The sequence below is a fragment of the Paenarthrobacter aromaticivorans genome (genome assembly GCF_019038615.1).
GTDB lineage: Bacteria > Actinomycetota > Actinomycetes > Actinomycetales > Micrococcaceae > Arthrobacter > Arthrobacter aromaticivorans.
The window spans coordinates 115,344-173,014 of the sequence record NZ_JAHOPC010000002.1 but is presented as its reverse complement, the minus strand read 5'-3'; the positions used below and the strand labels follow the sequence as shown (position 1 = coordinate 173,014).

At 62.4% G+C, this 57,671-nt stretch carries 47 protein-coding genes (2 of these 47 cut by a window edge); 20 read left to right on the top strand and 27 right to left on the bottom strand.

Features of this window, described 5'->3' with window-relative positions; all coding sequences use genetic code 11:
• From KSW38_RS04310 to KSW38_RS04280, 7 genes are all read left to right on the top strand, one after another.
• Positions 1 to 902, top strand: partial view of a DUF6421 family protein gene (locus KSW38_RS04310; RefSeq protein WP_216923122.1) — the 3' portion only. Its footprint begins 466 nt before the window's first position; only the last 902 of its 1,368 coding nucleotides appear in the window; its start codon lies off the left edge, out of view; it ends in the stop codon at positions 900 to 902.
• Positions 902 to 1,630 carry an SDR family NAD(P)-dependent oxidoreductase gene (locus tag KSW38_RS04305; protein WP_216923120.1) on the top strand — a complete coding sequence of 243 codons (729 nt, stop codon included), beginning with the start codon at positions 902 to 904 and terminating at the stop codon, positions 1,628 to 1,630. The genes KSW38_RS04310 and KSW38_RS04305 overlap by 1 nt, the downstream gene beginning before the upstream one ends.
• Positions 1,631 to 1,652: 22 nt before the next feature.
• Positions 1,653 to 2,765 (top strand): threonine aldolase family protein, encoded by a 1,113-nt coding sequence (locus KSW38_RS04300; protein ID WP_216923800.1) that lies wholly within the window; start codon positions 1,653 to 1,655, stop codon positions 2,763 to 2,765.
• A gap of 69 nt (positions 2,766 to 2,834) precedes the next feature.
• On the top strand, positions 2,835 to 3,494 hold the full coding sequence (locus KSW38_RS04295) for a DUF3000 domain-containing protein (RefSeq protein ID WP_216923118.1): 660 nt from the start codon (positions 2,835 to 2,837) through the stop codon (positions 3,492 to 3,494).
• Between the two features lie 59 nt (positions 3,495 to 3,553).
• Positions 3,554 to 4,897: an HRDC domain-containing protein gene (locus KSW38_RS04290; RefSeq protein ID WP_216923116.1), complete on the top strand. Its 1,344-nt coding sequence runs from the start codon at positions 3,554 to 3,556 to the stop codon at positions 4,895 to 4,897.
• Positions 4,898 to 5,102: 205 nt separating this feature from the next.
• Positions 5,103 to 6,371 carry a thiolase family protein gene (locus KSW38_RS04285; RefSeq protein ID WP_216923114.1) on the top strand — a complete coding sequence of 423 codons (1,269 nt, stop codon included), beginning with the start codon at positions 5,103 to 5,105 and terminating at the stop codon, positions 6,369 to 6,371.
• The gene (locus tag KSW38_RS04280) at positions 6,368 to 8,512 is read left to right on the top strand and encodes a 3-hydroxyacyl-CoA dehydrogenase NAD-binding domain-containing protein (RefSeq protein ID WP_216923112.1); all 2,145 of its coding nucleotides are present in this window, start codon (positions 6,368 to 6,370) and stop codon (positions 8,510 to 8,512) included. The genes KSW38_RS04285 and KSW38_RS04280 overlap by 4 nt, the downstream gene beginning before the upstream one ends.
• A 79-nt stretch (positions 8,513 to 8,591) precedes the next feature.
• Here KSW38_RS04280 and KSW38_RS04275 read toward each other — a convergent pair whose 3' ends face one another.
• The 6 genes from KSW38_RS04275 to KSW38_RS04250 all read right to left on the bottom strand — a co-directional run bounded on the left by KSW38_RS04275 (position 8,592) and on the right by KSW38_RS04250 (position 13,549).
• Positions 8,592 to 9,569 (bottom strand): aldo/keto reductase, encoded by a 978-nt coding sequence (locus tag KSW38_RS04275; RefSeq protein ID WP_216923110.1) that lies wholly within the window; start codon positions 9,567 to 9,569, stop codon positions 8,592 to 8,594.
• Between the two features lie 42 nt (positions 9,570 to 9,611).
• Complete coding sequence (locus tag KSW38_RS04270; protein ID WP_216923108.1) at positions 9,612 to 9,830, bottom strand: helix-hairpin-helix domain-containing protein; 219 nt, start codon at positions 9,828 to 9,830, stop codon at positions 9,612 to 9,614.
• 32 nt (positions 9,831 to 9,862) lie between these two features.
• Positions 9,863 to 10,423: a hypothetical protein gene (locus KSW38_RS04265; RefSeq protein WP_216923106.1), complete on the bottom strand. Its 561-nt coding sequence runs from the start codon at positions 10,421 to 10,423 to the stop codon at positions 9,863 to 9,865.
• Positions 10,420 to 10,989, bottom strand: a complete 570-nt coding sequence (locus KSW38_RS04260; RefSeq protein ID WP_216923104.1) for a DUF402 domain-containing protein — start codon at positions 10,987 to 10,989, stop codon at positions 10,420 to 10,422. The genes KSW38_RS04265 and KSW38_RS04260 overlap by 4 nt, the downstream gene beginning before the upstream one ends.
• Positions 10,986 to 12,959, bottom strand: coding sequence for a 1-deoxy-D-xylulose-5-phosphate synthase (gene dxs / locus KSW38_RS04255; RefSeq protein ID WP_216923102.1), 1,974 nt, complete (start codon positions 12,957 to 12,959; stop codon positions 10,986 to 10,988). Before dxs ends, KSW38_RS04260 begins: the two co-directional genes overlap by 4 nt.
• 98 nt (positions 12,960 to 13,057) lie before the next feature.
• Positions 13,058 to 13,549: an Lrp/AsnC family transcriptional regulator gene (locus KSW38_RS04250; protein ID WP_216923100.1), complete on the bottom strand. Its 492-nt coding sequence runs from the start codon at positions 13,547 to 13,549 to the stop codon at positions 13,058 to 13,060.
• Between the two features lie 171 nt (positions 13,550 to 13,720).
• Between KSW38_RS04250 and hisC the strand changes: the two genes are divergently transcribed.
• The 3 genes from hisC to KSW38_RS04235 are packed head-to-tail and all read left to right on the top strand — an operon-like array spanning position 13,721 to position 17,965.
• The gene (gene hisC, locus KSW38_RS04245; RefSeq protein WP_216923098.1) at positions 13,721 to 14,854 is read left to right on the top strand and encodes a histidinol-phosphate transaminase; all 1,134 of its coding nucleotides are present in this window, start codon (positions 13,721 to 13,723) and stop codon (positions 14,852 to 14,854) included.
• Between the two features lie 10 nt (positions 14,855 to 14,864).
• On the top strand, positions 14,865 to 16,301 hold the full coding sequence (locus KSW38_RS04240) for an amino acid permease (RefSeq protein ID WP_216923097.1): 1,437 nt from the start codon (positions 14,865 to 14,867) through the stop codon (positions 16,299 to 16,301).
• On the top strand, positions 16,298 to 17,965 hold the full coding sequence (locus tag KSW38_RS04235; RefSeq protein WP_216923095.1) for a thiamine pyrophosphate-dependent enzyme: 1,668 nt from the start codon (positions 16,298 to 16,300) through the stop codon (positions 17,963 to 17,965). Before KSW38_RS04240 ends, KSW38_RS04235 begins: the two co-directional genes overlap by 4 nt.
• 242 nt (positions 17,966 to 18,207) lie before the next feature.
• On the opposite strand, the gene acnA is transcribed toward KSW38_RS04235, so the two are convergent.
• From acnA to KSW38_RS04220, 3 genes are all read right to left on the bottom strand, one after another.
• Complete coding sequence (gene acnA / locus KSW38_RS04230; protein ID WP_216923093.1) at positions 18,208 to 21,018, bottom strand: aconitate hydratase AcnA; 2,811 nt, start codon at positions 21,016 to 21,018, stop codon at positions 18,208 to 18,210.
• A gap of 266 nt (positions 21,019 to 21,284) precedes the next feature.
• A complete protein-coding gene (locus KSW38_RS04225) occupies positions 21,285 to 22,652 on the bottom strand; it encodes a class I SAM-dependent RNA methyltransferase (RefSeq protein ID WP_216923091.1) in 1,368 nt (455 codons plus the stop codon).
• A complete protein-coding gene (locus KSW38_RS04220; RefSeq protein ID WP_216923089.1) occupies positions 22,649 to 24,625 on the bottom strand; it encodes an APC family permease in 1,977 nt (658 codons plus the stop codon). The genes KSW38_RS04225 and KSW38_RS04220 overlap by 4 nt, the downstream gene beginning before the upstream one ends.
• 115 nt (positions 24,626 to 24,740) lie before the next feature.
• Here KSW38_RS04220 and KSW38_RS04215 point away from each other — a divergent pair, with 115 nt between their 5' ends.
• Positions 24,741 to 25,412, top strand: a complete 672-nt coding sequence (locus KSW38_RS04215; protein ID WP_216923088.1) for a potassium channel family protein — start codon at positions 24,741 to 24,743, stop codon at positions 25,410 to 25,412.
• Complete coding sequence (locus tag KSW38_RS04210) at positions 25,412 to 26,146, top strand: potassium channel family protein (protein ID WP_216923086.1); 735 nt, start codon at positions 25,412 to 25,414, stop codon at positions 26,144 to 26,146. Before KSW38_RS04215 ends, KSW38_RS04210 begins: the two co-directional genes overlap by 1 nt.
• On the opposite strand, the gene KSW38_RS04205 is transcribed toward KSW38_RS04210, so the two are convergent.
• From KSW38_RS04205 to dut, 4 genes are read right to left on the bottom strand one after another with little or no spacing between them, the layout of a single operon-like run.
• The gene (locus tag KSW38_RS04205) at positions 26,116 to 26,898 is read right to left on the bottom strand and encodes a DUF3159 domain-containing protein (protein WP_216923084.1); all 783 of its coding nucleotides are present in this window, start codon (positions 26,896 to 26,898) and stop codon (positions 26,116 to 26,118) included. The genes KSW38_RS04210 and KSW38_RS04205 overlap by 31 nt on opposite strands.
• The gene (locus KSW38_RS04200; RefSeq protein ID WP_216923082.1) at positions 26,895 to 27,221 is read right to left on the bottom strand and encodes a hypothetical protein; all 327 of its coding nucleotides are present in this window, start codon (positions 27,219 to 27,221) and stop codon (positions 26,895 to 26,897) included. Before KSW38_RS04200 ends, KSW38_RS04205 begins: the two co-directional genes overlap by 4 nt.
• Before the next feature lie 43 nt (positions 27,222 to 27,264).
• Positions 27,265 to 28,026 (bottom strand): DUF3710 domain-containing protein, encoded by a 762-nt coding sequence (locus KSW38_RS04195; protein ID WP_216923080.1) that lies wholly within the window; start codon positions 28,024 to 28,026, stop codon positions 27,265 to 27,267.
• Between the two features lie 56 nt (positions 28,027 to 28,082).
• On the bottom strand, positions 28,083 to 28,592 hold the full coding sequence (dut, locus tag KSW38_RS04190; protein WP_216923078.1) for a dUTP diphosphatase: 510 nt from the start codon (positions 28,590 to 28,592) through the stop codon (positions 28,083 to 28,085).
• A 79-nt stretch (positions 28,593 to 28,671) separates the two neighbouring features.
• Here dut and KSW38_RS04185 point away from each other — a divergent pair, with 79 nt between their 5' ends.
• Positions 28,672 to 29,157: a DUF3093 domain-containing protein gene (locus KSW38_RS04185; protein ID WP_216923075.1), complete on the top strand. Its 486-nt coding sequence runs from the start codon at positions 28,672 to 28,674 to the stop codon at positions 29,155 to 29,157.
• A 100-nt stretch (positions 29,158 to 29,257) separates the two neighbouring features.
• Here KSW38_RS04185 and KSW38_RS04180 read toward each other — a convergent pair whose 3' ends face one another.
• Entirely contained in the window at positions 29,258 to 29,557 is a 300-nt protein-coding gene (locus tag KSW38_RS04180; protein ID WP_216923072.1) for a DUF4193 domain-containing protein, read from the bottom strand.
• A 306-nt stretch (positions 29,558 to 29,863) separates the two neighbouring features.
• On the opposite strand from KSW38_RS04180, the gene sepH reads away from it, so the two are divergent.
• The gene (gene sepH, locus KSW38_RS04175) at positions 29,864 to 31,255 is read left to right on the top strand and encodes a septation protein SepH (RefSeq protein ID WP_216923070.1); all 1,392 of its coding nucleotides are present in this window, start codon (positions 29,864 to 29,866) and stop codon (positions 31,253 to 31,255) included.
• A gap of 41 nt (positions 31,256 to 31,296) precedes the next feature.
• On the opposite strand, the gene KSW38_RS04170 is transcribed toward sepH, so the two are convergent.
• From KSW38_RS04170 to KSW38_RS04155, 4 genes are all read right to left on the bottom strand, one after another.
• Positions 31,297 to 32,055, bottom strand: coding sequence for a thymidine kinase (locus KSW38_RS04170; protein ID WP_216923068.1), 759 nt, complete (start codon positions 32,053 to 32,055; stop codon positions 31,297 to 31,299).
• Positions 32,048 to 33,277, bottom strand: coding sequence for an alkaline phosphatase family protein (locus tag KSW38_RS04165; RefSeq protein ID WP_216923066.1), 1,230 nt, complete (start codon positions 33,275 to 33,277; stop codon positions 32,048 to 32,050). The genes KSW38_RS04170 and KSW38_RS04165 overlap by 8 nt, the downstream gene beginning before the upstream one ends.
• A complete protein-coding gene (locus tag KSW38_RS04160) occupies positions 33,274 to 33,999 on the bottom strand; it encodes a DUF5998 family protein (RefSeq protein ID WP_216923064.1) in 726 nt (241 codons plus the stop codon). The genes KSW38_RS04165 and KSW38_RS04160 overlap by 4 nt, the downstream gene beginning before the upstream one ends.
• Before the next feature lie 81 nt (positions 34,000 to 34,080).
• A complete protein-coding gene (locus KSW38_RS04155; RefSeq protein ID WP_216923063.1) occupies positions 34,081 to 36,768 on the bottom strand; it encodes a bifunctional acetate--CoA ligase family protein/GNAT family N-acetyltransferase in 2,688 nt (895 codons plus the stop codon).
• Between the two features lie 54 nt (positions 36,769 to 36,822).
• Here KSW38_RS04155 and KSW38_RS04150 point away from each other — a divergent pair, with 54 nt between their 5' ends.
• Positions 36,823 to 39,348, top strand: coding sequence for a DNA gyrase/topoisomerase IV subunit A (locus tag KSW38_RS04150; protein WP_216923061.1), 2,526 nt, complete (start codon positions 36,823 to 36,825; stop codon positions 39,346 to 39,348).
• A 115-nt stretch (positions 39,349 to 39,463) separates the two neighbouring features.
• Here KSW38_RS04150 and KSW38_RS04145 read toward each other — a convergent pair whose 3' ends face one another.
• Positions 39,464 to 39,847 carry a VOC family protein gene (locus KSW38_RS04145; RefSeq protein ID WP_216923059.1) on the bottom strand — a complete coding sequence of 128 codons (384 nt, stop codon included), beginning with the start codon at positions 39,845 to 39,847 and terminating at the stop codon, positions 39,464 to 39,466.
• A gap of 128 nt (positions 39,848 to 39,975) precedes the next feature.
• Here KSW38_RS04145 and KSW38_RS04140 point away from each other — a divergent pair, with 128 nt between their 5' ends.
• A complete protein-coding gene (locus tag KSW38_RS04140) occupies positions 39,976 to 40,494 on the top strand; it encodes a DinB family protein (protein WP_216923057.1) in 519 nt (172 codons plus the stop codon).
• 10 nt (positions 40,495 to 40,504) lie between these two features.
• Here the strand turns inward: KSW38_RS04140 and KSW38_RS04135 are convergent, their stop codons facing one another.
• From KSW38_RS04135 to KSW38_RS04120, 4 genes are read right to left on the bottom strand one after another with little or no spacing between them, the layout of a single operon-like run.
• Positions 40,505 to 41,515, bottom strand: a complete 1,011-nt coding sequence (locus tag KSW38_RS04135) for a GNAT family N-acetyltransferase (RefSeq protein WP_216923055.1) — start codon at positions 41,513 to 41,515, stop codon at positions 40,505 to 40,507.
• Positions 41,516 to 41,524: 9 nt separating this feature from the next.
• Complete coding sequence (cydD, locus tag KSW38_RS04130) at positions 41,525 to 44,947, bottom strand: thiol reductant ABC exporter subunit CydD (RefSeq protein WP_216923053.1); 3,423 nt, start codon at positions 44,945 to 44,947, stop codon at positions 41,525 to 41,527.
• A gap of 7 nt (positions 44,948 to 44,954) precedes the next feature.
• On the bottom strand, positions 44,955 to 46,031 hold the full coding sequence (cydB, locus tag KSW38_RS04125; RefSeq protein WP_216923051.1) for a cytochrome d ubiquinol oxidase subunit II: 1,077 nt from the start codon (positions 46,029 to 46,031) through the stop codon (positions 44,955 to 44,957).
• A gap of 17 nt (positions 46,032 to 46,048) precedes the next feature.
• Positions 46,049 to 47,641: a cytochrome ubiquinol oxidase subunit I gene (locus tag KSW38_RS04120; protein ID WP_216923049.1), complete on the bottom strand. Its 1,593-nt coding sequence runs from the start codon at positions 47,639 to 47,641 to the stop codon at positions 46,049 to 46,051.
• Between the two features lie 280 nt (positions 47,642 to 47,921).
• Here KSW38_RS04120 and KSW38_RS04115 point away from each other — a divergent pair, with 280 nt between their 5' ends.
• The 3 genes from KSW38_RS04115 to KSW38_RS04105 all read left to right on the top strand — a co-directional run bounded on the left by KSW38_RS04115 (position 47,922) and on the right by KSW38_RS04105 (position 50,680).
• Complete coding sequence (locus KSW38_RS04115; protein ID WP_189016115.1) at positions 47,922 to 48,308, top strand: BlaI/MecI/CopY family transcriptional regulator; 387 nt, start codon at positions 47,922 to 47,924, stop codon at positions 48,306 to 48,308.
• A gap of 5 nt (positions 48,309 to 48,313) precedes the next feature.
• Positions 48,314 to 49,315, top strand: coding sequence for a M56 family metallopeptidase (locus KSW38_RS04110; RefSeq protein WP_216923047.1), 1,002 nt, complete (start codon positions 48,314 to 48,316; stop codon positions 49,313 to 49,315).
• Between the two features lie 123 nt (positions 49,316 to 49,438).
• On the top strand, positions 49,439 to 50,680 hold the full coding sequence (locus tag KSW38_RS04105) for an MFS transporter (protein WP_308169283.1): 1,242 nt from the start codon (positions 49,439 to 49,441) through the stop codon (positions 50,678 to 50,680).
• A 2-nt stretch (positions 50,681 to 50,682) separates the two neighbouring features.
• Here the strand turns inward: KSW38_RS04105 and KSW38_RS04100 are convergent, their stop codons facing one another.
• Positions 50,683 to 52,791, bottom strand: coding sequence for a DNA gyrase/topoisomerase IV subunit B (locus tag KSW38_RS04100; RefSeq protein WP_216923045.1), 2,109 nt, complete (start codon positions 52,789 to 52,791; stop codon positions 50,683 to 50,685).
• A gap of 220 nt (positions 52,792 to 53,011) precedes the next feature.
• Here KSW38_RS04100 and KSW38_RS04095 point away from each other — a divergent pair, with 220 nt between their 5' ends.
• Positions 53,012 to 53,233, top strand: coding sequence for a DUF7455 domain-containing protein (locus KSW38_RS04095; protein WP_021473125.1), 222 nt, complete (start codon positions 53,012 to 53,014; stop codon positions 53,231 to 53,233).
• 171 nt (positions 53,234 to 53,404) lie between these two features.
• Here the strand turns inward: KSW38_RS04095 and KSW38_RS04090 are convergent, their stop codons facing one another.
• The 3 genes from KSW38_RS04090 to KSW38_RS04080 form a co-directional block, all read right to left on the bottom strand.
• Positions 53,405 to 54,724, bottom strand: a complete 1,320-nt coding sequence (locus tag KSW38_RS04090) for an RNA polymerase sigma factor (protein WP_216923043.1) — start codon at positions 54,722 to 54,724, stop codon at positions 53,405 to 53,407.
• Between the two features lie 244 nt (positions 54,725 to 54,968).
• Positions 54,969 to 56,237: a DUF4192 domain-containing protein gene (locus tag KSW38_RS04085; protein WP_216923041.1), complete on the bottom strand. Its 1,269-nt coding sequence runs from the start codon at positions 56,235 to 56,237 to the stop codon at positions 54,969 to 54,971.
• A 119-nt stretch (positions 56,238 to 56,356) separates the two neighbouring features.
• Positions 56,357 to 57,671, bottom strand: partial view of an MFS transporter gene (locus KSW38_RS04080; protein WP_216923039.1) — the 3' portion only. 47 nt of this gene lie beyond the right edge of the window; 1,315 of the gene's 1,362 nt are visible here — the last part of the coding sequence; the start codon falls outside the window, past its right edge; the stop codon is at positions 56,357 to 56,359.

Genomic DNA, 57,671 nt, shown 5'->3' with positions numbered 1-57,671 from the left:
TTCCGATCCGTTTTGTGGATTTCACACCGGGCTACGACACCAATTCGGCAGTCCTCTTCCCGGAAACAGTGGCTGTCCGCGAGACGCCGACGTTCACGTGGGGCGCCATCTTTGCAGACCGCGAAGCGGCCCGCTTCCGCCGCGTACTCAAGGCTGCGGCTGCCACCACGTCACTTGAACTCCCTGCGGACGCCGCGGAGCTCCTTGAAGACCAGGAACTCACCCAGCGCACCTTCGTCATGTGGGACTTGATCCACGACCGCACGCACATGCGCGGCGATCTTCCCTTTGATCCGTTCATGATCAAGCAGCGCATGCCGTTCTTCCTCTACTCTTTGGAAGAGCTCCGATGCGACCTGACGGCCTTCCGCGAGTCCGTACGCATCGAAAAGGACGAGAACGCCGATCCTGATGCCCGCAAGCACGCCAAGCTCGTGCAGTACGCTGTGATCTTTGACCGGATCTTCCGGTTCGCCATCACAGGCAGCCGGGTCCGTAATTACGACGGCCTTGGTGGTCAGCTCCTGTTCGCGTGGATGCACCAACACCACGTGCTGCACTGGACGGACAGCAAGCTCAGCATCGACTGGGATGAAGCAGCAGAGGTAGTTGTGGAACTTGGTGCCAGGATCGAGGAGCTGTACTGGCGTTCCATCGATCGCCCGAAGGCCGCCCACTGGCTTGCGGCCTATGAACTCATTTCCGGTACAGTAACTCCACACCCGGCGTCGATCTGGGCCAAGGGCCCTGAAGCCCTGCCTTTGAACGGTGCTCCCCGCGGCCTTACCGATCAAGTCCTGGACGATGAGTTCCCGCTGTCCATGTTCTACGAAGCATTGGAGAAGAAAATGCGACCTGTCATCGAATCCACCACCGGCATCACTGGCGCGACGGCGGCCTGATGAGCCCACTGACAGTCCTCGTGACCGGCGGCAGCAGCGCGTCCGGCGTCGCCGCGGCGCGCGCTTTGGCGGCCGCCGGTCACAGGGTTTTCACTATCGGTTCGGACGACGTCCGCATCAAGACCGCAGCCTTGGAGGCCGGAGATGGGGTGACTCCGCTGGTTTGCGACCTCGCAAGCCTTGACGCCGTCGGCGAACTTGCAGAGACGATTCGTCAACTCGGCGTCGACCGGGTAGACGGCGTCATCCATCTTGTGGGCGGCTGGCGCAGCGCGACCGGCATCGAGGACCAGTCCGACGACGACTGGGAGTCCCTTCAAGAGGGCGCGATTACCACCCTGCGCAACGTCTCGCGCGTTTTCTATCGCCAGTTGGAAGAATCACCCCGCGGCCGCTTTGCCATGGTTTCATCCACTGTCGCGTCCGCACCCACCGCCGCCACAGCCAGTTACGCAGCTGCCAAGGCCGCCGCGGAGGCCTGGACCCTCGCGGTAGCCGACGGTTTCCGGCAAGACCAGTCAGGAAACAAGCAAGCCCCGGCACCCCAACACAGCGCCGCCGCGATTTTCGTGGTCAAGTCCCTCGTCGATGCCGCCATGCGGCGCGAGCACCCGGAGCGGCGGTTCCCCGGCTACACGGACGTCGAAGAACTGGCCGCTGCCGTGGTCGAACTCTTTAACGAACCGGCGGCCACCCTCAACGGCCAGCGCATCCTGTTGGCCAAATAGACTTGAAAGCGTGAATGAACCAGTGACGAGCACAACAGAGGCGCTCCATAGCGCCACCGCCACAAACGGCCACGGCCAACTCCACGACCCCTCGGTTCGAGGCTTTGCGTCGGACAATTATTCCGGAGTCCACCCCGAGGTCCTGTCTGCTCTGGCTACCGCCAACGGAGGCCACCAGGTCTCCTACGGCGAGGACGTCTACACCGCCCGGCTCCAGGAGGTCCTGGAACAGCAGTTCGGCAGCGGCATCGAAACCTTCCCGGTCTTCAATGGCACAGGCGCCAACGTCCTGGCCCTGCAATCGCTCCTCCCCCGCTGGGGTGCCGTCATTTGCGCTTCCACGGCGCACATCAATATGGACGAGAACGGGGCGCCCGAGCGGGTTGGCGGTATCAAGCTCCTGCAGGTACCCACGGAAGACGGAAAGCTCACGCCCGCATTGATCGACCGCGAAGCCTGGGGCTGGGGAGATGAGCACCGCGCCCAGCCCCTGGTTGTCTCCATCACCCAGACCACAGAGTTGGGCACGTGCTACACACCCGAAGAAGTGCGCGCCATCGCCGATCACGCCCATGCCAAGGGCATGAAGTTGCACATGGACGGAGCACGGCTGGCAAACGCCGCAGCTCACCTTGGAGTCCCCCTACGTACGTTTACGCGCGACGCCGGTGTGGACGTCCTGTCGTTCGGCGGTACCAAGAACGGACTGCTTTTTGGTGAAGTCGTGGTTGCCCTCAACCCCGAAGCCGCCGACGGCCTGAAGTTCCTTCGGAAAATGAACATGCAGCTGGCCTCGAAGATGCGCTTCATCTCTGCGCAGTTCATAGCCCTGCTTGAGGACGGCCTGTGGCTGCGGTCAGCTGCCCACGCCAACGCGATGGCAGCACGCCTGCGCTCGGCCATCGAGGGTATCGACGGCGTGGAGCCCACCCAGGCCACGCAGTCGAACGGCGTCTTTGCGATTCTGCCGGCCGGAGTCGCCGACCGCCTGCGCTCATCCTTCGCCTTTTACGATTGGGACGCTGCCCGAGGTGAAGTCAGGTGGATGTGTTCCTTCGATACCACGGAGGAAGATATTGATGCCTTCGTCGCCGCCATTAAGCGTGAGATGGCCAGCGATTTGGCGGCCAGCTAACAAGTGAACAAGGAATTGTCCGGGGCGGCGAGCCTACAGGGATTCGCCGCCCCGGACGCATAATCTGCGATGGTGAACGCCCTCGCCCAGGTTCCCTCGGAATTTCTTTTCGCCTTGGGAACGCTACGAAAAGCACAATGCCGCAGCGAATTGCGGTTGGACGAAATCCCCGCGCCCGCCCGTCTCGCACCATATGCGGTAGCCCTTGGAGCGGAAGTCTTCAGCCCCACGGCAGCCACCCGGCAAGTACCGGTCCATGGCCCTGCAGCCAAAGCCTTCGCCGAAAAGCAGAACGCCGGCCCTCCGGATGAAGAGGATGAGGAACTGGCCACGGGCCGTTTCATCCTGCTGTACGATCCCGATGGATCAGCCGTTTGGGAAGGCGAATTCAGGATTGTCACCTACATCCGCGCCCAGATGGATGCCGAAATGGGAAACGACACCATGCTGGGTTCCGTGGCCTGGACCTGGCTGGTGGAAGCCCTCGAAAACCATGCTGCCCAGTACCGGGCTGCCGGAGGGACCGCAACGAGGATTCTCTCGGAGAGCTTCGGTACCCTGTCCGATCGCCCCGACACGATAGATATCGAATTGCGCGCCTCTTGGACCCCTGCCACGGCCAATGTCCAAGCGCATCTGGAGGCCTGGTCTGACATGGTTTGTACGTTCGCCGGACTGCCGCCCCTTCCGCCTGGGGTCACTGGACTACCCAACAGGAGGCTCAATTGAATGCCCTGAATTCGTCCGCAAGGGCCTGCAGCAGCAGGACTCGGTAAGCTTAAGCCACCATGACCCCTGAAAACCTGGATAAAACCACAGCCGGCGATCCGGTTGCTGATCCCACGACCCACATCAAAGTTGAAGGCTTCGACAGCCACATCCCTGAAGTCATCGATCTCGATACCCCGCGCGAAGGCGTGCCACTGGTCATCGATACCTTGGCAGGCCTGGAGCGATGTGCCGCAGCTATTGCGGCCGGAACCGGTCCCGCCGGCGTCGATGCTGAACGCGCTTCCGGATTCCGCTACGGCCAACGCGCATTCCTGGTACAAATTCGGCGCGAAGGCGCAGGCACCTGGTTGATCGACCCCGAGCCCTTTGACAACCTGGACATCGTCAATGACGCTCTGCGGGGCGTCGAATGGATCCTGCACGCAGCCACCCAGGACCTTCCGTGCCTTTCCGAGCTGGGCATGTGGCCGGACAAACTCTTCGATACCGAACTCGCGGCCCGTCTCGCCGGACTTCCCCGCGTAGGGCTCGCTGCCGTCATCGAACAACTCCTTGGATTCGGTCTCGCCAAAGAACATTCCGCGGCAGACTGGTCCACCCGGCCGTTGCCGGAACCCTGGCTGCGCTACGCCGCACTCGACGTCGAAGTCCTGGCTGAATTGCGCGAGGAACTTATCGAACTTCTGGAGGCCGACGGCAAGCTCGAATTCGCCGAGCAGGAATTCGCAGGGATCCTTGCTGCTGGTATCGCACCGCCCCGCGTGGATCCATGGCGGAAGACATCCGGGCTGCACCAGATCCGTGACCGCCGCCAGCTGGCCGCCGTTCGGGAACTGTGGCAGGAGCGTGATCAGCTTGCCCGCAAGCGTGATGTCGCTCCCGGGCGGCTCATCCCGGATTCCGCCCTCGTCGCGGCAGCCAAGGCGCTTCCCACCACCGTTCCCCAGCTTCTGGCTACCAAAGGCTTCCACGGCAGGTCAGCCCAGCGCGAAGCCCCGAGATGGCTGCGCTGCATAACGACAGCCCGCACGCTCACGGACTTGCCTCCACTGCACTTGGCCACCAACGCCCCGCCCCCGCCGCGCGTATGGGCGGACAGGGATCCGGCAGCTGCGGCACGTCTTGCCACAGCCCGCCCTGCGCTCCAAGCAAAGGCTGACGAACTCAAGCTTCCTATCGAGAACCTGCTCACCCCGGACTACCTCCGGCGCGTGGCGTGGCGGCCGCCGTCGGACGTCTCCCTGGAATCGGTGGCCGATGAGCTACGCTCCCTGGGCGCGCGGGAATGGCAAATCTCCTTCGCCGCACCCATCCTGACTGAGGCATGCCTGAACCCCAAGCCATTGCCCGGCAAGGAGTCCAAGCCGAAGGAAACGCAGCAATCCAAGGATTCTGACTGAATCACTACCCCGCTCACAGGCCCGTCACGCGAACTACGGTTCGACGCGGCGGGCCTTCTGCGTCCCGGGACACGCCTGGCATTCATCGCGCACTGGATCCTCAGTACCTTGCAAGCTAAGTTACTCACGAGTAACATTGACATCAATGCCAAACGGAGTTCCTCCCTACGGAATCCGGCACCATGTCTCAACGAGGAGTTAACACATGAGTCCATCACGCAATGCTCAGAGGAGCGTCCGCGACGTCGTGTTCGTGGATGGTGTGCGGACACCCTTCGGTAAAGCCGGCGAGAAAGGCATTTATGCGGGTACGCGCGCTGATGACCTCGTCGTGAAATGCATCCGGGAACTGATGCGCCGCAATCCGTCGTTGCCTGCTGACCGCATTGACGAGGTAGCCATCGCCGCGACCACCCAGACGGGCGATCAAGGCCTCACCATTGGCAGGACGGCGGCCCTCCTGGCAGGCCTTCCCCGCACGGTGCCTGGCTTCGCAATCGACCGCATGTGCGCCGGAGCCATGACAGCAGTGACGACGACGGCGAGTGGCATCGGCTTCGGCGCGTACGACGTCGTCATTGCCGGCGGCGTGGAGCACATGGGCAACCACCCCATGGGCTCCGGCGCTGATCCCAATCCGCGGTTCATGTCGGAGCGGCTCGTGGATCCAGCAGCACTGAACATGGGCAACACGGCCGAGAATTTGCACGACCGCTTCCCTGCCATCACCAAAGACCGAACGGACGCATACGCGGCCGCGTCCCAGGCGAAACTGGCCGAAGCATATTCCCGCCAGCAGATCCAGGAAGACCTTGTCCCAGTCGCCACCATGAAGCCAGGGCAGGGTTGGGCACTTCACACCCAGGATGAGCCGCCCCGCCCAGGAACCACCGTAGAGGATCTCGCCGAACTGCGAACGCCATTCCGGGCCCATGGGCGGGTTACGGCGGGCAACGCAGCAGGCTTGAACGACGGCGCGACGGCTGCGGTACTCGCTTCGGCAGAAGCCGCTGCGGAATTGGGCCTGCCGGTCAAGATGCGCTTGGTTTCCTATGCCTTCGCGGGAGTGGAACCTGAAGTCATGGGAATCGGCCCCGTGCCAGCCACGGAAAAGGCCCTCAAGAACGCGGGCCTCACCATCGAAGACATCGGACTATTCGAGATTAACGAGGCCTTCGCCGTGCAGGTCTTGAGCTTCCTTGACCACTTCGGCATCGCTGATGACGACCCCCGGGTAAACCGCTACGGCGGGGCGATCGCCGTCGGACATCCGCTCGCTTCCTCAGGCGTTCGGCTGATGAACCAACTGGCCCGGCAGTTCCAGGAAGACCCCTCTGTCCGTTATGGGATTACCACCATGTGCATCGGCCTGGGGATGGGTGCCACAGTGATCTGGGAGAACCCGAACCACGCTGACTTCGAATCATCCGTCCAGGCTTCAGGCCAGACAACCTCAGAAGGAGCCGCCGCATGAGCGCCACAGAATTCCAGAAGCTCGCCTCCCTCTTTCCTGACGAGATCGTGACGCATTCCTACGTTCAGGACATCCAGCTTCCAGGCGGTGCAGGCACCTTTGCGTTAATCACCCTGGACAACGGACTGGACCACTCCAAACCCACCACCCTGGGTCCAAACACGCTGGTGGAATTGGGCGAAGTCCTCGAAGGGCTCAAGGACCGCGCCGCCAAGCGCGAAATAGTCGGAGTGGGCGTGACCGGCAAACCATACTTCCTGGTCGCTGGCGCAGACCTGTCTGCCGTGAAGACCCTCAAAGAACGGGATCACGGCCTGTGGATGGCCCAGCTCGGACACTCGGTCTACTCCACCCTGGCCAACCTCGGGGTGCCCAGCTTCGCCTTCATCAACGGCCTTGCCCTTGGCGGCGGCCTGGAGATCGCCCTGCAGTCCACCTACCGGACCGTCTCCACCGGCGCAGGCGCCCTCGCACTGCCTGAGGCATTCATTGGCCTTGTTCCGGGCTGGGGCGGCGTTTACATTCTTCCCCGCCTGATCGGACCCGAAAACGCCGTCAAGGTGATGATCGAGAACCCGCTCAGCAACAACCGCACACTGACCGGCCCACAGGCATTTGAGCTCGGTATTGCCGATGCCCTCTTCGAGCCGGCAGACTTCGTGGAGCAGTCCCTGGCATGGGCTGCCCGTGTCATTGCCGGCGAAGAAACACCAGCGCGGAAGAACGCCGTCGACCCCTCGGACGAGGACGTCGCCCGCCGCTGGGCTGCAGCGGTCTCCGCAGGGCGGGCCTTTGTGGAGGCGAAGACCTCCAATGCCTCGCCTGCGCCTGCCAAGGTGCTGGACATCATGGAAGCAAACCGCACCATGAGCCAGGGCGAGTCGGCTGGACTGGAATGTGAAACCCTTGCTGGCCTGATGCAGACGGACGAGTTCCGCTCCACCGTGTATGCCTTCCTGGACCTCGTCCAGAAGCGCTCCAAGAGGCCAGCAGGTGCCCCGGACCGTAAGCTGGCCAGGCCTGTCACCAAGGTGGGTGTGGTAGGCGCGGGGCTCATGGCAAGCCAGTTGGCCCTACTTTTCGCCCGCCAACTCAAGGTGCCTGTCGTGATGACCGACATTGATCAGGCCAGGGTGGACAAGGGCGTTGCGTACGTCCACGCAGAAGTCGACAAATTGCTGGCCAAGAAGCGAATCAAGGCCGACGCCGCCAACCGGACCAAGGCGCTCGTCACCGGTTCGGTATCCAAGGAAGTCTTCGCTGATGCCGACTTCGTCATCGAGGCCGTGTTTGAAGAACTGAACATCAAGAAGCAGGTCTTCGCGGAAGTGGAAGAGATCGTCTCCCCCGAGTGCATCCTCGCCACCAACACTTCCTCGCTGTCTGTTACCGTCATGGCCGAGGACCTCCGCTACCCGGAGCGGCTGGTGGGCTTCCATTTCTTCAACCCTGTTGCAGTCATGCCTCTCCTGGAAATTGTCAGGGCGCCAAAGACTGACGACGCCGTACTTGCTACGGCTTTTGAACTCGCCAAGGGCCTCAAGAAAACCGCCGTCCTCGTAAAGGACGCGCCGGCGTTCGTCGTGAACCGCATCCTGCTCCGCCTCATGGGCGAAGTTATCGCCGCATTCGACGAAGGCACCCCGGCAGAGGTGGCAGACACCGCTTTGCGGCCCATGGGCCTGCCAATGACTCCCTTCACCTTGAGCGCCATGGTGGGGCTACCGGTTGCACAGCATGTGCAGGAGTCCCTCCATAATGCATTCGGAGACCGTTTCCCCGTTTCACAGAACCTGCAAAAGCTCATCGACAACGGCGTCACGTCCCTCTGGGCCCCCGGGCCCGATGGAGAGCCCGTCATCCCTGCTGAGACCCTCGCCATCATGTCCTTCGGTAACAACCCCTCCACACGCGAGGAAGTGCTGCGGCGAACACAGGATGCACTGGCCGAAGAAATCGGACTGATGCTTGAAGAAGGTGTGGTTGCCGGGCCAGAGGACATCGACCTCTGCGTCATTCTGGGTGCCGGCTGGCCCATGTTCCTGGGTGGCATCACTCCCTACCTGGACCGTGTCGGCGCCTCTGAACGCGTCAACGGGAAGCGGTTCCTGGAACCGGGCGTCGCCTCCGCCCCAGCCTAAAGCGGCAAGAGAGAGGGGCAGCGGCCGGAGCGAAAGCCCGCGCCACTGCCCTTCCCCATGTATGAGCCTTTTACGGTATCTAGAAGAGTGCAACCTTGGGAGCACGCGGGAAGATCTCGTCCAGTTCCTCGCGCTCCGCCTGGCTCGGGATCCAGCACACTGCTTCCGCGTTCTCACGAATCTGCTCCGGACGCGTCGCTCCAGCGATGACACTGCTGACGCCGGGTTGGGCTGCCAACCACGAGAACGCCAGCTGAAGTTCGGTGATGCCCCGTTCCTTGGCGAACTGGCCAAAGCGCCCCAGCTGCTGCCAGTCTGCATCATGCACCAGATTGGTCCGTGTGTGGCTCAGGCGCGAGCCCACGGGGGCATGACCGGCGGAGTACTTGCCGGTGAGCAAGCCGTTGGCCAGGGGGAAGTAAGGAAGCACGCCAAGCGAGAAGGCGCCTGCCGCCGGAAGAACCTCGAGCTCCGCGCGGCGGTCCAGCAGGTTGTAGTGGTTCTGGGTTGAAATGAAGCGAACCCCTCCAGACTGCCGCCCAACGTACTCGGCCTCTGCGATCTGCCACCCTGCGAAGTTCGAGTGTCCGATGTAGCGGACCTTGCCGCTGCTGACCAGGACATCCAACGCTGCAAGGGTTTCCTCGATGGGCGTCTGTGGGTCCGGGGTGTGGAACTGGTAGAGGTCGATCCAGTCTGTGCCCAGCCTGCGTAGGGAGGCTTCCACTGCCTTAAGAATGTAGCGCCGGGAACCACGCGCCCCAAAGTCGTTGCCATTGGCCCCGTGCATATCCATGCCAAACTTGGTACCGATGACGACGTCGTCGCGATGTCCCTTCAGCGCTTTGCCAAGCATGGCCTCGCTGAGGCCAGGCTCCCGGCCGTAGACATCTGCGACGTCGAAGAAGGTGACGCCGGCGTCGATCGCAGCATGAACAACGGCATCCGTGCCTTGCTGCGACTCCGTGGGAGTGTTGGCGCGTCCCAGGTTGTTACAACCAAGCCCTACAGCTGATACGGTCAGTCCGGAGTGGCCAAGGCGTCGATATTCAGTCATGGAACCCAGCCTATAACGCTCTTCCAGTGGCTATGGCCGACGTTAAAGCGAGCCGAAAGTGATGCCGGATTCCTCCATTGCCTCCTCGAGCTGGGCTATGGCTACCGGTCCCATGCCGTGGAGCTTGGAGGCCTTTTGTTTGCCATACTCGGCCAACTGTTCCAAGGTTTCGATGCCCTCATGCGCAAGCGCCCGTTTTGCCGGGGCCGCAAGGCCTTTGGGTAGCGGCGTATGCCCGGGCCAATTGCTCTTGGACGACATGGAACATCCCTCCTGAGTGCGTTGGATCCTACTTAGAGGGTAAAGCCCACACCTTGCTTGGGCGAGTGCTTCAGGCGGAATGCGGTGGGGTCGCTGTGCGGAGCCGCTGCGATGGAGAGCTTGGTGAAATCCAGGTCCTCATTGCGAACGCAGATCTTGATGGCATTGACGGCCTTGTTGACGTCCGGGCAAAGGCAAAAGACATTCAGTCGCGAATTTCCGATCTCCGTGCGGTCCACGATTCCCAGTCCTCGCCAAGCCAGTTCACCAGTCAGCGCCGCCTTCGCCTTGCGCTCGAAGTGACGGTCACGTTCGGTGCCGTCCTTGGTCTTCAGGGCGAACTGTGCCACCACCCAAAACTGCTCGGACTCGGGGATCTCGGCGAATCCGTCCTCCTCACACTGGGCAGCGAAAGCCGTCATCAAACCATCTACGGAAGAGTCGTCGTCGACGTCTGTTTCATCCGTCTTGCTTTGGTGGCCCACCACACCGTGATTGATCACGAACTGCTGGTCGTCCTCGTCGTACCAAGCTTCACGGAAGTGAAGTACTCCCTCATCGTCGCGCTTGTATGCCCGGATAATGCCGCTCATGTCCGTCCTTTCCTGAACCACTCTGCACTGGTGTTGCTGGTGCCCTCTACGTCGAATGGAGCCTTCATGGCGTCCACTGCTTCACGAAGGGCTGCGCACTCCGCACGCATGGTTTCCACGGTTTCTGCGGGATATCCCATGCCTACGCTGTGGTCCTCAAACTCATCCTCGTCATCGACGAACACACCGTGGAGGGTGGAGCGGATGACGTCCAGGTCCATATCAATCATGTGGAACTCGGTAACGCCCGGCTTGATGGTGTTCCATCCATGACCGGTTGCCAGGTCTACGTAGACCCGGAAGTCACCCGGATACGTGTCGTCATAGAAAGTGGCTACGAATTCGCCGGTCCGCGGTACCAGCAGGACCGCATCCGAGGCTGTATAGAAGGCAGCACCGGGACGCGAACAGAACTCCCCCGCGCCTTGGAAAATCCACCACCCGTGGATGTCCTCACCCAGGTAGCGGCCCGGCACAACCCAGTGTGCCTTGCCATTCCACTTCCTGTTTCTCGCCACCACGAGGTCGCCGGGCTGCAGTGAGCCCGGCTCGCGATCGGAGCTCACAGCTTGGGCAGACTGCCGGTGGTGGGGTGTTCCTGACCTGGCAGGGGCCGTGCAAAGGGGACCTTTGTACCCAGGACCTGGGCTACGACGTCGTGGGCTATCTTCTGGGCCGTCAGTCCGACGCGCTCCAGGACCTGGCTCCTGGATCCGTGCACCAGGAACTCAACAGGCAAGCCAACCTCGTTCAAAGCCGTGTCAACGCCGGCTGCGCGCATTTCCTGGCGGATGCGCGAACCCACGCCGCCTGCACGGACGCCGTCTTCGATGCAGATGACCAGGCGATGCCGGGCGGCAAGGGCGATGATCGATTTGCGGACGGGCAGGAGCCAACGGGGGTCAACCACTGTGGAGCTGATTCCCTGGGCGCCAAGACGGCCGGAGACATCCAGGGCGAGCTCGGACATGGCGCCAACGCTGATGATGAGGACATCGTTTTCGGTGGAACCCTCGGGACGGCGTGCCAGGATATCCACGCCGTCATGGAGCCGCTCAATGGCCTCCACTTCAGAGCCAACGCTGCCCTTGGAAAACCGCACCACTGTGGGGGCGTCATTGATGGCGACCGCCTCGCGCAGTTCTTCCCGGAGCCGGGTGGCGTCGCGCGGGGCCGCCAAATGGAGTCCGGGAACAATCTGGACCATCGCCATGTCCCACATCCCGTGATGACTGGGACCGTCCGGCCCTGTAACACCTGCACGGTCCAGGACAATCGTGACCCCTGCCTTGTGGAGTGCGACATCCATCAGCAACTGATCGAAGGCACGGTTCAGGAAGGTTGCATAAACCGCCACCACCGGGTGCAGGCCACCGTAAGCCATCCCCGCAGCAGACGTGAGTGCATGCTGTTCGGCGATACCGACGTCGATAACGCGTTCAGGATGGCGCTCCGCGAACTTGTGCAGACCGACAGGTATCAGCATCGCCCCTGTGATACCGACAATGTCGGGACGCTCATCAGCGATGTCGGCGATTTCCTCGGCGAAGACCGAGGTCCAGGACCTGGCGCCGGGCCTTTCGGTCGGCTCACCCGTCTCTGGATCGATGATTCCTACGGCGTGGAATTGATCGGCCTCGTTGGCAAGGGCCGGAGCATATCCATGGCCTTTTTCGGTCATCGCATGCACGATCACCGGGCCACCGTAGGCCTTGGCCGTAGTGAGGGCGTGTTCCATGGCCTGGAGGTTGTGTCCGTCCACCGGACCGATGTACTTCATGCCCAGATCTTCAAACATTCCCTGGGGCGCCCACCAGTCCTTGATGCCCTTCTTCATGGCGTGCAGGCTCTTGTAGGTGAACTGACCTACGGGACCACCGTTCTGGAGCTTCTTCTTCCACCAGTCAAGCATCCGCTCATAGGCCGGCGTCGTCCGCAAGGTGTCGATGGTGGGGCGCAGCGACGCCAGGTAGTCGGCAAAACCGCCCACAGTGGGTGCATAGGAGCGGCCGTTGTCGTTGACCACAATCACCACGCGGCGCCGCTTATCAGCCGCAATGTTATTGATGGCTTCCCAGGTCATGCCACCAGTGAGGGCACCATCACCTACAACCGCGACGACGAACCGGTCGCCTTCGCCGGTCAGCTGCCGGGCGCGGGAAATGCCGTCCGCCCAGGACAAAGACGAGGAAGCGTGGGAGCTTTCCACGATGTCATGCTCGGATTCTGCGCGGTCGGGGTAACCGGAGAGGCCGCCCTGCTGCCGGAGCGTACTGAAGTCCTGCCTGCCCGTGAGGAGCTTGTGGACATAGGACTGGTGCCCGGTATCAAAGACAATGCTGTCCCGGGGAGACTCGAAGATGCGATGCACAGCAAGCGTGAGCTCGACGACGCCGAGGTTGGGACCCAGGTGTCCACCCGTAGCGGCTACGTTGGTAATCAGGAAGTTCCTGATCTCGCCGGCCAGCTGTTCCAGCTCTTGGCCGGATAGTTTGGCCAGGTCCTGTGGATCCTTGATGGTTTCCAAGAGTCCCAACGGCCCTCCTTAGGGTGAATGACGTGCCTGTTAACTCTAGCGCGTGCCCGGGGCTGGCGTTTTCGCGCCTGTTGGAGGATTTCCGGGAATGGCGACAATCAGCGTTCCAAGGCCTCGACCCTCTTCCGGCCGACCACGTTGAACAGCGGCAGGACCCTGTTTTGGAAGTGGGTCTGCAGGACGATCGCACTGCGGGTCCTGGTGACTGCTCCGGTGCGGGAGATGGAATCCAGGACACGTTGCAGGTCGTCGTTTGATTCGGCGACGATGCGGATGAGGACGTCCTGGTCGCCTGAGACGGTGTACATTTCCACGATCTCGGGGATGACTTCCAGTGCGGCGCCGACGGAGACGTGACCGACGTTTTGAGAGATCTCCACCGAGACGAACGCCATGACGGGGAACCCGAATTTGGCGGGGTTCAGGATCGGGGCGATCTGCTGAATGACGCCTGTCTTTTTCAGCTTGTCCAGCCGGGCCTGGACGGTGGGGCGGGCGACGCCCAACTTTCTGGAAGCGGCCAGGACGCCGATGTCCGCGTCGGCGGTAAAGAGCTCCACGATCTTCGCGTCCAGTTCGTCGATCTTCATCGTTGGCTCCTGCCCGTTCACACTTTATGACTTACAAAGTGTAAGTCCTTTTTGGGCATCTGAAGGGAGATTTATACATAACGGATAGTTTGGGATTGACCAGTTGTCAGGCTTGCCCTTCCCTGCGAACGTGAGTCATCCCACTGCTCTTCGTGAAGGAGATCACCTCTCATGGAAAACGTTTTGCCCCCATCATCTACTGCGGAACGCGTGCAACTGCGCTCCGCGCTACGTGTCCTTCCCGCCTACAAGCCCGGCAGATTCCCGGCTGTCTCCGACGTCGTTCAGTACAAGCTGTCATCGAATGAGAACCCCTATCCACCGCTTCCTTCGGTGCGGGAAACCGTGGAGAAATCCGCTGCCGGCATCAATGTCTACCCGGACATGGCCTGTGCCGCGATTACCGAAGCTGTGGCCAAGCGCTGGGATGTTCCGGCGGGCTCTGTCAGTTTCGGTGCAGGTTCCGTGGAAGTCGCCTCCCAGATCATCCGGGCCGTCGCCGGCGAAGGCGACGAGGTGATCTTTGCGTGGCGCTCCTTTGAGGCGTACCCCATGCTGACGGCACTGGCAGGCGCGACCGCGGTCCATGTGCCGCTGACCACGGACGAACGCCACGACTTACCCGCGATGTCCGCAGCGGTCACCCACAGAACCCGGCTGATTTTCGTGTGTACGCCGAACAACCCGACCGGAACCTCTGTCACGGCCGGGGAACTGCACACGTTCATGGAGTCAATTCCACAGGATGTGCTGGTGGTTATCGACGAAGCCTACGTTCACTTCAACGTCGACCCCTCCGCAGCGCACGGCATCGACTTCTTTCGGACCTACCCGAACGTCGTCGTCCTGCACACCTTCTCGAAGGCCTACGGCCTGGCTGGACTGCGCATCGGCTACGCCATCGCACCCGACTACATCTCCGCCGCCCTGCGTGCGGTCGCCATTCCTTTCGGAGTCTCCGCCCTGGCACAGACGGCCGCGCTGGCCAGCCTCAACGCCGAAGACGAGATCAAAGCCCGCATCACTACCTTGGTTGCCGAACGAGAAAAGCTGCACAGCGGATTGGTCCGTATCGGCTGGGACGTCGTCGCATCGGATGGCAACTTCCTGTGGCTCCGCACTGGGGAAGCCACCCACGAACTGGAGGAAATCTTCACCAACGCCGGAGTCATCGTCCGGGCTTACCCCGGCGATGGCATCCGCATCAGCATCGGCACCGTCGAGGCAAACGCGAAGGCCCTCGAAGCAGCAAAGAATGCTTTTTCCCGCTTCACCGCCACTACCCAGCGCACCGGAGAAAGGTAGGACAGCACAAATGACCCCAACATCAACATTCGCCACCTCTGCAAAGACCGCCGGCTCATCAACGCGGACAGTCCGTGGCCTGAAGCCACGCCAGCTGACCATGATGGGCCTTGGCGGCGCCATCGGCGCCGGCCTGTTCCTCGGCAGTGGCAAAGGTGTCGCCGCCGCGGGCCCTGCCATCCTGGTCTCCTATATCGTTGCCGGCGCCCTGGTCATCCTCATCATGTGGATGATCGGTGAGCTCTCCGCCGCGAACCCGGCCAGCGGCGCCTTCTCAACCCACGCAGAAACGGCGTTCGGCCCTGTGGCTGGCTACACCATCGGATGGCTCTACTGGGTCCAGCTCGCTGTCGTCGTTGCCGCTGAAGCCGGCGGCGCAGCGGCGATCCTGACCGGCGTCCTCAAATCGGCCCCTGCGGGCACACCCATGCCGCCCACCTGGCTGCTCGCGACGGTCTTCATGGCCGCGCTGACCGCAGTGAACATGTTCGCTGTCGCCAAGTACGGCGAGTTCGAATTCTGGTTCGCCTTCATCAAGGTCGCAGTCATCCTGGCCTTCCTCCTCGTCGGAGCACTCCTTCTCTTGGGTGTGCTCAACGGCACCAGCCCCGGATTGTCCAACTTCAGCGACTTTGCACCAAAGGGCGCTGCAGGAATCGGCGCAGGGCTGCTGATCGTGATCTTCGCCTTCGGCGGAACCGAAATCGTAGCCATCGCCGCCGGCGAGACCAAGGACCCCGAAAAGAGCGTTGCCACGGCCATCCGCACCGTCGCCTGGCGGATCTGCGTCTTCTACGTAGGCTCGGTCTTCATCATCGTTGCAGCACTCAGCCCCGAAGCAGCCAACGCACCCGAAGGGCCCTTCGCCGCGTTGCTGAACGTTGCTGGTCTGCCCGCGGCGGGGACAGTCATGGCCCTCGTCGCTGTGTTCGCCCTTCTCAGCGCCCTGAATGCCAATATCTATGGCGCTTCCCGCATGCTGCACTCCCTCGCACAGCGCCGTCATGCACCGGCTTACCTGAAGAAAACCGCCACCAACAGCGTTCCCCGCCCCGCCGTGCTCTGGACCGTTGCCTTCGGGTTCATCGCCGCCATGCTCGAGGCGATCTTCCCCGGCAAAGTCCTGGAAACCCTGCTTGCCATAGTCGGTTCCACCATCATCGTCATCTGGGCCTCTATCGCCGCATCCCAGATCAAACTCCGCCGCAGCAGGGACCGCGGGAAAACGCCGTTCGCCCCTGCCACGTATCGGATGCCCCTGTTCCCATACCTGTCCTACACCGCCGTCGGCCTCCTGCTATTGATCACCATCGTCGCCATGCTCGACGCCGGCACCCGCACCCAGCTGCTGCTGACGTTCGCAGCCACCGCCCTCATTGCGCTCAGCGGCATCGCCATCACCCGCCGCTCGACCAAAATCCCCGAACCACAGGAAGACAACGCATGACCTCCGAAACCCTCGACAATCCAACCACCTGCACCAAACCCGAAACCCGCAAAACCCGCACCGCCGGCCAGGCCGTCATCGACGGCCTCCGCGCCCACGGAGTCAATACCGTTTTCGGCATCCCCGGGGTGCAAAGCTATGAGCTGTTCAACGCCCTCAGGGAAGAAGACAGCATCGAACTGATCGGTGCCCGCCACGAACAAGCGTGCGCCTACATGGCTCTCGGATACGCCCAATCCACGGGCAAAACCGGTGTCTTCAGCGTCGTTCCCGGGCCCGGCATCCTGAACGCCGGAGCCGGAATCCTGACCGCCCTCTCAACCAGCACACCGATCGTGTGCCTGACTAGCGAAATCCCTACCGACTACATGGGCCGCGGCATGGGCCACCTCCACGAGATGCCCGACCAACTCGCAACCATCAAATCCTTCGCCAAGTGGGCAGAAAACGTCCTGGACCCCGCACTGGTCCCCTCCATCGTCGATGAAGCCTTCCGCCAAGCAGGCAGCGGCAGGCCCGGCCCTGCCGTGGTCGCTGTTCCCTGGGACGTCCTGACGCAGCAGGCCGCAATGCCCGAAAACCAGCCGTGGCAGGCGCCGGCACCGCGACTCAATCAGCACGTTCTGCGAGAAGCAGCCGACATCCTGGCTGCTGCCAAGAACCCGATGATCATGGTTGGCAGCGGTGCCCGGCACGCGGGGCCGGAGATCCAGGCCCTGGCCGAGCAACTCCAAGCACCAGTCGTCTCCTTCCGGGGCGGACGGGGAATCATCCCGGACAGCCACCCGCTGGGCTTCACCTGCGCCGCGGGCTTCGAACTCTGGAGTGAGACTGACGTCTTGCTCGGCATCGGATCCCGGCAGGAACTCATGTGGTTCCGCTGGCCGGACAAGCCTGGGAACCTCATCCACATCAACCTGGACATCGACCCCACCCAGCACGACCGCCTCCAGCCACACCTCGGCATCACCGCCGACGCGAAAGAAGCAACCGCTGAGCTCGTAAACGCCCTCGAGACAGCGCCCGCCCGCAAATCACGGCACGAAGAATTCGCTGCCGTGAAGGCAGCCAAACAAACAGAAATCGCTGGACTTGCACCACACACGGACTACCTCAGCGCCATTCGCGAAGCACTTCCGCGTGACGGGTTCTTCGTCGAGGAGGTCTCCCAGATCGGGTTCTCCTCGTTTTTCGCGATGGAGATGTTTGAACCCAGGCATTTCATCACCTGCGGTTACCAAGGCAATCTCGGCTTCGGCTTCCCGACCGCGCTCGGGGTCCAGGCCGGCAACCGGGATAAAGTGGTCATCTCCGTTACCGGTGATGGTGGCTTCATGTACGGGGCACAGGAACTCGCCACCGCAGTCCAGTACGGGCTCAACGTCATCACGATCGTGTTCAACAACGCAGCCTTCGGCAACGTCAAAGCCGACCAACTGCGTATCTACGGTCAGGAAACGGCCTCCGGACTGCGCAACCCTAACTTCGTCACCTTCGCCGAATCATTTGGTGCTCTGGGGCTCAAAGCCCAAACTCCGGCAGAACTGAAGCGCGCCATTGAACAGGCCATCGAGGCCCAGCGCCCCACCGTGATCGAAGTCCCCATGCCGCTATCTCTTGAGAACACCCCGTGGAAGTTCCTCATGCCGGCCAGCCGCAAGTAACCGCCTGCACGCACCCCGGCCGGTTGGGAGGCCTTGAGCTCCAGCCAGCCTCCCAACCGGCAATCACCCTTAATTCCTGACTGAAAGAGCTATGCCGGCAGCACCACGAAGACGATGCGCCTGCAAGTGCCAGGACAGCAGTGCCAACCTACTCCGGAAACACACGACGGAGTACGAACCGACAAAGCACAAGTGCCCCGCCAGGCCGAAGCCTGACGGGGCACTTGTCAGAGCTGGTCAGCTCAAGAACCGCTAATTTGACGCAGGACGTACTGCAGGATTCCACCGTTGCGGTAGTAGTCCGCTTCACCCGGGGTATCGATGCGCAGGACGGCGTCGAAGGACTTGGACGTGCCGTCCTCCGCCGTTGCCGTTACCTTTAGCGTCTTGGGCGTGGTGCCGTTGTTCAGCGCCGTGACGCCTTCAACCGCGAAGGTCTCCGTGCCGGTCAGGCCCAGCGTTGCAGCGGACTCGCCGGCGGGGAACTGCAGCGGAAGAACGCCCATGCCGATGAGGTTGGAGCGGTGGATGCGCTCGTAGCTCTCGGCAACGACTGCCTTGACACCCAGGAGTGCAGTGCCCTTGGCTGCCCAGTCACGGGAGGATCCGGAACCGTATTCCTTGCCTGCAAGGACAACCAGCGGCGTTCCCGCAGCCTGGTAGTTCTGCGCGGCATCGTAAACGTAGGCCTGGGGTGCGCCTTCCTGGCTGAAGTCGCGGGTGAAGCCACCCTCGACGCCGTCCAGGAGCTGGTTCTTGATGCGGATGTTGGCGAAGGTACCGCGGATCATGACTTCATGGTTACCACGGCGGGAGCCGTAGGAGTTGAAGTCCTTGCGCTCCACGCCGTTTGCCAGGAGGTACTGGCCAGCGGGGGTGTCCGACTTGAAGGAGCCGGCCGGGGAGATGTGGTCCGTGGTGACGGAATCGCCCAGCTTCAGCAACACACGGGCGCCCTGGATGTCCTGGACGGGGTCCGGCTGTGCCTTCATGCCCTCGAAGTATGGGGGCTTGCGTACGTACGTGGAGTCCTCGGCCCAGGCGAAGGTGTCGCCTGCAGGCGTGTCGAGTGCCTTCCAGCGCTCGTCGCCGTCGAAGACGCCCTCGTAGCCCTTGGCGAACATGGCTTCGTCGATCGAGGAATCGATGACTTCCTGGACCTCGGTGGGGTTCGGCCAGATGTCCTTCAGGAAGACCTCGTTGCCCTCGGAGTCCGTGCCCAGGGCATCGGTGTCGAAGTCGAAGTCCATGGAACCGGCCAGGGCGTAAGCGATGACCAGCGGCGGGGACGCCAGGTAGTTCATCTTGACGTCCGGGTTGATGCGGCCTTCGAAGTTGCGGTTGCCCGAGAGGACGGCCGTCACGGAGAGGTCGTTGGCCTGGATAGCCTCGGAAATTTCCGGTTCCAGCGGGCCGGAGTTGCCGATGCAGGTGGCGCAGCCGTAGCCCACGATGTAGAAGCCGAGCTTCTCCAAGTACGGGGTAAGACCGGACTTCTCGTAGTAGTCCGTGACAACCTTCGAGCCCGGAGCCACGGAAGTCTTGACCCACGGCTTGGCAGTCAGGCCCTTGTCAACAGCGTTGCGTGCAAGCAGCGCAGCGGCCAACATGACGGACGGGTTGGACGTGTTGGTGCAGGAAGTGATCGAGGCGATCGACACGGCACCGTGGTCCAACTCAAATTCACGGCCATCTGCGGTCTTCACGTGCACGGGTGCGGACGGACGGCCCTGCGCACCGTTGGCGGCGGACACAACGCGTGCCGTTTCCGTGGTGTGCGAGTCGGCGTGGGTGAAGGACGGAGCATCCGAAGCCGGGAACGATTCGTCCAATGATTCGTCCACGCTGCCGTCTTCAATTGCGACGTAGTTGTGGATGTCCTTGCGGAACTGCTCCTTGGCATCCGTCAGCTCGATGCGGTCCTGGGGACGCTTCGGACCGGAGATGGAGGGAACAACCGTTGAAAGGTCCAGCTCGAGGAACTCGGAGAAGCGCAGCTCGCGGGAAGGATCGTGCCAGAGGCCCTGTTCCTTGGTGTAGGCCTCCACAAGGGCGACATTCTCTTCGGACCGGCCGGTCAGGCGCAGGTACTCCAAGGTGACATCGTCAATCGGGAACATGGCGGCCGTGGAACCGAATTCCGGGCTCATGTTTCCGATGGTGGCGCGGTTCGCCAGCGGCACAGCGGCAACGCCTTCACCGTAGAATTCGACGAACTTGCCCACCACACCGTGCTTGCGCAGCATTTCGGTGATGGTCAGCACGACGTCCGTTGCGGTGGCGCCGGCCGGGATGCTGCCGCTGAGCTTGAAGCCCACAACGCGCGGAATCAGCATGGAGACGGGCTGGCCAAGCATGGCAGCCTCTGCTTCGATGCCGCCGACGCCCCAGCCCAGGATGCCCAGGCCGTTGACCATGGTGGTGTGGGAGTCGGTTCCAACGCAGGTGTCCGGGTAGGCACGCAGCACGCCGTCGATCTCACGGGTCATGACGGTGCGGGCCAGGTACTCGATGTTGACCTGGTGGACAATACCGGTTCCCGGGGGAACAACCTTGAAGTCATCGAAGGCCGTCTGGCCCCACCGCAGGAACTGGTAGCGCTCACCATTGCGCTGGTATTCGATCTCCATGTTGCGCTCCAGTGCGCCGGAGTTACCGAAGGCGTCGATCTGGACGGAGTGGTCGATGACCATTTCGGCGGGTGCCAGCGGGTTGACGCGCTTGGGGTCGCCGCCAAGTTCCTTCACTGCCTCGCGCATGGTGGCGAGGTCTACAACGCAGGGTACGCCGGTGAAGTCCTGCATGATGACGCGGGCAGGGGTGAACTGGATTTCCGTGTCGGGCTCCGCATTGGGGTCCCAACCGGCCAGGGCGCGGACGTGGTCAGCCGTTATATTGGCGCCATCCTCAGTCCGCAGGAGGTTTTCAAGCAATACTTTGAGGCTGAACGGAAGGCTGTCTGCGCCCTCTACGGAGTTCAACCGGAAAATTTCATAATCGGTGCCGGCTACATTCAGTACGCCTTTGGAACCGAAGCTGTCCACAGTGCTCATGGCAGGACTCCTCTCGCAACAGTTTCATCTTTGTCGCGTGGTTGGCCGCTAGCCAGTTAGGCGCACCTTACTTAGCCGGGCGGCACTCTCAGTTGGTCAACCCCTGTCCCCCGCGCGGAACCATGCGGAGCGGGGCTGCTATGTGGGACTACTATGCCCATCGTAGTGGCATGGATCACGTTCAAGCACGGCTGCACGGCAGCTCCACCAAATGCGGCACCCCACGTATCGCCCGCCAACCGGTGGCGTGGCGGGCGATAACCGGCCTAACCGGCGGGAACGATGAGGCTGACGGTCTCCAAGTGATGCGTGTGGGGGTACAGGTCGAATGCCCTCAATGACTCCAACCGCCAACCGCCTTGCTGGAAGTAACCCAGATCACGTGCAAAAGAAGCCGGATCACAGGACACATAGGCAATTGCCCGGGGATGTGAGGCCATGAGTTGGTTTACCACCGCTTTTCCGGCCCCCACGCGCGGTGGGTCAAGGACCAGGGAATCGAAGTTCCGGGGACGCTGGTGCAATACCCGCTCCACTCGTCCCTGCACGATCTCAACGTGGGATTCTCCGTGCAGGTTCTTGCGCGCGTCACGGCTGGTGCCGGGCGATCCTTCAACGGACAATACCGAGCCCGTAATGCCTACCGCATCAGCCAAAGGAGCCGTAAACAGGCCGGCACCGGCGTAGAGGTCCGCCACCGCAGCACCGGGTTGGAGATACCCTCCGCCTGCGAGGTAGCCGGTCACCGCGTCCACCAGGGTGTCCGGCGCGTCCTTATGAATCTGCCAGAAGCCTTCGCCCGTCACACGGTACTCATGCCCCGCCGCCGATTCCTGCACCCAGGTCCGCCCCCGAAGTTGCAGCACCTGGCCCTTGCCGGGATCGAAGCTCGCTACGGAGACGTCATTCGGCAACTGCGAAAGGACGCTGTGCAGCCGCTTGGGACTGGTCGTTTCCTCCGGCGCCAGCAGCACCAGCGGCCTGGAGCCATTGGCAGGCGTCGCCACTTCTACGCGTGCTATCCCGCTGAGATCGAGGTCCCACAGCTTGAGGTCGTTGATTCCCGGAAGCGCCAACGGCATCTCCCGGATGGGCACCACGACGTCGGAACGGTGGGCGTGCATGCCCAGCCGCCCCTTGGGGGTCACAGCAAAGCTGGCGCGCGTACGCCAGCCGAGTCCGCCGTCGTCGTTCGCACCCACGCCCTCAACCTCCACCCCAAGGTCCAGGCCAGCGAGTCTCTTGAGCTGTTCGGACAGCACTTCAGCCTTAAGGGCGCGCTGCCGCTGCAGGGAAATGTGGCCGAGCTCGGCACCGCCAACGGGCGGGTTCCCGTGCTTCCAGGCCGTCAGCGAATCGGCTGGCTTCCAGAAGTGTTGCACGCGGTCCGGCGAGGCTTCCAGGACTTCCACGACGTCGGCACGCCAGAAGCGCGACGAGTCGCCGGAGTCGGTCAACCGGATCCGGACCTTCTCCCCCGGAATGCCGTGGCGTACGAAGATGACGCGGCCCTCGTGGCGTGCGACGAAATGCCCGCCATGCGCGACAGGGCCAACGTCAACGATCAGTTCGGTGCCGGGTGCACCTTGGCCTCCGCTGGTGTCAGTAAGGGGTGAAATGCTGTGGGAGGTCATTGGGTATCCTGCAGTGCCTTTGCTTCTTCGGAGGACTTTAGCTGCCACGGAACGCTGGCAACCATGACTCCAGGTTCAAAGTGGAGCCGCGTCTTGATTCTGAGTGCCGTCTGGTTGTGGACCAACTGCTCCCACCATTTGCCCACGACGTACTCAGGGATGTACACCACGATCAAGTCGCGGGGTGAGTCGCGTCTCATGTTCTTGATGTACTCCATGATGGGAGTCACGGTTTCACGGTAGGGGCTGGCCAGTACCGTGAGCGGTACTGGAATTTCCAGCTTCTCCCAATCCCGGACGGTATGTTCTGTCTCTTCGGAGTTGATATCCACGGTGACCGCGTCGAGTCGCGAAGGCCGCGAGGCCCGGGCATAGGCCAGGGCACGCAAAACAGGCTTGCGGACGTGCGAAACAAGCAGTACGGCGTGGACACGGGTAGGCAATGCGCGCGGCGATGAATCCTCGTCAACTGCCAACTCCTTGGCAACATTGTCATAGTGTGCCCGGATACTCCACATGATGAGGAACAGCACGAACATTGCCAGAAGGGCGATCCAGGCACCTTGCTCAAACTTGGTGATCAGGACGATGACCAAGACCAGCCCGGTCATGCCGAAGCCCACCATGTTGATGGTCCTCGACTTGATGATCCTGCGGCGGACCGATTTGTCCCGCGCCAGTTTCAGTTCACGCCCCCAGTGGCGGACCATGCCAAGCTGGCTGGCGGTGAAGGAAATGAAGACACCCACGATGTACAGCTGGATGAGCTTGGTGACATCAGCGTTGAACGAAAGGATGAGCACCAGCGCTCCGGCAGCCAAGGCCAGCACACCGTTGCTGAATGCCAGCCTGTCGCCGCGGGTGCGGAGCTGGCGGGGAAGGTAGCCGTCCTGCGCCAGGATTGAACCCAGGACAGGAAAGCCGTTGAAAGCGGTGTTGGAAGCGAAAACAAGAATGACGCCGGTGGCAGCCACCACGATATAAAACGGGATGGAACCTGCCCCAAAAATGGTGTCTGCGATCTGGCTGATGGCCGGGTTCTGGATATAGCCCTCGGGCAACGGCTTGCCATCAAGAAGGAACTCCTTGGCGGGATCCAGAACAATGTGGACCTTCGTGGCGTTGGCGAGGTAAAGGATGCCGGCCAGCATGGCGGCGGCGATCGCGCCCAGTAACAGCAGGGTTGTGGCAGCGTTCTTGCTCTTGGGCTTCTGGAAATTGGGCACGCCGTTGCTGATCGCCTCCACGCCCGTCAAGGCCGCGGCGCCCGAGGAAAACGCACGGAGCAACAGGAACGCTCCGGCAAGTCCAACGAGGCCTTCATCGAAGCCGGCCTGGGGCACGATGGTGAAGTTGGCGGACGGCGCCTGGCCCAGTTGTCCCGTAAGGGCCTGGAAGATGCCCACGAGGGTCATGCCCAGAATGGACGCCATGAAGATATAGGTGGGGACGGCAAAGACCGAGCCGGCCTCCTTGATGCCACGCAGGTTGACCAAGGCGAGAATGATCACGCCCACAGTCGCGATCATCGCCTGTTGCCCGTGCAATGAAGGGATCGCCGTGGTGAGATAGGCGGCGGCGGACGACATCGACACCGCAACGGTCAGGACGTAGTCCACCAGGAGCGCCGAAGCGACGGTGAGCCCGGCATATTTGCCCAGGTTGACGTTGGCGATCTCATAGTCGCCTCCGCCCGATGGGTAGGCGTGCACATTCTGCCGATAGGAGGCAACCACTGTGAGCAACACCACCATCACGGCCAAGCCGACGAAGGGGGAGAATGCCACGGCACTGACACCGGCGAGAGCAAGGGTCAGCAGGATTTCATCCGGCGCGTAGGCCACTGAAGACAGGGCGTCCGAGGCGAAGATCGGCAAAGCGATGCGTTTGGGCAAGAGGGTGTGGGATAGGCGGTCATTCCGGACTGGCCGGCCCACCAACACACGCTTCGCAGCATTCAGTATTGTCAACACTTTCGCAAAACTACTCTGAATCCCCAGCGATGTCATGACGGCGGTCTCCGCCTTACGTCCATCGCACCGGTAAAGTCTTACGCAGCGGCACGGTAAACACACATAAGGAGACACGGTGGCTCACTTCGTGATCATGGGTTGCGGCCGTGTTGGCGCAACCCTGGCACACACTTTGGAAGACGCCGGCCATTCGGTGGCCATCATCGACCAGGACGAGCGGGCGTTCCGTAGGCTTCGCAACACGTTTACCGGCCGCAAGGTCACCGGCGTGGGTTTCGACAGGGACACACTCAAGCAGGCCGGAGTGGAAGAGGCTTACGCATTCGCCGCAGTTTCCAGTGGTGACAATTCCAATATCCTGGCCACCCGGGTAGCACGTGAGACTTTCCATGTGGCACACGTCGTGGCCCGCATCTACGATCCCGGACGCGCCGAAATTTACCAGCGCCTCGGCATTCCCACCGTAGCTGCCGTGCGCTGGAGCGCCGACCAGGTCCTCAGGCGCATCCTTCCCGAACAGCACCTCGCCGGCGATTACCGGGAGCCATCCGGGCGGCTCGTCCTGGCAGAGGTGGACCTGCACGAGGGATGGATCGGCCATAGCCTGACGTCCATTGAAGCTGCCGCGGGGATTCGCGTCGCCTTCCTGACGCGTTTTGGTGAAGGCCTCCTGCCCCTGCCGGGCACGGCCTATCAGGAAGGCGATACCGTCCACGCAATGTTGAGCCTGGACAGGACCTCGGAGATCAGCCGCGTCCTCGCCAAAGCACCGGCCAAGGAGTCTTAGTGAAAGTTGTCATCGTTGGCGCAGGCAGCGTCGGCTCGTCCATTGCCCGTGAGCTCCTGGCCCACAACCATCAGATCCTGCTCATCGACCTCAAGCCTGAAGTCATTGGCCGCAGCGGCCTTCGGGGTGCGCGCTGGCTGGTGGGCGATGCCTGCGAACTCAGTACCCTGCAGGACGCCAAACTTGAGGATGCCGACGTCGTGGTTTCCGCGACGGGTGATGACAAAGTGAACCTGGTGGTGTCCCTGCTGGCCAAGACGGAATTCGCCGTAGGGCGCACTGTTGGACGCGTCAACAACCCCAAGAACGACTGGATGTTCAATGACTCATGGGGTGTGGACGTCGCCGTCAACACTCCCCAGCTAATGACTGCCCTGGTTGAGGAAGCCGTGGAAATCGGCGACATCGTCCGGCTGTTGACTCTGCAGACCGGCGTCGCCTCGATTGTGGAATTCACCGTTCCCCACGACTCCCACGTCATTGGGAGCACAGTGGGCGCAATCGAATGGCCGGAAGACGCCACCTTGGTAGCCATCCTGCGCGATCAGGCACCCATCACCCCAAGCCGGGACGATGTCCTCGATGGTGGCGACGAACTGTTCTTCGTCACCACCATCCAGGCAGAGGACGGCCTGCGCGCCCTGTTGTCACCGGCGTCGATGGCAGGCCAAGGGCCCCGCGACGGCGATGCCAACGTTGCGGATCAGGCCGAGGACGACGGCTTCGACGGCTGAGGTGCCGGCTTGGTAACAAGCCAGGCCACCCACAGGCCAAGGATGTACAGCGGTGCACCCATGAGGAGCCGGGTAGTAGCCAAGGCCGTCAGGCCTGGCTCACCCAGGAAGTACAGGGGCACCTGCACCACCAGCCGCAGCGCCAGCACCGCCACAACAATCCAGGTGCCAAGCTGGTACGCCCGCAGGCGTTCGGGATCCTTGCGCCATTCGAGACCCTCATTACGGACGAATCCGAACAGCAACCCGGCAAGGGGCCACTTGAGGACGATGGAAAGCACCATGCCCGCGATATAGGCAATGTTGGTGAAGAAGCCGAGAACGTAGAAGTCCTCGGCCTTCCCTGTAGTGTTGGCCAACCAAGCAGAAATCCCGACGCCGACCACACCGGCGAGTGCCTGCGTCAACGGGCGTCGTTGGATCAGGCGGACAACAGTGAAGATTGCCGCCGTCGCCAGCGCCGCCACCAGGGAAACCGTCAAGTCGCGGCTTACAGTGAAGGCCACAAGGAAAACGAGGCCCGGGAGGATACTCTCCGCGATGCCTTGCACTCCCCCGGCAGACTTCAACATGTCTACATGGCCGGCACTGTTGCGCTGAAGCCCTGCCTTCTCTGCATAGCCCGCAGCCAAATCCGCGACCCCCGGGGTTTCGACCGCCGGGGTCTTGGCTGATCCTGTGGCAGTGGCTTCACTCTTGCCTGGCGTAGGCTGTGCGGAATCCTTCGGCTCTGATCCATTGGCCACGGTCATAGGTGCTCCTGACGGGAAAGTATTTCGTAGCGTGGATTGAACATCGCAGGCAGGCCGTCCACTTGCGTCACCATGCCGTTCAAGCGCAGTTCCACTCCTGCTTCAATCCCGGGTACACGGTTCCTGCCCAACCAGATGACGCGCAACCGTGCATAAGGCCTTTTAACTCCCCCGCCACCAACAGAGGGCTGGAAACTGTGCTCCAACGCATCCACCACCACTGCTGAAAAGAAGGGCTGCTCACTTGGCGGCTGATGCGTGACAGACTCGATGAATCCAGTGCAGGTGGCCCTGCCGCGGGCAGGGAGATCACGAACCCCCACTGGCGGAGACTGCTGGCCTGCCGGTCCTGGCGAGCCTGGCTTATCAGCCAATCTGGGTGATCTCCGGTCCCCGCTCCGGCTGCTGCATGGCAGGACCGCCTTGCTGTGCACCGGGATCGGGAACGTGGGATGGAGCCTGGGCGGCAGCGTCCTTGGGCAGACGCAGCTGCAAGAGTTCGCGCGGAGGCATCGGATTGTCGCCGCGGACAACCACTACTCGCCGGAAGAGCTCCTCCAAGGCAGCCGCAGCGTCCCGGTCCAGTGCGGCTTCGCCGCCGAGGACACCACGCAGGAACCACCGGGGACCATCCACGCCCATGAAGCGGGCAGCGCGGAAACCCCGGCTGCCGTCCGTAGCTTCCGCGGGGAGCTTGGCGACGAGTTCCGTGCCAAACGTTCCAGCTACTTCTTCTGTCTCGCCACCCTGGCTGGCTACGGATTGGCCGATCTGCTCGCGGATCTCGTCCCACAGACCCTCCGAACGCGGAGCAGCGAACGCCTGGAGCTGAAGGCTTGAGCCAGCCAGGTCCATGGTCACAGCCACCACGCGCTGGGTAGCTTCTTCCACCTCCAGCCGCAGCTGGAGTCCGTCGGAGGGTGCGATCAGCAGAGCGCCGAGGTCCACGTATCCGTCGCGGTCCTCGATCTCATCGATGTCCCAAGGACCTTTGCCAAGCCGGAAATCACCCTTGGTACCGGACGGGCCGGTTGCAGGGGCTGTTGCCTCAGCCGCGTCGTTTTCCTCGACGGTGCCAGCGGTTTCCAGCCGCTCGGCCTTGGACTTTTTACCGCGCCCAAAAAGCATTGGGTTGTCTCCTTAGTAGTGGTCTATCCCCAAGTAAACCGCAACCCCGTGGGTTATCAGGCCACCGGTGCGTTGAATCCGCCAGTGGAACCAAAGCCGCCCGTACCGCGGGCGGAGTCGGATAGATCATCAACCATCACGAAGCGTGCGTACTCGACGCGCTGAATCACCATTTGGGCAATTCTATCGCCGCGCTTGAGCTCAATGGCCTGGTTTTGGTCAGTGTTCAACAAGGTGACCGCGATTTCGCCGCGGTAGCCTGCGTCCACAGTCCCGGGTGCGTTGACAACGGTGAGGCCATGTTTGGTCGCGAGTCCGGACCGCGGGTGGATCAGTGCCACAAAGCCATCCGGGAGGGCAATCGAAACGCCCGTCGGAACCAATTTCCGTTCCCCAGGGGCAAGTTTCACGTCCTCGCGGGCCCGCAGGTCCGCGCCGGCATCGCCCGGGTGCGCGTAGGACGGTGCTTCCAGCCCGGCGTCGAGCATTTTCAGCTGAACGTCCAAAGTGGGCGCGCCATACGCTGCGGTGGTGTCATTACTGAATACTGCGGTCTCGTTGCTCACAGTGGTTCATTCTACGTGGGGCACATCCATGCGGGCACTCCGGGCATATAGCCGGTCCAAGGGCCGATAAGCTGGACCCATGCCTACGTCTGACCAGTCCGCCCCCATGCCTGCCCGGAATACCGCCTCCGAGGTGCTGTTCACCGAGAAATTATGGCCGACCATCTGGATCTGGGTTGTCGTCGTGGGCCTCTCGAGCGCTGGAATCCTGATGTTCGCACCCATCAGTGCCGCCGCGGGCATCATCGCCGCCCTAGTGCTTCTGGCCGTCATGACTACCCTGTTGGTGGTCACAACACCCACCATCACCGTTACGCGGGACAGCCTTAGGGTGGGGCGAGCCACCATCGACCGCAAATTCGTCGGCACCACCGAGGCGTTCAAAAAAGGTGAGGCCACCGCCGAACGTGGAACCCGCCTCAATGGCCTCGCCTACATGTGCTTCCGCGGGTGGATAGATGCCGTAGTGAAAATCGAGATCACCGATCCCGCCGATCGTACGCCCTACTGGCTGGTGTCTTCGCGCAGGCCGGATGAACTCGTCGCTGCGCTGGGCGGGAATTAGCGACTGGGCGGGCATTAACGCTGCGCACGGCGGGCATTAACGCTGCGCCCGGCCGGCACCAGTTCCGCCCCGTGCCTGGCTCCTGAAGGCGCTGATACTGCTAGCTCTCGCATTCCGTGCAGTACAGGTGTCCGTCCCTCTCGGTGGCGATCTGGGAGCGGTGCTTCACAAGGAAGCAGTTGTAGCACGTGAATTCGTCAGGCTGTGGTGGCATGACTTGAATGAGGAGCTCTTCCCCGGAGAGGTCCGCTCCCGGGAGCTCGAAGCCATCGGCAAGATCGGTCTCATCGACATCCACCGCGGAGGATTGCTTCCCCGACTGGCGCGTCTTGAGTTCCTCAATCGAGTCCTCACTGACGTCTTCCTCGGTCTTTCGAGGGGCATCGTAATCCGTGGCCATGGTCCTTCTTCGTCCTCCGTACTTGCTCCGGGTAGGATTCCGGCCTGGCGGATTTTACTGCCCGCCGCCGGTCTAAGGGTGTAACGCCGGACGCCCCGGATTTGTGCCCGATATCGGCCAGATTGTCCTCCCATGCCCTGCGATTGTCCAGAGGCGGCAAATTGCGCTCGGATTGCGGGGAAGGATCCGCCCGGCAATCTGCCATTTTCGCCGGAATATCACGGCACGCCCTTTGTCCTAGTAGGAAAAGGGCAATGGGGGTGGCAGAGTTTCGAATGTCAGTTATGCCATGTGGTGGAGGGTGTTATGCAGGATCTACGGCTGGTAGGCGTCCACGACGACGGCGGGCATCTGCTCCTGAGCGGACCCGGCGGTGCGATGTTCCAGCTTCCGATCGACGAGGCACTTCGTGCCGCGACGAGCAGGACCCCCGCCCAGGTCGCTGCGCGGGCGTCAAACAGCCCGATTGCCATGTCCCCCAGGGATATTCAGTCCAGAATCCGCAGTGGAGCCACGGCGGCTGAAGTAGCGGAGTTGGCCGGTCTGCCCCTTGCCAACGTGCAGCGCTACGAAGGCCCTGTCCTGGCCGAGCGTGAGTACGTTGCGCAGCAGGCCAGAAACATTGAAGTAGCTTCTCCGGCCCCGGGCCAGGACATCTATCGCTCCGCCTTTGGCGACAATCCAGCGACCCTCGGCGAAATGGTGGCCCACCGCCTGTCCGCGCACGGCATCGATTCTTCAACGGTTGAATGGGACTCCTGGCGCCGATCGGACGGTTCCTGGACCGTCGTCGCGCGCTTTGAAGCGGTCCCCGGTACGCACGGAAGCATCGGCGAGGAGCCACCAGCGATGTGGACGTTCAGTCCGCAGCGGAAATCCCTGCAGAACGCCAACCGCTGGGCTCAGCAGCTCAGTGAGTTGGAGCCTCTGGACGGGCCCGTTCCGGCACGCCGGCTTGCCGCCGTCTCGGACCGCCCTTTCGACTTCGAGACCGACGCCGAAACCGCGGCGCGCGCGTCTGCGAAGGAATCCGACAGCCTCCTGGAAATGCTCCGCTCACGCCGGGGGCAGCGCCTGGGCGTGGACGAAGACGGCGACGACGCCTTGGCCGTCCTGCTCAGCAACGTTCCCGCAGCCCACCCACGTTCCGGCGTTGAAGATCAACACCCGGCCGAGGAACCCGCCGGGGATCAACCAGAACCAGAAGCTTCTCCTGTGGCTGAGCCTCCGCGGAAGGAAGGACGTCCGTCCATGCTGTCCCGGCTAAGCCTCGCGCCCCGGAACCACGACTCAGACGACGACGACTCACTGAAACTCCACGACGGCGTCAGCACGGAGACGCGCGAAATCACCGTTGTCGCCAGCCCATTGCGGCCCGTCACTTCCTTAACCGATCGCAAGCCGGGGGCGGCCAGCGCTCCTGATCCCAAAGATGCGGATCGAATCGATTCCGGGACCACCCAGACGCAACGGGCAGGGCTGGATGAACTGCTTGGTGGAGCCACCACCCCGCAAGCACAGACTGATCGTGCTGCATCGCATTCAGAGACAGCAGCAGAGGACAAGACATCCCTTGATGCCGGGGACCATAACACGCACAAGGACACTGAGGCAGCCATAGAGCGCCAGCCCTCCCGTCCAAAACGGTCAAGTATCCCCAGCTGGGACGAGATTGTCTTCGGCGCCCGCGGCGACTAGCGTCTGCCGCGCCGACTAGCCTCCACCGCGGCCACTACTCCCTAACGCGGCGTCAAGCCAGTGCCGGAACCTGCTCCCGGCCAGAGGCAGGCATCGACGTCGAACGGAAGAGTTTGGTCTCCGCCGGCCATCAGGTTGGCCCCGTGGGCTGTCACGCGGCGCATGTAATGGCGCCGGCACAATGTCTCATAGCCAACCACGGGTTCATGGCCAACAACTTCCCCTGCATGAACTTGATCGCCCACGCCCGGGACGTCGCCGGCAGTCCGGGGAGCAACATCGCCAACCATGACCTGGTCCCCTTCCACCACCATGATGCCGTCTACCGTTCGGGCATTTTGAGTTGCCCTGCGCCCGCACCAGCACAGTGCCTCGACCTGCAGTACCTGTACTTTGTCAGCGAGTTCGATCAGACGTTGGGAGCCGGGAAACAGGGTGGTGCGAAAGTCCGAGGTGATCCCGAACGCGAAGACGTCCACCTCCATCTCATCCACCAGGCGCGCCAACTGCTCCACTTGGGCAGCGGAATAGAACTGGGCTTCATCACAGATCAGGTAGTCCACGCGGAGCCCACTGGTCCGGCGTACAACCACTTCGTCCCAGAAATCAGTATCGGTCCGGACCTCGACGGCGTCGGTCTGGAGGCCCAACCTGCTGGAGATCCTCGAATCACCGGCACGGTCATTGCAGCTGAAACGTACGCCGCCCCTGCCCCGCGCGCGGTGGTTGTAATCCATTTGCAGGGCGAGAGTGGACTTACCGCAGTCCATGGTGCCTGAGAAGAAGACCAGTTCAGCCACGTTTTCCCTTTTTGCCGGCTGCGGGGAAGCAAAGGAACGGCACTTCGCGTTCCGCCTTCGTCAAGGAACCATGTTGGCCGACTACTTCCAGCGATGCTGGACGGACCCTGCGGGTATCGTAAAGGGCCAAGGTATCCCGGGCGGCGATCATCACATCACCGATCCGCGGTGCCACCTCTGGTTGGACATCACCGAACAAGCCAGCGCCTATCGCCTGCTCGCGGGTGAAGGCCCAGATGCGTTCGCCAAAACGTGTACGCCACGCCGAGATCAGGGACTCGCGCTGCGGATCGGTAACGTCCGGTTCAAGGTAAAGATGAACCATGCGGGGCTCGCCTGCAGTGTGGCGGACCCCTGCAACGAGTGAAGCATCAGCTGAGTAGTCAATGCGCTGGGACTCGGGAACGTCCAGCATTCCGTGATCCCCGGTCAGGACGATGGTGGTTCCCGGGGGCAGCGTGGCGGACAGTCTCTTGACAGTGGAGTCGAGCTCTTCAAGTTGGTGTTCCCAGCGGTCGGACTGGCAGCCGTAGCGATGACCGGCTTTGTCCAACTCGTTGACATAGAAGTACATCAGGGAGCGGCCACCACCGGACATTGCCTCTGCTGCGGCGGCTGTGCGCGCATGCAGGCTTGTGCCGCCCACGAAACGGCTGCCCCGGAGGGCTGCCTGCGTCATCGGGGAACTGCCGAACTGCGGGAGGCTCACGGTGACGACGTCGGCTTCGGCAGCTATGCGTTCGAACACGGTAGCGTGCGGCTGCCAACGCGCAGGGTCCACGTGGGCGTCCCAGTTGCCAAGCAGGTTCACGACTTTGTCCTGGGAAGGATCCAGGACGTCATAGCCCACCATGCCGTGCTGCCCGGCGGGAAGCCCCGTACCCAGGCTTGCCAGTGAAGCCGCGGTGGTGCTGGGAAAAGCCGAATCAATCCAGTTGGGGACGCTGCCCTGTCCGCCGGACAGGATGGAACGCAGGAACGGTGTATGCGAAGCCTTTTGCTTGAGCAGGCTGCGGCCCAGGCCATCGGCGAGGACTACACATACACGTTGCGCGGCCGGCAGGTGAAGCTGGTTGGCAAATCCGGGGATGCCCATGCTCGCGGCAGCACTGGTGAAGACTTCGGCGATCGATCTGCTCCCAAAAAGCGGTGGCGCAGGGAGGTCGGAGGCCGGCGCGGTACCGGACGTTGACTGCGTGTGCTCCTGTGCAGTCACCCTCAACGCTGGTGTCCGCGGCTCAAGCGGTTGCTGAAGACCCCCGAACGTGGCCGCGGCGCGGGGATGCCGGTGTGTGGGACGGGTGTGGGATTTGCCGTGTTCACGGCCCGAAGGGCGCGTGCGAAGACCTTGGCGTCCTGGACCGCTTGGAGGCCGTCCGCTTCGGCACTGATGCGCAGGACGATGTCCTCCTGCGCGATGGTTCCGGTGTAGCCGTGGTCCGCTTCGCACTGCGGATCACCGCAGCTTGCCGGGCCCATGTCCAGGCGCTGCCCACCGGACCAGGCAATGGACACCGTCATTTCCCGAACGGGATCCGACGGCTTGTAGTCCTGCGGCTGCGAATACATGTAGCTAAGGACCACAGAACGGATCTGCGCCACAGGTACTGACTCCGTGGAAATCTGGGCGACGATCTGTTCCCCGGCTTCATCCAACTGCTGATCGTCAACGTGGGTGATCACCAGCATGTCTTCCGTGAGCACCAGCACGGTGATGTGACGGCGAACTTCGGCGCGATCAAAGTGCGTCTCAAGGTGCACCAGGTGTGACAAGCAATCGCGGCCATCCAAGGCGTCATCCACGACGTCGGCCACCAGCCGGGGGTAGAAACCAGCCTGTTGGAGCGCTTGGTCCAGGCTCTGTCCCTGCAAGCTGTGGTTATGGGCGCTGTGGGGCCCGGCATTGGACGGACGGGACTGAGGCGTCGGAGACTGGGTGCTCATTCACCCATTTTCACAGATCCACTGGGGACTTCCTAACTGCCGGCTTCGCCACTGGGCTGGTCGCTGGCGTGCAGGAAGCGCCTATCCACGCATTGCCCTGCGAGCGCTGTCGGTGCGCCTGGCCGCGTTTCCTATCCACACATCGGCGCCCAGAATCGTTGCACCGGCAGGGCCGGCGAGCACAGGGTTGAACTCCACCAAGGCAATTCCGGGGTGGTCATCCTTGAGTTTGGCCAGTCTGGCGGCGATGTCCTCAAGGGCAGGCACGTCCACGGCGGGGAGGCCTTGGTAGCCGAACAGTTTTCTGGAGGCCCGAGGTGAGCGGATGAGGTCGTGCAGGTCAGCCGCGGACAACGGTGGGACCCGGTGCGCCCAATCGTCCAGCAGATTCACTGCATCCCCTGCCAAACCGAATGACACCACTGGGCCCAGCAAGGGATCCTCCATGGCGCGGAACGTGCACGCCTGGCCTACTGGGGCCATCGCCTGAACTTCAAGGGATGGCGAACCATAAGGTTCCAGTGCCCGCTTCATTTGTGCGATGTTCTGCAGCAAGGAGTCTGCATCCTGGATGTCCAACCGGACGCCGCCCAGGTCCAAACGGTGCCTCAGGGCGGGATCTGTGGTCTTCAGAACCACTGGCCAGCCCACACGTTCGGCTGCTTCAACAGCTTCCTCTGGTGTTCCGAAGCCGATTGTCGGCACCACGGCAATACCGTAGCCAGCGAGTAATTCTGCGGCAGCACCGGCGTCGAGCTTGCGGAGTTTCTCGCCTGTCACGCCGGTCAGCATCCTGGCCAGGGTTTCCTGGGTCCCTTCGGCGTCGCAGCCACCGGGCTCGACAAAAAGGCCTTGGTCGCGATCCAGCCATTGGGCGTAGCGGACGATTGCGGCCAGGGCGCCTACGGCGGCACCTGCATTTGAATAGCAGGGCAGTAACGGACCATCGGCGCTGCCTACCATTCCTTCCACGGGGATGGAGGGGTCCAGAATGCCTGTGAACACAGCCACCACAGGCTTGCCGGCCTCCGCCGCGCACTCGGCCAGGACACCGGCCAGCGCTTCTACTGTGAGTCCGCGTGCCGGCAGGAGTGCGGCCACGATGGCGTTTACAGATTCGTCGGCGAGGCTTGCCTGCAGGCTCTCCCGGAGCGCTGGAAGGGCGAGCGACATGCCGGCGTCGAGGTCCACGTCCGTCTCCATCCGGTTGACATCAAGCCCAAGGGGTCCCGCACTGTCAGCGACGACCTTGGCCAAGGCGACGGAATTGGAGTAGACAGCGAGGCCGGGGCCGGCGGGCAATGCCTGGGAGGAGACGATCTGGGCGATGTCCATCAATTGCTCGATGGTTCCCACCCTGATGACCCCTGCCTGCCTCATCATTGCGTCCACTGCGGCGGCGGGTGCCTGGGTGGTCCGGACTTCATGTCCGGGCGGAAGGCGGAGGCCCGTGACATCGGATTTTGCGACGATCACTGGTTTGCTCCGGGACAGCCTGCGGGCAAGCCGGGAGAACTTACGGGGATTCCCGATTGACTCGAGGTAGAGCCCCACAGCGGAAGTATCGGCGTCGTCCTCCCAGTACTGCATGGCGTCGTTGCCCGAGACATCCGCGCGGTTCCCGGCGCTGAGAAATGTGGACAGACCCAACCGGCGCCGCCTGGCCGCCGCGTAGACGGCAACACCCACGGCGGCAGACTGGCTGAAAAGGCCCAGTCCCCCGCGGGGTGGCATGCTCGGAGCCATCGAGGCGTTCAGGGATACAGCAGGATGGGTGTTCAGTATCCCCAGGGACTCGGGCCCAATCACCCGCATGCCATTGGCCCGGGCGCGCCGCACCAACTCATGTTGGCGCGCAAGGCCCCTCTCGCCGTCATCGGCAAATCCGGCGGTTGCCACCACGATTCCCTTGACGCCTGCTGCTGCGCACTCGTCCACTACTTTGGGAACTTCCTCGTAGGGAACTGCGATGATCGCCAGCTGCACGGGCCCGGGGATCTCCGATAAGCGTGCAAAGGAGATCATACCGGCGAGCTCGAAGGCCTCCGGGTTGACCGCATAGACGGGGCCCTCAAAGCCACCCTCAATAATGTGTTCCAGGAGTTGGTAGCCGACTGTCCCCCACTTGCGGCTGGCCCCAATGACGGCCACCGACGACGGCGCCAGTAGGTCGCGCACGCTGCGCGCCTCTGCGCGGTGCTCACGCGATTCCATGACGGCCCGCGATTTCTCGGTGGGGTCGATATTGAACTCGACGCTCACCACGCCGTCGTCAAACTGGCGTTTGAGGTCGTAGCCGGCGTCGGCGAATACCATCAGCATCTTGCGGTTTTCCGGTAGAACCTCGGCTGTAAAGCGGCGGATGCCGTTTTCGCGGGCGGCAGCCGCCAGGTGTTCAAGGAGGATCGAGCCGATGCCGCGCCCCTGATGGGCGTCGGAAATGTTGAAGGCGACCTCCGCCTCTGTGGGGTCATCGAGCCGGTCGTAGCGGCCAACGCCCATGATTTCACCGCCGATGGTGATGACGAATGCCACCCGGTTCACATGGTCCACTTCGGTGAAGCGCCGCACTTCCTTGCCGGAAAGCTTGGGCTTGAAGGAGAAGAACCGCATGTAGATGGAAGCCTGCGATTGCCCGGCGTGGAAGGCCTGCAGGGCATCGGCATCCTGGGGCCGGATGGGGCGGATGTGGGCTGTTCCGCCGTCACGCAGGACGACATCGGCTTCCCAATATTCCGGATAAATGCCGACGTCGGGCTGATCCACCATAGGCTTAGCCTAGCTAAAACATCCGCAGTACATCTTTAAGGATCCACCGACCCCATGGCCCGCAGCCAAACTTCCGCACGCAAAGGCGAGCCCCTCGGCGACTTCACCGAGAACATCGTCGACATCGACGTTACTTCCGAGATGGAAGGCTCCTTCCTGGAGTATGCCTACTCGGTGATCTATTCGCGCGCCCTCCCGGACGCGCGTGATGGCCTGAAACCGGTTCAGCGCCGCATCCTCTACATGATGGCGGACATGGGCCTGCGTCCGGACCGTGGCCACGTCAAGAGTGCGCGCGTCGTGGGCGAAGTCATGGGAAAGCTCCACCCGCATGGTGATGCCGCGATCTATGACGCCATGGTGCGTATGGCCCAGGACTTTTCCCTCCGCCTGCCGTTGATTGACGGCCACGGCAACTTTGGATCGCTCGACGACGGTCCTGCCGCCCCGCGTTATACGGAGGCGCGCCTGGCCGCCGCCGCGCTGACGATGACGGACCACCTTGACGAAGACGTGGTGGATTTCGTCCCCAACTACGACAACCAATTGACGCAGCCTGACGTCCTTCCTGCAGCGTTTCCCAACCTGTTGGTTAACGGCACTACGGGCATTGCAGTGGGCATGGCCACCAACATGGCTCCGCACAACCTTGTTGAGGTCATTGCCGCCGCGCGCCACCTGATCGCAAATCCTGATGCCACGCTGGATGACATCATGAAGTTCGTCCCGGGTCCGGACCTTCCCACGGGAGGCCGCATCGTGGGCCTGGACGGCATCCGTGACGCCTATGCCACGGGCCGTGGTTCCTTCAAGACACGCGCCAAGGTGGAAGTGGAGCAGCTGTCTGCCCGCCGCACAGGCCTCGTGGTGACGGAGCTGCCCTACATGGTGGGCCCGGAAAAGGTCATCGAAAAAATCAAGGACGCCGTCAACGCCAAGAAGTTGACCGGCATCAGCGATGTCGTGGACCTCACGGACCGCAACCATGGCCTGCGCCTGGTCATCGAGCTGAAGAACGGTTTCAACCCCAACGCCGTCCTCCAGCAGCTGTATCGCTATTCGCCCATGGAAGATTCCTTCGGCATCAACAATGTCACCTTGGTTGACGGCCAGCCGCAGACTCTTGGCCTGCTGCAGCTCCTGCAGGTTTACGTGGACCACCGTCTGAACGTGGTCCGGCGGCGGACGGCGTTCCGGTTGGGCAAGAAGAAGGACCGCCTGCACCTGGTGGAGGGCCTGCTGATCGCGATCGTCGACATCGACGAAGTCATCCAGATCATTCGCTCCTCTGATGAAGCGTCCGCAGCCCGTGAACGGCTGATGTCCATCTACGACCTCACCGAGATCCAGGCCAACTACATCCTGGAACTGCGCCTACGGCAGCTGACCAAGTACTCCCGCCTTGAATTGGAGAAGGAGCAGGACGAGCTGCGCCGCGAGATCGAAGCCTTGGAGGCCATCCTTGGCTCCGACGAGCTGCTCCGCGACCTCGTTTCCGGTGAGCTTGCCGAAATCGCCACCAAATACGGTACTCCCCGACGCACCGTGCTCCTGGAGTCCGAGGCCGTCTCACCCGCGGTCGCCGCGGCCCTTGCAGCTGCGGTACCGGGACCCAAGGGCAAGGCCGCAGCCCTTCCGCTCGAAATCCCGGACGACCCCTGCTGGGCCCTCCTCAGCGTATCCGGACAGATCGCACGGACAACCAACCAGGAACCGCTGGCCGAGGCTGGTCCGCGGGCGAAGCACGACGTCTTCCGTTCTGTGGTGAAGACCACGGCCCGTGGCGAGATTGGCGCCGTCACTTCCCTGGGCCGGATGTTGCGCCTACAGGTCATGGACATGCCTGTCCTACCCCCTGTAAGCGGCCTTCCAAACCTGGCCGGTGGAGTGCCGGCCAAGGATTTCATCACCCTGGTCAAGGGCGAGACGTTGGTTGCGTTTGTTCCGTTGGATGCCATCCTTGCCATCGGAACCGTACAGGGCGTAGTGAAGCGTGTTCAGCCGGAGTACCCGCTGAACCGTGAGGACTGGGAAATCATTTCCCTTAAGGACAAGGACACCGTTCTTGCCGTGGAACCCGCGCAGGAGGACGACGTCGAACTCGTCTTCGTGACCAAGCAGGCCCAATTGCTGCGGTTCAGTGCGTCGAACGTGCGTCCGCAAGGCCGGACCGCCGGTGGCATGGCGGGCATCAAGCTCGCCGATGGGGACGAAGTCATCCACTTCGGTACCGTCCGCGCAGACGATCCAGCCGCCGTCGTTGTCACTATTGCAGGAACCAATGGCGCGCTGCCAGGCACGGCCCCGGGGACCGCGAAGGTGACGGCATTCGAAGAGTATCCGTCCAAGGGGCGGGCCACCGGCGGTGTCCGCGTGCATCGCTTCCTCAAGGGCGAAGACACCCTGCTCCTTGCGTGGGCCGGACACGGGCCGGCAAAGGCGTCATCGGCCGCCGGTGTTGCCAGGGCACTGCCGCACGAGCACGGCCGCAGGGACGGGTCAGGCGTGCCGCTGTCCCAGCCAGTGGAGGCGATCGGTCCGAGCATGGCCTGGGCTGAAACGTCAGTGTCTGCCGAGTAAGCCAGCGGCCAACGATGGCACGGGAACAGTAACAAGGCCGGCGGTTGCAGACCGCCGGCCCTGCTTCTTGCCTTAGCCTGGGCAAGCTGCCCCTGTCAGGCCACTTCCGGCTGGGTTAGCCGTTTTGGTTGATGCTCAGTATGTTTCCCTCTGAATCCAGGAACCAAGCTGCTGCGCTTCCGTCCGGCATCGTAGCAATGCCGTTTTCAGTCTTCAGGCCTGGGAAATCGTAGTCCTCGAACTTGACACCCTTCCCGCGAAGTTCCTCCATCGTGGCGGCGACGTCACTGACCATCCAGCCCATCTGGGTGTTCTTGGCGGTCCCTGCGTTGGATGTTTGGTAGATGAAGAATCCGGTCCCGTCTCCGCACCTGTACTGAAGGTTGTCCTCGGCGTCTGGATTTTCTGGTTCGAGTCCGAGTTTCTCGCTGTAGTACGCGCGGGCCCGGGCAATATCCGATGCCGGAAGAACGGCACCCACTTGCTGATCCTTGAGCATGTTTTTCTCTTTCCGACTCTCTCCCCGGAGCGAACTTTACTCCTGGGCGGCAACGAAGTCAGTGGCAAACAGATGCAGGTTTTACCCCTTGCCTGAGATTGCCAGCGGTGACCCCTTAGACTGGCGACATGCCGATCATCCCTGACGAAAAAGACTGGACATGGGTGCTTTCAAGGCCCTGCCCCGAATGCGGCTTTGACGCCTCCACCGTGACGCCTTCCACTGTCCCGGGCACTGTGCTCAATATGCTTCCGAGGTGGCGCGCCGTCCTGCGCCGCGAGGACGTCGCAGTACGCCCGAACGATCACACGTGGTCTCCCCTGGAGTATGCATGCCACGTGCGCGATGTCTTCAGCCTTTTCGATAAGAGGCTGAACCTGATGCTGAGTGATGACAACGCCGAATTTGCCAATTGGGATCAGGACCAAGCGGCCATCGACGGCGAATATGGACGTTCGGACCCCCGGACCGTCTCTGACGAGTTGATCGCGGAAGGTGAGCAGATCGCGGAGTCCTTCGCACGGGTGGTGCAGGATGAATGGCAGCGTACGGGGCGGCGAAGCAACGGTTCTGAATTCACTGTGCTCACGTTCTCGCAGTACTTCCTGCACGATGTTGTCCATCACCTCCACGACGTTGACGGCTAAGCGCGACTGGCTATAGCGTCTTCTCCCACGTCATGCTCCGGTTCACGGGGCTGTAGCCCATGCGCAAATAGAGAGCCAGCGCGCCCGTGGGATTGGCGGAATCCACATCGAGTGACGCAATGTCCATGCCTGCGTCCGCGAAACGCCGCAGGGCGTCGGCCAGAAGGGCTTGCGCTATTCCCCTTCCACGGAAGGCGCGCCGCACACCAAGGAGTTCCGTATAGCCCTCCTTGAATCCCCTGTCCGCTGCAGCATCGGGATCGTAGCTGGCGAGTTGGTATCCTGCTACCTCGCCAGTCGCGGAATCAACCACCACGGCGCTCCAATCGGGCCGTGCTGTGGGTTCCTCAACGGTGAACCGCCATGATTCCTCGTCGCGTGGCTCGCTTCCCCAGTGGTCCCTGAAGGCATCGTTGTGGGCAAGGCGAACCGGTTCGTGGAGGGAGGCATCCAATGTCCGCAGCTCAAGTCCAGGTTGGAGGCTGGTGTCGGGCGCGGGTACGGACAAGGGCCGGTGCATCTCATTGAACCAGCGGACGATGCCGTAGCCCTTGGCTTTCAGCAGTTGCGCCTGGTGACGGTGCTGTTCCTCGGTCCTGATGCGAAGACGTGGCGGGGCGGTGATGGCTCCTTCCGCGGCGTCGGATTGGAACCGGATGCGTGTCTGTGCCTCTTGCCAGGCAAGGACTGCTGAGCCGATGCCTCGGCGTTGCCAGTCCGGGTCCACGCAGCCCATGCCGAGCGCCTTGTCCCCTCCTGGGTTCTTCGTGATTCTCCCGTACGCGCGGGCAACGCCATCCGCATCGAATCCCAGAAGCGTGTTGGTCCTGGGATCATTTTTGGTGGACTCCAGGACGTGGACGAGGTCGCCACGCTTTTCGAACCAGACAGGATGCTCGACGGCGGCAGTCCGGGCGATCAGTTCCGCCCAGTTGTCGAGGTCCGCAGTTGTGGCAGGCCGCCACTGCAAGCCCGTTTGGCTGGCAACGGGCTGAATCAGGGGTGGAACCTCAGAAGGCATGCCAACAGGCTACTGGGGAGTAGGCACTCTCACCAGTTCAGCCGCGCTGGGGAGTTCAAGCCTGGCATCGGCTGGATCGATGTCCTCGGGGTTGTGCGTCACCAACACCACCGTGACGTTCCGCAAACCCCGGCGAAGGGTGGCCATCATCTCGCGTGCAGCTGCAGCGTCAAGGTGCGCCGTGGGCTCATCCAGCAACAGCACACGCGCGCCCGTCAGGAGTGTCCTGGCCATCGCGAGGCGCTGCCGCTCACCACCGCTGAGGAATGCCCCGGCTGATCCAATACGCGTGTCGAGCCCTTCCGGCAAAGAGTCCACCAACACGTCAAGTCCCACGTCCTTCAAGGCCTGGTGCATTTCCTGTTCGTTGGGCTTCTTCGCCGCGGGCCTCGCCAGGAGGAGATTACCCCGGATGGTGGAGTCGAAGAGGTGGGCTTCCTGCGGACACCACGCCGCTGTCCCCGTGAGCATTGCCCTGCCTTCCTTCACAGGAAGGAAGCCCAGCAGGACGGAAAGCAGCGTCGATTTGCCGGCTCCCGACGGGCCGGTGACTGCCAGCCATCGGCCTGGCCCCGCCTCAGCGGTAACTCTTGAGAACACCGTGGGGCCTCCTGGCCATGCTGCGGCAATTCCATTCAACTCCAGCCCCGCCTTGCCATCGCGGTCAGGCAAGGGGTGCGTACCGGCGTCGTGATGTGGGCTGTCCGCATCGGCGGGGGCGGACAACGCGCCGGTAGCTGCTACGCGCCCCAGTACGTCTGTGAGTGCAGGGCCTTGGCGGACGGCGGAAACGGTTGCCGCAAAAGGCTCCACAAGGGCCAGCTGCATGAGCACAATCACGGCAACCAGGGCAGGAGCGGCGGAACCATCCTGAACGGATTCAGCGCCCAGGAGTGCCGCCCACAGGGCAGCGAACGAGCAGGCCAGGACGGTGACGGCCTGGCCGAGACCTTCCGCCCAGGCAGAACGTTGCGCCGAAACAGTAGCGGCACGATCCTTCTCCCTGAGTGCAGTCAGGATGCGTCCGGCCACCCCGTTGGCGGTTAGTTCGGCGCGGGCATCGAGGGCGGCCGCAACACCGCGGAGCACCACCGAGCGCAGCTGTTGTTCGGCCTTGGCGGCGTTCCGGTCAGCAAGTACGGCAAGGAGCGGCGCAACAATGAGTCCCGCTACGGTGGCAGAGGCGACGGCGGGCACGGCAACGGGCAACACCACGGCAGTCGCGACGATGGCCGCAGCGCCCACGCCCGCGGCAGTCAACGGCGGGAGCGCGACCCTCGGGAGAAGGTCCCTGAGCGTGTCCACGTCGTCCACGATCGAGCCCAGGACGTTGCCACCCTGCAGAAGACGGCGAAGTGACAGTGCACGGCGGCTCAGGGTGACCCAGAGCGCCCCGCGCAGGCGTGTCATCGCAGCGAAGACGGCGTCGTGGGTCAGCAGACGCTCGCAGTAGCGAAGGACGGCCCTGCCGATGCCGAAGAAACGCACACCAACGATCGCTCCCAGAAGGTAGAGAATGGGTGGCTGTTCGCTGGCCCGGATGATGAGCCACCCTGACAGGCCGGACAGGGCGACCGCGAAAAGTGCGGCGAGGACTCCCACCACGCCCGCCGCGGCGAACTTGGCCTGAACCGGCCGGAGGACCATTGCGAGCCGTTCCACGTTGGGAAGCCATCCCTGGTTGAAGGCTGTGTGGAGGGCCCCGTTCTGCGCTTTCAGGCCGCCTGCGTTCGCCTCGGCTGTGACAGCAGGGGAGGACTGATACGTGGTGGTTGAACCGACGGCCGGGGTAGATGCAGCACTTCGTTCCGCTACGTCGGCGGGCCCCTTCGCTGCGGTTAAGTGCTCCACCCGGACAACGTGGTCGGCGAGCGCCCTGGTGCCGGAGTCGTGTGCTATCAGGATTACGGTGGCAGAGCCTCTAAGGGACGTGATGGCCGAGCGGACAACGCTGGCTGAGTAGTGGTCCAAATGTGCGGTGGGCTCGTCCAGAAGCAGCACGGCAGCACCGGACTCGAGCCGGGCCAGACCACGGGCAAGGGCCACGCGGCGCAACTCCCCCGGGCTGAGTTCGGCAGGGTGCTTGGCGGCGAGGTGGTCCGCTGAGACCCTCCGCAGGATGCTCGCCACAGCGTGTGCGGTATCCGCTGTCCGTTCCCGGCCAAGGTACAGTTCCATCTCCTCCTGCACGGTGTCGGCCACCATTACAGGGTGTTGCGGCACCCAGGCCACGGTACCCGTTGCCACGCCGGTTACGGTGCCGGCCACGGATGCGCTGGGACCCGGCCCGATAAGGCCGGCCAGGACACCCAGGACTGTGCTTTTTCCGGCGCCGCTGTCTCCATCCAACGCCGTGACCGAGCCTGCGGGGGCGGTGAAGTCCAAACGCTCGACGGCGGGTGCGGACCGTCCCGTATAGGTCACGGTGAGGCCTTTGACCACGATGTCGGCCAGCCCAGCGTGAGACGTCACGTTGTCGGTAAGACGCTGGTGAGTGGGGGCCTTCAACACGGTGTTGGCAGTTTCCAAGGCCGCCCTGCCGTCATCGCTGGCATGGTGTGCGGTACCGAGCTCACGCAGGGGCAGGTAGCAGTCTGGAGCGAGGATCAGTGCCAAAAGCCCGGCTTCCAGGGCCATGTCCCCCGCAACCAGCCGTACGCCGATGAAGACCGCTACGACAGCGACTGAGATTGTTGCTATGAGTTCCAAGGCAAGGGCCGAGAGGAACGCCGTCCGGAGCGTGACCATGGTGCGGCTGCGGTACTGCTCGGAAATGTCTTCAAGTGCTGCGCGTTGCTCGCTGGCCCGCCCCAAACCCACGAGCACAGGCAGGCCTTTGGCAAGTTCAAGGATGTGTCCGGACAATCTGCGCAGCGTGGTTTGGGCGTCCCTGACGCTATCTTCCGTGTGGCGGCCTATCAGGATCATGAACAGCGGCACCAAGGGAACGGTCAAGACAATGACAACGGCGCTCACCCAGTCGGCAAACAGTATCCGGGCGCCGATGAGCAGCGGAACGGTGGCGCAGTTCACCAAGGCCGGCAGGTATTGGGTGTAGTAGTCATCCAGTGCGTCCAGGCCCCGCGTGGCGAGGATCGCCAGCCCGCCGTCGTTTGTGCCCTCAACAGCACTTGTTCCACCCGTGTCCAGTGAGCGCTTGAGAAGTTGCGACCGCAATTCCTCCTTGACCCCCAACGCGGCACGGCGCGACGCAACGCCTTGGCCCCAGACGGCCAAGGACCGTAGCACCGCTCCAACGGCCCCCCACACCAGCCCGCTGGTCCAATCGGAGGGACTTCCGGCCAAACCGGCCAGTGCACCCGCCACCGCCTGCGCCATGAGTACTAGCGAAAGTGCCTTGACGGCTGAGAGCAGGCCTATTCCGTAGAGCGCGGATCGAGTGGCCGGGCCGGAGGGGAACACGGGCTTCATGACGCGGCTAGGCTCCCGGGTTGGAAGGGCTGGTGTTTTCCTTGGCAACCAACACCTTGGCGGCGATGGCTGGAAGGAAACCGTGGGCTTCGGGAATGTGCGCTGAGCTGACACGGCGCCGGAACACCCAGTATGTCCAGGCCTGGTAGGCAATAACCAAAGGAAGCCCCACCGCCGCCACGATGCTCATCAGGCCCAGCGTGTAGTCGGAGGAGGAAGCATTGGAAATGGTCAGGCTGAACGCGGGATCCATGGTTGAGGGGATGACCACCGGGAAAGCGGCCCCGAAGATCGATGCCGTGGCGCACACCACGAAAGCTCCGATCGCGGCGAACGCCCGGCCCTCGGACCCGTTGCGGGCCCACTGCCAGGCCAAAACAACTGACGCCACTCCAGCCACCACAATGACCCAGGTCCAGGCCTTGCCGCTCAGGAACTGCACCGCAACCATCCAGGCGAGCATGGGCAGGACGGCAACCGGCACCAGCCGCACAAACCAGCGGCGGGCACGCAGCCGCACCTCGCCGTCGGTCTTCAACGCCAGGAAGGCCAAGGCGTGAACCACAGCGAACGCGACAACCCCGAAGCCACCCAGGAGGGCGTAGCCGCTGAACCAGGCGAACGGGCCGCCGCTGCGGTCCCCATTGGCATCCAGTGGCAACCCGGTGGTGGTGAGGGCCAGGGCTGCGCCGATGCCAAAGGCGGCCACAAAGGATCCAACGGCGATTGCCCAGTCCCACGTGGTGCGCCAGCGTTCAGTGTCCACCTTGCCCCGGTATTCGAAGGCGACCGCGCGGAAGATCAACGCCACCAGGACGCACAGGAGCGGAAGATAGAGCGCCGAGAACAACGAGGCGTACCACAGGGGGAAAGCTGCGAACGTGGCTCCGGCTGCAGTGAGAAGCCACACCTCGTTGCCGTCCCAGACGGGGCCGATGGTATTGAGCAGTACGCGCCTGTCCGTGTTGTTCCGCGCAAACAGCTTCATGAGCATGCCTACCCCGAGATCAAAGCCCTCAAGGAAGAGGTAGCCGGTCCACAGTACTGCGATGGCCACGAACCAGATGGTTGGCAACAATTCCATTGTCTGTTCCTCTGTTTCTAGTAAGCGAACGCCAGGACGTCGTCGGCTTTGTCGGGGCCGGGTGCGCCGTCGTCGTCCTTGTCACGGTCCTCGCCCTTGGTGTGGGCGAGTTCGGGCATTGCCGAGGCGACGCCGCCACGGACGTACTTGACCAGGAGCTTGACTTCCACCACCAGCAGGACCGCGTAGATGGCGGTCAGCACAACCAGGGAGGTCATGAGTTCGCCGGCACTGACACCGGGTGAAACGGCAGCAGCGGTGAACATGAAGACCTGGTCAATGCCGTTCATATCAGGGTTTGGGGCTACGACGAAGGGTTGCCGGCCCATCTCCGTGAAGATCCAGCCAGCGGCGTTGGCCCCGAATGGTGCCAGGATTCCGAAGACGGCAAGGCGCATGAGCCACTTTGACCCAGGGACGACGCCCTTGCGGGTAACCCATAGCGCTATCAGCGCTGCCAGGGCGGCGACGCCACCGAAGCCGATCATCATCCGGAAGCCCCAGTAAGTGACCTCCATGACGGGCACGTACTGGATTTCCTGCCCGGCCCGGTCACCATAGAGCGGGTTGTCCGGCAAGTGCGTGCCGTACTTCTCCTTGTACTCACCAAGCAGGCTGTTCACGCCCTTCACCTCGGTGGTGAAGTCGCCTTTGGCGAGGAAGGAAAGGATCCCGGGCACTTCGATGACAGCCACAATGTCGTCACAGTTCTTGGCGCCCAGGTTGCCGACGCTCAGTACGGAAAAGCCGGTGCCGTCGTGGCATGCTGCCTCCGCGGCAGCCATTTTCATGGGCTGCTGCTCGAACATGAGCTTGCCCTGCAGGTCTCCGGTGAGGGCAGTGCCGGCAAAGGAGATCATCGCCACCACGGCGCCGATCCGAAGGGAACGGATCCATACGGTGTAGTCACCCTTGTCGCGGCCCGGGATGTTGGCCTCGCCGGCGACCAGCCGGCCGTCCGCGCCAATTACGTCAATGCCGTCATGGCGACGGCGCCACAAGTGGTACCAGGCGATGCCGAGCAGGAAGGCACCGGCAACACCAAGGGCACCGAACAGAGTGTGCGGTACGGCAACCAGCGCAGTGTTGTTGGTAAAGACCGCCCAGGCGTCCGTCATGACGGGCCGGCCATCCACCATCTCAACGCCCACAGGGTGCTGCATCCACGAATTGGCCACGATGATGAAGTAGGCGGAGAAGACGGAACCGATCACGGCAATCCAAAGGCATGCCAGATGGACACCGCGCTTGAGTTGCTTCCAGCCAAAGATCCAGAGTCCAAGGAAGGTGGACTCGACGAAGAAGGCCAGAAGGGCTTCGAGGGCCAGCGGTGCGCCAAAGACGTCACCAACGAACCGGCTGTATTCGCTCCAGGCCATGCCGAACTGGAATTCCTGGACGATGCCGGTTGCCACACCCATGATGAAGTTGATGAGGAAGAGCTTGCCCCAGAACTTGGTCATCCGGAGATACTCGGGCTTTCCCGTGCGGTACCACAGGGTCTGAATGACGGCCACCACCAGGCCAAGGCCGATGGTAAGGGGCACCATCATGAAGTGGTAGACGGTGGTGATCCCGAATTGCCAGCGTGCGATTTCCAAGGCGTCCATGGCTGTCCTTTGTCCGGCGGCCCGAAGTGCGGTGCGCTTACTTCTACGTTGCGTAGAAAACTATTGTTCTACACAGTGTAGAACAAGTAGCCGAACCACATGCCCATTCTTCAAGTGGCGTTACGCACCTGCAAGGGTGAATCCACATCCGCGGCGCGCCGATAGTTCTACCTCACGTAGAATGAAGGCCTGAAAAGCGGTAGATTTATTGTGGAATGTTGGATCATCGCTCCCGGGTTGCGGCTTTTGCCACCGGGACGCGGAAGGTAGGGAAGTATTGATGGCGAGTCTTGGGGAACTGGAACGGGCAGTGATGGACCTGCTCTGGGCGGGTCAAGAGGCTGCAACTGCCAACACCCTGCGTGATCTTCTCGCGCAGGACTCCGAAGCCGGCGACGGCACAGCAGGACACCAGGGCAAAGACCTGGCAGTGACCACCGTCCTGACCGTGCTCTCCAGGCTGGAGAAGAAGGGCCTGGTGGAACGCGAACGCGGCACCCGCCCACACCGCTACCAGGCCGTTTCGAGCCGTGCTGACCACACTGCGGAACTCATGCACGAAGTCCTTGGCTCAGCTCCCGACCGCGAAGCAGTCCTTGCCCGCTTCATTGGCTCAGTCTCCGAAAGTGAAGCCGCTACCCTGCGCAAACTGCTCGGCTACAATTAGCCAGTATGTTCTGGACCTCATACTTCCTGGCGGTCCTGGCTTTGATACTGGCGTGGCCGGTACCCGTTTTGCTTTCGCGCGCGCAATGGCCTGCCCGCTCACCATTCACCGCAATGGTCCTCTGGCAGGCCATTGCCCTCGCAGGTGGCCTGTCCATGATCGGCGCAATGCTGGTCTACGGACTGGAACCGACCGGCGACAACCTGATTGCGGGCCTCAGGAGCCTGGCCGGCATGGTTTTCAACAATGAGCCAACCACCGTGCTGGGCTTCTGGCACCTCTTCGCCCTGTCTGCGGCCGCACTCTTAACGGCGCACTTGGTGTTCACCCTGCTGTTGACTTACTACAAGATTGAACGGCAACGCAGGCGACACCGCGAATTGCTCACGCTTCTGGCATCACCCTCGGACGACGGCCCGGGCACCGTAGTGATCAACCACGACTCCCCTGTGGCCTATTGCCTGCCCGGCGGCGCACGTTCGGTGACGGTATTGTCCGACGGCCTCATGGCCGCCTTGGAACCTGCGGAGTTGCGGGCTGTGCTCATCCATGAAAACGCCCACCTTTCCCAGCGTCACGATCTCCTGCTCTGGGCGTTCGCAGCATGGCGGCAGGCACTCCCCTGGTTCCCCACCACACGGCTTGCCCAGACAGCCGTGAACTCCCTGATTGAAATGCTTGCGGACGACGTCGCGCTCAGGACCGAAAGCAAAGGCACGTTGATCAAGGCCATCGCCATAGTCTCCAGCGGGTCCTCAACGCCAGGGCCGGGCGGCCAGCCACTCAGCCCGCGGGCGCTCAGCGGCGTGGGCGCCGTCGTCGAAGGCGGCAGCATCAGCGCCACCGGAGGGGCAGATTCACCGCGTACGACGGCGTCACGCGTCAGCCGCCTTCTCTCACCAGAGCCTCCGCTCGCCACCGCTCTTCGCGCCCTGGTCTTGGCCACGTCCGCCTTGCTCCTCGCCGTACCCACGGGACTCCTTATTGTCCCGGGGATGCTTGGTTAAGGACGAAAGTTTCCGCAGGGGCACGGTGCTGGATCCTTTAGGGAAGAGTGGCGTCATGGACCAACGACGAATACCCCTCCAAAGCGGTCACGACCAACGCCCATTTGCCCTAGATTGAGAGGCGTGAACGACGACAAGTCAGGCTTGAGAGCAGACATATCCCCCAGCCGCCGATGGCCCCTCTATGCGGCCGGCTTCACCACCGCATTTGGAGCCCACGCCGTGGCCGCCGGACTTGGCGCCGAAAGCGCGGACATCGGTTTGAGCCTGCTTGGCCTGGGCGTCCTGTTGGCCCTGTACGACGTCGCGGAAGTCTTCCTCAAACCGGTCTTTGGGGCCGTCAGCGACCGCATCGGGCCCAAACCCGTGATCGTCGGAGGGCTCCTGGCCTTCTCAGCCGCGTCCCTGATCGGATTGTGGGCCGACCAACCGTTCATGCTGGCCGCAGCGCGTCTTGGCCAAGGCATGGCTGCCTCGGCATTCTCGCCGGCATCTTCTGCAGGCGTTGCCAGACTGGCAGGCAAACATACCGGGCGCTACTTTGGCCGCTATGGTTCATGGAAGGGCCTTGGCTACGCGATCGGTCCTCTGTTGGGCGCTGTCGCGATCATCGCAGGCGGGTTCAGTCTGCTCTTCCTTATCCTCTCCTTTGTGGGCTTGGCCGTAGCCGTCTGGGCGATCATCACGGTGCCGCGCTTGGCTCCCCTGCCCCGCCCCAGATACACCATCATTGATGTCTGGAAGCAAAGTACCGAGCGATCATTCCTTGGACCTACCGTGGTGTTGGCGGCCTCTACTGGCGCCTTGGGCGCAGCAGTAGGCTTTCTCCCGGCGCTGGCCGCACGCGAAGGGCTCGGCACCGCCGGCAGCGTCGCCGTCGTAACGGTATTGGCCCTGGCGTCATCGCTGGTCCAGCCAAGGATCGGACGATTGCGGGATCGGGGAGTCCTCGCAGACCGGCCAAGCATGGTGGCCGGCTTGCTGGCCATAGTCCTTGGCGTACTCATCGCCGGCCTTCTACCCGGAGCACTGGCTACGGACGGCGCCATGTATCGCGCCGTCCCGATCTACTGTGCTGCCGTTTTTATCGGCTTGGGAATTGGCATTGCCACCCCAGTGGCCTTCGCGCACTTGGCCGATGCGACTCCCGCGGAACGCCTCGGCCGCACGATGGGTTCGGCTGAACTTGGCCGGGAGCTTGGCGACGCCGGCGGTCCCTTGTTGGTGGGCGGGGTTGCCGTAGCCGCGGGTCTCCCTTGGGGCCTGGGTGCACTGGCTCTGGCGGTAGGAGCAGCGGCCTTTGCGGCACCGGTTTCTGCGGTTTCCGGCTCCGTCACGAAAACGGGCCGGAAACCGCGGGTCTGAACCTAGGCGTCGATGCGTTCCCGGTCCAGCGTCGCTGCCCCTGCGATGATGAATTCCTTACGGGGCGCGACGTCCGAGCCCATGAGGAGATCGAAGACCTCTTCAGCACGCTGGGCACTGTCGATGCCGACCTTCCGAAGGGTCCGGTGGCGCGGATCCATAGTGGTCTCGGCGAGCTGCTGTGCGTCCATTTCGCCCAGGCCCTTGTAACGCTGGATGGGCTCCTTGTAGCGCTTGCCCTCCTTGGCAAGGTTGGCCAGAAGAACATGCAATTCTGCCTCGGAGTACGTATAGATCATCTCGTTGGCCTTCTGGCCCGGATTAATGACCTCCACGCGGTGAAGGGGCGGAACTGCGGCGAACACCCGACCCTCCTCGACCATGGGCCGCATGTAGCGGAAGAAGAGCGTCAGCAGCAGCGTGCGGATGTGCGCGCCGTCGACGTCGGCATCCGTCATCAGGATGACCTTGCCGTAACGCGCTGCATCAAGATCGAAACTCCGGCCTGAGCCTGCGCCGACAACCTGGATGAGTGCAGCACATTCTGCGTTGGAGAGCATGTCCCCTACAGACGCCTTCTGGACATTAAGGATCTTGCCGCGAATAGGAAGCAGGGCCTGGAAATCCGAAGACCGGGCCAGCTTGGCTGTACCAAGTGCGGAATCACCCTCAACGATGAAGAGTTCGGATCGCGCCACGTCATCAGTGCGGCAGTCGGCAAGCTTGGTGGGCATCGAGGAGGTTTCCAGTGCGTTCTTTCGGCGCTGGGTCTCCTTGTGCACCCTGGCCGAAATGCGCGACTTCATCTCCGCCACGATCTTTTCCAGCAACAGCGCCGACTGTGCTTTGTCATTGCGGTTGGCAGAGGACAACCTGCTCGAAATTTCCTGCTCGACCACCTTGGCGACGATGGCGCGAACAGCGGACGTGCCAAGGATTTCCTTGGTCTGGCCTTCGAACTGTGGCTCGGCCAAGCGGACTGTGAGCACAGCGGTGAGGCCGGCCAGGACGTCGTCTTTCTCGATTTTGTCGTTGCCTGCCTTCAGCTTCCTGGCGTTCGTTTCCACGGCCTTGCGGAAGGTTTTCAGCAGTGCTGCCTCGAAGCCCGCCTGGTGCGTCCCGCCCTTGGGCGTGGCGATGATGTTGACGAAGCTGCGCATCGTGGTCTCGTAACCGATCCCCCAACGCAAGGCAATATCGACTTCGCAATCGCGTTCGACTTCGGCGATCTTGCTGTGCCCGTTTTCGTCAAGGACAGGGACAGTTTCCTTGAACTTCCCCGAGCCGTGGAGGCGCCACACGTCAGTCACGCCGGAGTCGGCCGCGAGGAACTCCACAAATTCCGAAATGCCGCCGTCATGGTGGAAGACTTCCTCATGCACACCGTTCTCACCGGGGGTGCCCGCGAGCTTGCGCTCGTCGCGGACAGTGATCTTCAATCCCGGGACCAGGAACGACGTCTGGCGTGCACGCGATGTGAGGTCATCGTAAGAGAACTTGGCATCGGGAGTGAAAATCTGGCGGTCGGCCCAGTACCGCACCCTTGTACCGGTGACCCCGCGTTTGGCCTTGCCAACTACGTCCAATACAGAGTCTTCAACGAACGGCTCGAAGGGCGCGTTGGGGCTGGGCTTGGCGCCGGAATCAATGAAACGTCCCGGCTCACCACGGCGGAAAGACATCTGGTACGTCTTGCTGCCACGATCGACCTGAACGTCCAGCCGGCTGGACAAAGCGTTGACTACGGAGGCGCCCACGCCATGGAGGCCGCCGGAGGCCGTGTAGGAACCGCCGCCGAACTTACCGCCTGCGTGCAGCTTCGTGAAGACAACCTCGACGCCGGACAGTCCCGTCTTCGGTTCGACGTCAACAGGGATGCCCCTGCCGTCGTCATGAATCTCGACCGAATTGTCTGCATGCAAAATGACTTTGATGTCATGCCCGAAGCCGGCCAGGGCCTCATCAACAGCGTTGTCGATGATCTCCCACAGGCAGTGCATAAGGCCACGGGAGTCGGTGGAACCGATGTACATGCCCGGGCGCTTGCGAACGGCTTCCAGGCCCTCCAGGACAGATAGATGCCGGGCGTTGTATTCAGAACTCGGTGCCACTCGCGGTGTGCTCCTTCGGGGTATATCTCAAGGCAAACACTGCCCATCTTAGGCTAGTCGCGGTCCCCCATCGGCACCCGTTGCCACTCCCGGAAACCGGCATTCTACTTCGTTACGTTACGCACATGTGATACGCGGACAGCGAAAGTGATCCATCCTTGCCATGGTTCTGCTCCGAATACTGGTTATATGGATGTACAGAACTACTAAGGAGGCCGACATGACAACAGCAGTTGCAGACCGCACACTGAACGCAGCTGACCGATGCGATCGTTGCGGGGCTCAAGCATATGTCCGCGTTGTACTCGAGTCCTCCGGCGGTGAGCTGCTGTTTTGCGGCCACCACGCACGCGCAGTTGAGGCCACGCTTCGGCCCCTGACCTCCGACTGGCACGATGAGACCGAGCGCCTCAACGAGAAGGCACCCGTTCCGGTCGACTAGACAGGGCTGGCGGTAAGGCTGGACACTCTCCTGCCACATCACTTCGAGCAAGAACAGGGCTCCTCCCATCCGGGAGGGGCCCTGTTTAGTTTGAAGCCAGGATGCCCCAAAAAAGGTAACGGCCCGATCGGATAGTCCGATCGGGCCGTTAACGTTTGTGAGTGGACCTCTTTAGTCCAGGTAGTCCCGCAGGACCTGCGAGCGGGACGGGTGCCGCAGCTTGGACATGGTCTTGGATTCGATCTGGCGGATGCGCTCACGCGTAACGCCATAGACCTTGCCGATTTCGTCTAAAGTCTTAGGCTGGCCATCGGTCAAGCCAAAGCGCATTGCTACGACTCCGGCCTCACGCTCGGACAGTGTGTCCAGAACCGAGTGCAACTGCTCTTGGAGGAGCGTAAAGCTCACGGCATCAGCCGGAACAACAGCTTCAGAATCCTCGATGAGGTCACCGAACTCGGAGTCGCCATCCTCACCCAACGGCGTGTGGAGCGAAATCGGTTCACGGCCGTACTTCTGGACCTCCACGACCTTCTCAGGCGTCATGTCCAGTTCCAGCGCCAATTCTTCAGGCGTGGGTTCACGGCCCAGGTCCTGAAGCATCTGCCGCTGCACACGGGCGAGCTTGTTGATGACTTCCACCATGTGCACCGGGATGCGGATGGTGCGGGCCTGGTCAGCCATGGCGCGGGTAATGGCCTGGCGGATCCACCACGTGGCATACGTGGAGAATTTGAAGCCCTTGGTGTAGTCGAACTTCTCCACCGCGCGGATGAGGCCCAGGTTGCCTTCCTGGATGAGGTCCAGGAAGAGCATGCCACGGCCGGTGTAGCGCTTGGCCAAGGAAACGACGAGGCGAAGGTTGGCTTCGAGCAGGTGGTTCTTGGCCCGCTTGCCATCGTGGATAACGAATTCAAGTTCACGCTTGAGCTTCGGGTCCATGGAACCGTCGTCGGCGTTGATCTTCTCTTCAGCAAACAGGCCGGCTTCGATACGAAGCGCCAGATCGACTTCCTGTTCGGCGTTCAGCAAGGCGACCTTACCGATTTGCTTCAGGTAGTCCTTCACCGGGTCAGCCGTGGCACCGGCCGACATGACCTGCTGGACAGGGGCGTCGTCGTCATCGGCGTCCGAGTAGACGAATCCGGATCCGGAGGGCGCTGCCTTGTCTTTGCCGGTTACGGCGCCGTCCTCGACATCGTCGTCTCCGACTTCAACTTCCTCAGCTGCTGCGGGATCGAAATCCTCGTCCTCGACAGCCACTTCTTCGGTGTCGGCCTCGGGATCCGAAGACTTGTTCGCGGCTTCAGCCGCGGCCTTGGCGCCGGGCTTGGGTCCACGCTTCTTTGGTGCCGGCTTGTCAGAGGTGTCCTCTGAGGCCTTGGTGGCAACACGTGTCGCCGCACGCTTTGCCGAAGTGGCCGCCTTGTTTTCCTCAGCGGACAGTTCGGCCTGGGCGGCGGGTTCCTTCTCGACGGAAGACGGGGTCACAGAAAACCTTTCTAGCGGCGGTCTGTGGAATCACCATGCGGGCAACACCACTATGACCCTGTCAAGTCCGCGATCAATTTCAAATGCGATCGCCGTCTGCAGAGTCACTATGTACAACTGCCAACGACACCGTAATGTTCCCGGATTCCGGGCCCATTACGGGCATTCAAACGCGGACCCAACCGGGTCTCGGCATCCATTGTCTCACGGTTTTATGAATCCCACGCTTGATGAAGCGTAATGGCTATCGAAGAGATCCTTTATGGGTCCCCCAGGCGGACTCGGGACGACTTGCCCAGTCGCAGATGCTGCCGTGCCCCAGAATCTCGTCCAGCAATGCGGCGAGCCTGTAACCGGGGCTCGCCGAATTGGCATGCATGAGGCAAGCGTGTGCAGAGGACCCACTCCCCTTGCACCAGTCAATCCAGCCTTGCAAGGTCAATGCAGCTGCAGCAATTTCTCCCCTTTCTCCTTGGACGTACAGGTACGACAAGACGCGCTGCAGGGCATCAAGCTGCCCCCAGTCGGGAATAACTGGTTCAATGCCTAGAAGGATGTCTGCGTAGGCATAGATGCTGAGCATCCCGTTTGATTCAAGGGCCGCCCCAGCCCCTTCATGGGTGTCGGTTGGGGGCAATGCCAACTCTCCGGCGTCGAAGGGAAGTGGCTCAGAGCCATCATCGCTACTGCACAATCCGAACGCTGCTGCCCCTGCCCTAGCGGAACCGGTTCCAGCAGCCGCCATGATCATGACAGCGTCCCGCCATCCGGGCACAGCAAGGGTGGACCTGAGGAAGCCCACGAGTTGCGGCGTGAGCAAATCTAAGGTCTCGCTGTTGGGACGGATGCGGGCGTTGTCCAGCACCTGACGCCACACCGCCAGTACGGCATCAAGGCACCTCCCACTGCGCCATGACGTTCGCATCCGTTGGGCAAAATCCGACTCGGCTTCCGACACTGCGGGATCGAGGGCACCCGGACGTCCCGGAACGGGTGAATTTTGCTTGCTCCTTGGAGAAGCTCCGATGGTACTGCCTCGATAGACCATCTCTGCGCTGAGCCGGCTGTTCCGGATCTGTTCTATCGGCAGGCCCGGCGCCGGGCAGCACTCCTGGTCGAAGCAGAATGCGCCGCGCCAATACTCAGGACCAACCAACCACGCATCCCGGACAGGCAAATCAGCGTGGCCAAGTGTTTCCTGAAGTTCAGCCAGCAGTGGGAGTGTTTGGGTGACAACCATGCCGTCCTCCCAACCGTCGCCGGTGTAAAGTGCAAGCACCACGCCGTCGGCAAGGGTGTCCGCCGCTAAGTAATGAAGTACGTGCTCCCCAAAATCAGCAAGCATGCGGTTCGAAGCAGGGGCAGGCAGGTCGACGCGGAGAGCGGCTCCGAGCATTTTCCCCTGCATCGTGATGGCCACAAGGCTGTCCTCAGGCCAATAGCCCAACAAATGCGGGATGTAACCCAGGATGTCTTCTGGTTGATGAATGCTCAGCGTCTCTTTGGTGGTCATGCTTCAAGCTTGGGCAACGCCACTGGCTGAAAACAGAGACCATCACGCTTATGTGGATAAAGGTGGCCACATAAGGACTAACCACGAAAATGCCCTTACCCGGAGGTTGGTGCCTGCAGTTATTCCTTGCTTCCTTCATCAGACTGCGCACGTGCAGCACGCCGGCGCTCGATCCTTTCGCGGCGCTGCCGGGCCAAGGCTGCAGCCAACGGAGGCACGTGGACGCCCTGCTCGGCCATCTGTAACCGCACCTTCCGTCGGGTCAGCATGATAAGGACCGTCCCGATGCCCAGCAGGACAAACTGGACGCTGAGGGCTACACGGAACGGATCAAGGCCGTACAAGTCCCCGCCTGAGAATCCGCTCGCGTTCAGGACGTCCAGGACCAGGCCAATCAGGTAGATCGCCACCAAGGCAGCGATGAACCCGCCCACGTTGACGATGCCTGTCGCGGTACCAATACGGTGGGAAGGATTGAACGTCCGCGCGAAGTCGAAGCCAATCATGGAGCCCGGGCCGCCAACTGCCAACACCACCACCAGGATCACGAGGAGCCACAGTGGCGCCCGGTCAGGAAGGATGAGCACTGCCGCCCAAGCCAGCGCAGTAGACGCAGTGATCAGCAGGACCATGGCTGAGCGGCGCATTGGGTGTTTGGAGACGAACCGCCCAAATCCAGGCCCCGAGACGATTGCGGTTGCCACGAACAAGGCCATCAAAGCCGAGACCGTCCCCGCATCAAGCCCCTGGGCAGAGAGGAGGAACGGATAACCCCATGTCATTGCAAAGAGGTTGCCACTGAACTGGACGGTGAAATGGCTCCACAAGCCAAGCCGGGTGCCTGGCTGCTTCCAAGCGCGTGACAAGGAGACTCCGGTAGCCCGAAGTCCCTGCCCGGTCTCCCGCGGGGGATGCCCGGGAGGCTGGTCCCGCAACAGCACGAGGACCAGGACGACAGCCAGCACGGACATCGCCGCGAGTGACATGAAGGCGGGCGTCCAGCCGGCAGAGTGAAGGAGCAAGGCGAAAGGCACCACGCTGAAGAGTTGGCCCAACTGCCCGCACATTCCGGTCAGCTGGGTAACCACGGGGACCCTGGCCGGACTGAACCACAAGGGAACGAGCCGGATGACGGAGATGAATGTCATGGCGTCACCGGCTCCCACCAGGACACGCCCCAGTACCCCTCCAGGGATGCTATCGGCGAAGGCGAGCTGCAACTGCCCCAGTCCCATCAGGATGGCACCGCCGGCAATCATGACCCGCGATCCAAACCTGTCCACCAGGACGCCGACCGGGATTTGCAAGCCGGCGTAGACAAGCAACTGCAAGACGGTAAAAAAGGAGATGGCCGAAGCACTGGCATGGAAGCGTTCTGTTGCTTCCAAACCCGCGACACCAAATGAGGTTCGCTGTGCTACGGCCACCAGGTAG

What these genes read in the sequence shown, in the direction of transcription:
- KSW38_RS04305 (WP_216923120.1), top strand. Translation starts at nt 902, where the DNA reads ATGAGCCCACTGACAGTCCTCGTGACCGGCGGCAGCAGCGCGTCCGGC.
- KSW38_RS04295 (WP_216923118.1), top strand. Translation starts at nt 2,835, where the DNA reads ATGGTGAACGCCCTCGCCCAGGTTCCCTCGGAATTTCTTTTCGCCTTG.
- KSW38_RS04290 (WP_216923116.1), top strand. Translation starts at nt 3,554, where the DNA reads ATGACCCCTGAAAACCTGGATAAAACCACAGCCGGCGATCCGGTTGCT.
- KSW38_RS04285 (WP_216923114.1), top strand. Translation starts at nt 5,103, where the DNA reads ATGAGTCCATCACGCAATGCTCAGAGGAGCGTCCGCGACGTCGTGTTC.
- KSW38_RS04280 (WP_216923112.1), top strand. Translation starts at nt 6,368, where the DNA reads ATGAGCGCCACAGAATTCCAGAAGCTCGCCTCCCTCTTTCCTGACGAG.
- KSW38_RS04275 (WP_216923110.1), bottom strand. Translation starts at nt 9,569, where the DNA reads ATGACTGAATATCGACGCCTTGGCCACTCCGGACTGACCGTATCAGCT.
- KSW38_RS04270 (WP_216923108.1), bottom strand. Translation starts at nt 9,830, where the DNA reads ATGTCGTCCAAGAGCAATTGGCCCGGGCATACGCCGCTACCCAAAGGC.
- KSW38_RS04265 (WP_216923106.1), bottom strand. Translation starts at nt 10,423, where the DNA reads ATGAGCGGCATTATCCGGGCATACAAGCGCGACGATGAGGGAGTACTT.
- KSW38_RS04250 (WP_216923100.1), bottom strand. Translation starts at nt 13,549, where the DNA reads ATGAAGATCGACGAACTGGACGCGAAGATCGTGGAGCTCTTTACCGCC.
- hisC (WP_216923098.1), top strand. Translation starts at nt 13,721, where the DNA reads ATGGAAAACGTTTTGCCCCCATCATCTACTGCGGAACGCGTGCAACTG.
- KSW38_RS04240 (WP_216923097.1), top strand. Translation starts at nt 14,865, where the DNA reads ATGACCCCAACATCAACATTCGCCACCTCTGCAAAGACCGCCGGCTCA.
- KSW38_RS04235 (WP_216923095.1), top strand. Translation starts at nt 16,298, where the DNA reads ATGACCTCCGAAACCCTCGACAATCCAACCACCTGCACCAAACCCGAA.
- acnA (WP_216923093.1), bottom strand. Translation starts at nt 21,018, where the DNA reads ATGAGCACTGTGGACAGCTTCGGTTCCAAAGGCGTACTGAATGTAGCC.
- KSW38_RS04225 (WP_216923091.1), bottom strand. Translation starts at nt 22,652, where the DNA reads ATGACCTCCCACAGCATTTCACCCCTTACTGACACCAGCGGAGGCCAA.
- KSW38_RS04205 (WP_216923084.1), bottom strand. Translation starts at nt 26,898, where the DNA reads ATGACCGTGGCCAATGGATCAGAGCCGAAGGATTCCGCACAGCCTACG.
- KSW38_RS04195 (WP_216923080.1), bottom strand. Translation starts at nt 28,026, where the DNA reads ATGCTTTTTGGGCGCGGTAAAAAGTCCAAGGCCGAGCGGCTGGAAACC.
- KSW38_RS04185 (WP_216923075.1), top strand. Translation starts at nt 28,672, where the DNA reads ATGCCTACGTCTGACCAGTCCGCCCCCATGCCTGCCCGGAATACCGCC.
- KSW38_RS04180 (WP_216923072.1), bottom strand. Translation starts at nt 29,557, where the DNA reads ATGGCCACGGATTACGATGCCCCTCGAAAGACCGAGGAAGACGTCAGT.
- sepH (WP_216923070.1), top strand. Translation starts at nt 29,864, where the DNA reads ATGCAGGATCTACGGCTGGTAGGCGTCCACGACGACGGCGGGCATCTG.
- KSW38_RS04160 (WP_216923064.1), bottom strand. Translation starts at nt 33,999, where the DNA reads ATGAGCACCCAGTCTCCGACGCCTCAGTCCCGTCCGTCCAATGCCGGG.
- KSW38_RS04155 (WP_216923063.1), bottom strand. Translation starts at nt 36,768, where the DNA reads ATGGTGGATCAGCCCGACGTCGGCATTTATCCGGAATATTGGGAAGCC.
- KSW38_RS04150 (WP_216923061.1), top strand. Translation starts at nt 36,823, where the DNA reads ATGGCCCGCAGCCAAACTTCCGCACGCAAAGGCGAGCCCCTCGGCGAC.
- KSW38_RS04145 (WP_216923059.1), bottom strand. Translation starts at nt 39,847, where the DNA reads ATGCTCAAGGATCAGCAAGTGGGTGCCGTTCTTCCGGCATCGGATATT.
- KSW38_RS04140 (WP_216923057.1), top strand. Translation starts at nt 39,976, where the DNA reads ATGCCGATCATCCCTGACGAAAAAGACTGGACATGGGTGCTTTCAAGG.
- KSW38_RS04135 (WP_216923055.1), bottom strand. Translation starts at nt 41,515, where the DNA reads ATGCCTTCTGAGGTTCCACCCCTGATTCAGCCCGTTGCCAGCCAAACG.
- cydD (WP_216923053.1), bottom strand. Translation starts at nt 44,947, where the DNA reads ATGAAGCCCGTGTTCCCCTCCGGCCCGGCCACTCGATCCGCGCTCTAC.
- cydB (WP_216923051.1), bottom strand. Translation starts at nt 46,031, where the DNA reads ATGGAATTGTTGCCAACCATCTGGTTCGTGGCCATCGCAGTACTGTGG.
- KSW38_RS04120 (WP_216923049.1), bottom strand. Translation starts at nt 47,641, where the DNA reads ATGGACGCCTTGGAAATCGCACGCTGGCAATTCGGGATCACCACCGTC.
- KSW38_RS04115 (WP_189016115.1), top strand. Translation starts at nt 47,922, where the DNA reads ATGGCGAGTCTTGGGGAACTGGAACGGGCAGTGATGGACCTGCTCTGG.
- KSW38_RS04110 (WP_216923047.1), top strand. Translation starts at nt 48,314, where the DNA reads ATGTTCTGGACCTCATACTTCCTGGCGGTCCTGGCTTTGATACTGGCG.
- KSW38_RS04095 (WP_021473125.1), top strand. Translation starts at nt 53,012, where the DNA reads ATGACAACAGCAGTTGCAGACCGCACACTGAACGCAGCTGACCGATGC.
- KSW38_RS04085 (WP_216923041.1), bottom strand. Translation starts at nt 56,237, where the DNA reads ATGACCACCAAAGAGACGCTGAGCATTCATCAACCAGAAGACATCCTG.